Annotated in this window: 65 protein-coding genes and 1 pseudogene (1 of these 66 running past the window's edge); 39 read left to right on the top strand and 27 right to left on the bottom strand. The window is 36.1% G+C overall.

Annotated elements, in window-relative coordinates; genetic code table 11:
* The 4 genes from TH67_RS08020 to TH67_RS08005 all read right to left on the bottom strand — a co-directional run.
* Positions 1-65, bottom strand: the 5' portion of a protein-coding gene (locus TH67_RS08020) for an aminotransferase class V-fold PLP-dependent enzyme (RefSeq protein WP_072595126.1). It extends 1213 nt beyond the left edge of the window; 65 of the gene's 1278 nt are visible here — the first part of the coding sequence; its start codon is at positions 63-65; its stop codon lies beyond the left edge, outside the window.
* 70 nt (positions 66-135) lie between these two features.
* Complete coding sequence (gene thiE, locus TH67_RS08015; RefSeq protein ID WP_072595125.1) at positions 136-741, bottom strand: thiamine phosphate synthase; 606 nt, start codon at positions 739-741, stop codon at positions 136-138.
* Entirely contained in the window at positions 734-1480 is a 747-nt protein-coding gene (locus TH67_RS08010; protein ID WP_072595124.1) for a hydroxymethylpyrimidine/phosphomethylpyrimidine kinase, read from the bottom strand. Before TH67_RS08010 ends, thiE begins: the two co-directional genes overlap by 8 nt.
* Positions 1477-2808, bottom strand: coding sequence for an aminotransferase class V-fold PLP-dependent enzyme (locus tag TH67_RS08005; protein WP_072595123.1), 1332 nt, complete (start codon positions 2806-2808; stop codon positions 1477-1479). Before TH67_RS08005 ends, TH67_RS08010 begins: the two co-directional genes overlap by 4 nt.
* 110 nt (positions 2809-2918) lie before the next feature.
* Here TH67_RS08005 and TH67_RS08000 point away from each other — a divergent pair, with 110 nt between their 5' ends.
* The 3 genes from TH67_RS08000 to TH67_RS07990 are packed head-to-tail and all read left to right on the top strand — an operon-like array spanning position 2919 to position 5400.
* A complete protein-coding gene (locus tag TH67_RS08000; RefSeq protein WP_072595122.1) occupies positions 2919-3755 on the top strand; it encodes a DUF234 domain-containing protein in 837 nt (278 codons plus the stop codon).
* Positions 3752-4735, top strand: coding sequence for a sensor histidine kinase (locus tag TH67_RS07995; protein WP_072595121.1), 984 nt, complete (start codon positions 3752-3754; stop codon positions 4733-4735). Before TH67_RS08000 ends, TH67_RS07995 begins: the two co-directional genes overlap by 4 nt.
* Positions 4736-4737: 2 nt before the next feature.
* The gene (locus tag TH67_RS07990) at positions 4738-5400 is read left to right on the top strand and encodes a cysteine hydrolase family protein (protein WP_072595120.1); all 663 of its coding nucleotides are present in this window, start codon (positions 4738-4740) and stop codon (positions 5398-5400) included.
* Here the strand turns inward: TH67_RS07990 and TH67_RS07985 are convergent.
* The 18 genes from TH67_RS07985 to TH67_RS10375 all read right to left on the bottom strand — a co-directional run bounded on the left by TH67_RS07985 (position 5397) and on the right by TH67_RS10375 (position 28495).
* Positions 5397-6086 carry a DUF6882 domain-containing protein gene (locus TH67_RS07985; RefSeq protein WP_072595119.1) on the bottom strand — a complete coding sequence of 230 codons (690 nt, stop codon included), beginning with the start codon at positions 6084-6086 and terminating at the stop codon, positions 5397-5399. The genes TH67_RS07990 and TH67_RS07985 overlap by 4 nt on opposite strands.
* Positions 6086-9703: a DNA polymerase III subunit alpha gene (gene dnaE / locus TH67_RS07980; protein WP_072595118.1), complete on the bottom strand. Its 3618-nt coding sequence runs from the start codon at positions 9701-9703 to the stop codon at positions 6086-6088. Before dnaE ends, TH67_RS07985 begins: the two co-directional genes overlap by 1 nt.
* 302 nt (positions 9704-10005) lie before the next feature.
* Positions 10006-10857 carry a universal stress protein gene (locus TH67_RS07970; protein ID WP_021091781.1) on the bottom strand — a complete coding sequence of 284 codons (852 nt, stop codon included), beginning with the start codon at positions 10855-10857 and terminating at the stop codon, positions 10006-10008.
* Between the two features lie 17 nt (positions 10858-10874).
* The gene (locus TH67_RS07965; RefSeq protein ID WP_072595117.1) at positions 10875-13073 is read right to left on the bottom strand and encodes a polyribonucleotide nucleotidyltransferase; all 2199 of its coding nucleotides are present in this window, start codon (positions 13071-13073) and stop codon (positions 10875-10877) included.
* Complete coding sequence (locus tag TH67_RS07960; protein ID WP_072595116.1) at positions 13063-13761, bottom strand: phosphoribosyltransferase family protein; 699 nt, start codon at positions 13759-13761, stop codon at positions 13063-13065. The genes TH67_RS07965 and TH67_RS07960 overlap by 11 nt, the downstream gene beginning before the upstream one ends.
* Complete coding sequence (locus tag TH67_RS07955; protein WP_072595115.1) at positions 13762-15921, bottom strand: LPS-assembly protein LptD; 2160 nt, start codon at positions 15919-15921, stop codon at positions 13762-13764.
* Positions 15914-16363, bottom strand: a complete 450-nt coding sequence (locus TH67_RS07950; RefSeq protein ID WP_072595114.1) for an RDD family protein — start codon at positions 16361-16363, stop codon at positions 15914-15916. Before TH67_RS07950 ends, TH67_RS07955 begins: the two co-directional genes overlap by 8 nt.
* Positions 16360-17604 (bottom strand): phosphoribosylamine--glycine ligase, encoded by a 1245-nt coding sequence (gene purD / locus TH67_RS07945; RefSeq protein ID WP_072595113.1) that lies wholly within the window; start codon positions 17602-17604, stop codon positions 16360-16362. The genes TH67_RS07950 and purD overlap by 4 nt, the downstream gene beginning before the upstream one ends.
* A 232-nt stretch (positions 17605-17836) precedes the next feature.
* Positions 17837-18475 carry a uroporphyrinogen-III synthase gene (locus TH67_RS07940; protein WP_072595112.1) on the bottom strand — a complete coding sequence of 213 codons (639 nt, stop codon included), beginning with the start codon at positions 18473-18475 and terminating at the stop codon, positions 17837-17839.
* Positions 18468-19628 carry a multidrug effflux MFS transporter gene (locus TH67_RS07935; RefSeq protein ID WP_072595111.1) on the bottom strand — a complete coding sequence of 387 codons (1161 nt, stop codon included), beginning with the start codon at positions 19626-19628 and terminating at the stop codon, positions 18468-18470. The genes TH67_RS07940 and TH67_RS07935 overlap by 8 nt, the downstream gene beginning before the upstream one ends.
* Before the next feature lie 111 nt (positions 19629-19739).
* Positions 19740-20384, bottom strand: a complete 645-nt coding sequence (locus tag TH67_RS07930) for a cupin domain-containing protein (RefSeq protein ID WP_072595110.1) — start codon at positions 20382-20384, stop codon at positions 19740-19742.
* A gap of 202 nt (positions 20385-20586) precedes the next feature.
* Entirely contained in the window at positions 20587-20895 is a 309-nt protein-coding gene (locus TH67_RS07925) for a hypothetical protein (protein WP_072595109.1), read from the bottom strand.
* Positions 20883-23018 carry a hypothetical protein gene (locus tag TH67_RS07920; protein ID WP_072595108.1) on the bottom strand — a complete coding sequence of 712 codons (2136 nt, stop codon included), beginning with the start codon at positions 23016-23018 and terminating at the stop codon, positions 20883-20885. The genes TH67_RS07925 and TH67_RS07920 overlap by 13 nt, the downstream gene beginning before the upstream one ends.
* Before the next feature lie 1123 nt (positions 23019-24141).
* The gene (locus TH67_RS07910; RefSeq protein WP_072595107.1) at positions 24142-24510 is read right to left on the bottom strand and encodes a TIGR02328 family protein; all 369 of its coding nucleotides are present in this window, start codon (positions 24508-24510) and stop codon (positions 24142-24144) included.
* On the bottom strand, positions 24507-24899 hold the full coding sequence (locus TH67_RS07905; protein ID WP_072595106.1) for a YbgA family protein: 393 nt from the start codon (positions 24897-24899) through the stop codon (positions 24507-24509). The genes TH67_RS07910 and TH67_RS07905 overlap by 4 nt, the downstream gene beginning before the upstream one ends.
* 382 nt (positions 24900-25281) lie before the next feature.
* Positions 25282-26814: a glutamine-hydrolyzing GMP synthase gene (gene guaA, locus TH67_RS07900; RefSeq protein WP_072595105.1), complete on the bottom strand. Its 1533-nt coding sequence runs from the start codon at positions 26812-26814 to the stop codon at positions 25282-25284.
* Between the two features lie 10 nt (positions 26815-26824).
* On the bottom strand, positions 26825-28213 hold the full coding sequence (gene nhaD, locus TH67_RS07895) for a sodium:proton antiporter NhaD (RefSeq protein ID WP_021091705.1): 1389 nt from the start codon (positions 28211-28213) through the stop codon (positions 26825-26827).
* A gap of 114 nt (positions 28214-28327) precedes the next feature.
* Positions 28328-28495, bottom strand: coding sequence for a hypothetical protein (locus TH67_RS10375; RefSeq protein ID WP_180371745.1), 168 nt, complete (start codon positions 28493-28495; stop codon positions 28328-28330).
* Positions 28496-28525: 30 nt separating this feature from the next.
* Here TH67_RS10375 and TH67_RS07890 point away from each other — a divergent pair, with 30 nt between their 5' ends.
* Genes TH67_RS07890 through TH67_RS07875 form a run of 4 tightly spaced genes read left to right on the top strand, consistent with a single transcriptional unit; the run spans position 28526 to position 34398 of the window.
* Positions 28526-28975, top strand: a complete 450-nt coding sequence (locus TH67_RS07890; RefSeq protein ID WP_081370935.1) for a hypothetical protein — start codon at positions 28526-28528, stop codon at positions 28973-28975.
* A complete protein-coding gene (gene uvrC / locus TH67_RS07885) occupies positions 28969-30786 on the top strand; it encodes an excinuclease ABC subunit UvrC (protein ID WP_072595103.1) in 1818 nt (605 codons plus the stop codon). The genes TH67_RS07890 and uvrC overlap by 7 nt, the downstream gene beginning before the upstream one ends.
* The gene (locus tag TH67_RS07880; protein WP_072595102.1) at positions 30783-31538 is read left to right on the top strand and encodes a hypothetical protein; all 756 of its coding nucleotides are present in this window, start codon (positions 30783-30785) and stop codon (positions 31536-31538) included. Before uvrC ends, TH67_RS07880 begins: the two co-directional genes overlap by 4 nt.
* Complete coding sequence (locus TH67_RS07875) at positions 31528-34398, top strand: response regulator (RefSeq protein WP_072595101.1); 2871 nt, start codon at positions 31528-31530, stop codon at positions 34396-34398. Before TH67_RS07880 ends, TH67_RS07875 begins: the two co-directional genes overlap by 11 nt.
* Here TH67_RS07875 and TH67_RS07870 read toward each other — a convergent pair.
* The 3 genes from TH67_RS07870 to TH67_RS07860 form a co-directional block, all read right to left on the bottom strand.
* Entirely contained in the window at positions 34395-35666 is a 1272-nt protein-coding gene (locus tag TH67_RS07870; protein ID WP_072595100.1) for an anthranilate synthase component I family protein, read from the bottom strand. The genes TH67_RS07875 and TH67_RS07870 overlap by 4 nt on opposite strands.
* Before the next feature lie 220 nt (positions 35667-35886).
* Positions 35887-36630: an XRE family transcriptional regulator gene (locus TH67_RS07865; protein ID WP_072595099.1), complete on the bottom strand. Its 744-nt coding sequence runs from the start codon at positions 36628-36630 to the stop codon at positions 35887-35889.
* 242 nt (positions 36631-36872) lie between these two features.
* The gene (locus TH67_RS07860; protein ID WP_072595098.1) at positions 36873-37649 is read right to left on the bottom strand and encodes a hypothetical protein; all 777 of its coding nucleotides are present in this window, start codon (positions 37647-37649) and stop codon (positions 36873-36875) included.
* Positions 37650-37714: 65 nt separating this feature from the next.
* Between TH67_RS07860 and TH67_RS10370 the strand changes: the two genes are divergently transcribed.
* The 16 genes from TH67_RS10370 to TH67_RS07785 all read left to right on the top strand — a co-directional run bounded on the left by TH67_RS10370 (position 37715) and on the right by TH67_RS07785 (position 47063).
* A complete protein-coding gene (locus TH67_RS10370; RefSeq protein ID WP_180371744.1) occupies positions 37715-37885 on the top strand; it encodes a hypothetical protein in 171 nt (56 codons plus the stop codon).
* Complete coding sequence (locus TH67_RS07855; protein ID WP_072595097.1) at positions 37886-40366, top strand: DDE-type integrase/transposase/recombinase; 2481 nt, start codon at positions 37886-37888, stop codon at positions 40364-40366.
* A gap of 11 nt (positions 40367-40377) precedes the next feature.
* Positions 40378-41247 carry an AAA family ATPase gene (locus TH67_RS07850; RefSeq protein ID WP_072595096.1) on the top strand — a complete coding sequence of 290 codons (870 nt, stop codon included), beginning with the start codon at positions 40378-40380 and terminating at the stop codon, positions 41245-41247.
* A gap of 4 nt (positions 41248-41251) precedes the next feature.
* Positions 41252-41449: a sigma factor-like helix-turn-helix DNA-binding protein gene (locus TH67_RS07845; protein ID WP_072595095.1), complete on the top strand. Its 198-nt coding sequence runs from the start codon at positions 41252-41254 to the stop codon at positions 41447-41449.
* A 175-nt stretch (positions 41450-41624) separates the two neighbouring features.
* On the top strand, positions 41625-41957 hold the full coding sequence (locus TH67_RS07840) for a DUF1937 family protein (protein ID WP_021086762.1): 333 nt from the start codon (positions 41625-41627) through the stop codon (positions 41955-41957).
* 11 nt (positions 41958-41968) lie between these two features.
* A complete protein-coding gene (locus TH67_RS07835; protein ID WP_072595094.1) occupies positions 41969-42457 on the top strand; it encodes a host-nuclease inhibitor Gam family protein in 489 nt (162 codons plus the stop codon).
* Positions 42454-42819, top strand: a complete 366-nt coding sequence (locus TH67_RS07830) for a hypothetical protein (RefSeq protein WP_072595093.1) — start codon at positions 42454-42456, stop codon at positions 42817-42819. The genes TH67_RS07835 and TH67_RS07830 overlap by 4 nt, the downstream gene beginning before the upstream one ends.
* An 84-nt stretch (positions 42820-42903) precedes the next feature.
* Positions 42904-43131 carry a hypothetical protein gene (locus TH67_RS07825; RefSeq protein WP_072595092.1) on the top strand — a complete coding sequence of 76 codons (228 nt, stop codon included), beginning with the start codon at positions 42904-42906 and terminating at the stop codon, positions 43129-43131.
* A 17-nt stretch (positions 43132-43148) separates the two neighbouring features.
* Positions 43149-43481: a hypothetical protein gene (locus tag TH67_RS07820; RefSeq protein WP_072595091.1), complete on the top strand. Its 333-nt coding sequence runs from the start codon at positions 43149-43151 to the stop codon at positions 43479-43481.
* Positions 43471-43677 (top strand): hypothetical protein, encoded by a 207-nt coding sequence (locus TH67_RS07815; protein ID WP_072595090.1) that lies wholly within the window; start codon positions 43471-43473, stop codon positions 43675-43677. The genes TH67_RS07820 and TH67_RS07815 overlap by 11 nt, the downstream gene beginning before the upstream one ends.
* Positions 43674-44117: a phage protein GemA/Gp16 family protein gene (locus TH67_RS07810; protein ID WP_072595089.1), complete on the top strand. Its 444-nt coding sequence runs from the start codon at positions 43674-43676 to the stop codon at positions 44115-44117. Before TH67_RS07815 ends, TH67_RS07810 begins: the two co-directional genes overlap by 4 nt.
* A 32-nt stretch (positions 44118-44149) precedes the next feature.
* Positions 44150-44350, top strand: a complete 201-nt coding sequence (locus tag TH67_RS07805) for an NrdR family transcriptional regulator (RefSeq protein WP_054196762.1) — start codon at positions 44150-44152, stop codon at positions 44348-44350.
* On the top strand, positions 44343-45560 hold the full coding sequence (locus TH67_RS07800; RefSeq protein ID WP_072595088.1) for a hypothetical protein: 1218 nt from the start codon (positions 44343-44345) through the stop codon (positions 45558-45560). The genes TH67_RS07805 and TH67_RS07800 overlap by 8 nt, the downstream gene beginning before the upstream one ends.
* Positions 45557-45790: a hypothetical protein gene (locus tag TH67_RS07795; RefSeq protein WP_072595087.1), complete on the top strand. Its 234-nt coding sequence runs from the start codon at positions 45557-45559 to the stop codon at positions 45788-45790. The genes TH67_RS07800 and TH67_RS07795 overlap by 4 nt, the downstream gene beginning before the upstream one ends.
* A gap of 9 nt (positions 45791-45799) precedes the next feature.
* Positions 45800-46234 (top strand): HK97 gp10 family phage protein, encoded by a 435-nt coding sequence (locus tag TH67_RS07790; RefSeq protein ID WP_072595086.1) that lies wholly within the window; start codon positions 45800-45802, stop codon positions 46232-46234.
* Between the two features lie 25 nt (positions 46235-46259).
* Positions 46260-47063 carry a hypothetical protein gene (locus tag TH67_RS07785; RefSeq protein ID WP_054196758.1) on the top strand — a complete coding sequence of 268 codons (804 nt, stop codon included), beginning with the start codon at positions 46260-46262 and terminating at the stop codon, positions 47061-47063.
* 121 nt (positions 47064-47184) lie between these two features.
* On the opposite strand, the gene TH67_RS07780 is transcribed toward TH67_RS07785, so the two are convergent.
* Both TH67_RS07780 and TH67_RS07775 read right to left on the bottom strand, forming a co-directional pair.
* The gene (locus tag TH67_RS07780; protein WP_072595085.1) at positions 47185-48753 is read right to left on the bottom strand and encodes a terminase large subunit domain-containing protein; all 1569 of its coding nucleotides are present in this window, start codon (positions 48751-48753) and stop codon (positions 47185-47187) included.
* A 98-nt stretch (positions 48754-48851) separates the two neighbouring features.
* Positions 48852-49913, bottom strand: coding sequence for a phage portal protein (locus tag TH67_RS07775; RefSeq protein ID WP_054196756.1), 1062 nt, complete (start codon positions 49911-49913; stop codon positions 48852-48854).
* Positions 49914-50112: 199 nt separating this feature from the next.
* Here TH67_RS07775 and TH67_RS07770 point away from each other — a divergent pair, with 199 nt between their 5' ends.
* The 16 genes and pseudogenes from TH67_RS07770 to TH67_RS07705 form a co-directional block, all read left to right on the top strand.
* The gene (locus tag TH67_RS07770; RefSeq protein WP_054197410.1) at positions 50113-50877 is read left to right on the top strand and encodes an XkdF-like putative serine protease domain-containing protein; all 765 of its coding nucleotides are present in this window, start codon (positions 50113-50115) and stop codon (positions 50875-50877) included.
* The gene (locus tag TH67_RS07765; RefSeq protein ID WP_054196755.1) at positions 50877-51776 is read left to right on the top strand and encodes a P2 family phage major capsid protein; all 900 of its coding nucleotides are present in this window, start codon (positions 50877-50879) and stop codon (positions 51774-51776) included. The genes TH67_RS07770 and TH67_RS07765 overlap by 1 nt, the downstream gene beginning before the upstream one ends.
* 11 nt (positions 51777-51787) lie before the next feature.
* Positions 51788-52054 carry a hypothetical protein gene (locus tag TH67_RS07760; protein WP_072595084.1) on the top strand — a complete coding sequence of 89 codons (267 nt, stop codon included), beginning with the start codon at positions 51788-51790 and terminating at the stop codon, positions 52052-52054.
* Entirely contained in the window at positions 52051-52359 is a 309-nt protein-coding gene (locus TH67_RS07755; RefSeq protein ID WP_054196753.1) for a hypothetical protein, read from the top strand. Before TH67_RS07760 ends, TH67_RS07755 begins: the two co-directional genes overlap by 4 nt.
* Positions 52356-52718 (top strand): hypothetical protein, encoded by a 363-nt coding sequence (locus tag TH67_RS07750; protein ID WP_054196752.1) that lies wholly within the window; start codon positions 52356-52358, stop codon positions 52716-52718. The genes TH67_RS07755 and TH67_RS07750 overlap by 4 nt, the downstream gene beginning before the upstream one ends.
* Positions 52715-53155 carry a glycoside hydrolase family protein gene (locus TH67_RS07745; RefSeq protein WP_072595083.1) on the top strand — a complete coding sequence of 147 codons (441 nt, stop codon included), beginning with the start codon at positions 52715-52717 and terminating at the stop codon, positions 53153-53155. The genes TH67_RS07750 and TH67_RS07745 overlap by 4 nt, the downstream gene beginning before the upstream one ends.
* A complete protein-coding gene (locus TH67_RS07740; RefSeq protein WP_072595082.1) occupies positions 53136-53495 on the top strand; it encodes a hypothetical protein in 360 nt (119 codons plus the stop codon). The genes TH67_RS07745 and TH67_RS07740 overlap by 20 nt, the downstream gene beginning before the upstream one ends.
* Complete coding sequence (locus TH67_RS07735; protein ID WP_072595081.1) at positions 53492-53737, top strand: hypothetical protein; 246 nt, start codon at positions 53492-53494, stop codon at positions 53735-53737. Before TH67_RS07740 ends, TH67_RS07735 begins: the two co-directional genes overlap by 4 nt.
* Positions 53727-54110, top strand: coding sequence for a hypothetical protein (locus TH67_RS07730; RefSeq protein ID WP_072595080.1), 384 nt, complete (start codon positions 53727-53729; stop codon positions 54108-54110). Before TH67_RS07735 ends, TH67_RS07730 begins: the two co-directional genes overlap by 11 nt.
* Positions 54103-54714 carry a phage baseplate assembly protein V gene (locus tag TH67_RS07725; protein WP_072595079.1) on the top strand — a complete coding sequence of 204 codons (612 nt, stop codon included), beginning with the start codon at positions 54103-54105 and terminating at the stop codon, positions 54712-54714. The genes TH67_RS07730 and TH67_RS07725 overlap by 8 nt, the downstream gene beginning before the upstream one ends.
* Before the next feature lie 2 nt (positions 54715-54716).
* Entirely contained in the window at positions 54717-55001 is a 285-nt protein-coding gene (locus tag TH67_RS07720; protein ID WP_021090248.1) for a GPW/gp25 family protein, read from the top strand.
* Positions 54998-56080: a baseplate assembly protein gene (locus tag TH67_RS07715; protein WP_072595078.1), complete on the top strand. Its 1083-nt coding sequence runs from the start codon at positions 54998-55000 to the stop codon at positions 56078-56080. The genes TH67_RS07720 and TH67_RS07715 overlap by 4 nt, the downstream gene beginning before the upstream one ends.
* Positions 56077-56232 (top strand): hypothetical protein, encoded by a 156-nt coding sequence (locus TH67_RS10700; protein ID WP_257638065.1) that lies wholly within the window; start codon positions 56077-56079, stop codon positions 56230-56232. Before TH67_RS07715 ends, TH67_RS10700 begins: the two co-directional genes overlap by 4 nt.
* A pseudogene (locus TH67_RS10695) lies at positions 56202-56429 on the top strand (phage tail protein); the annotation flags it as partial. The gene TH67_RS10700 and the pseudogene TH67_RS10695, both read left to right, overlap by 31 nt.
* A gap of 54 nt (positions 56430-56483) precedes the next feature.
* Positions 56484-56696, top strand: coding sequence for a hypothetical protein (locus tag TH67_RS10690; protein ID WP_072595077.1), 213 nt, complete (start codon positions 56484-56486; stop codon positions 56694-56696).
* Between the two features lie 11 nt (positions 56697-56707).
* Positions 56708-57479, top strand: a 772-nt coding sequence (locus TH67_RS07705) for a phage tail-collar fiber domain-containing protein (protein ID WP_072595076.1), incomplete at its 3' end; no start/stop codon positions are given.

Below are 57479 nucleotides of genomic sequence, written 5' to 3'. Positions count from 1 at the left end.
TAGTCAAAATAGTAAAGGCCTTCTTCTAAAATGATATTTTTTCTTACTTCATCAATATTTAGCAATGTTTTCCTTTTATTTAAAGCAGGGATTATAATTAAATTTTCATAAAAAATCTTGCAAAACAAGCATCTTTTACAGCAATAAATTTCTTTGTAAATTTTCTATATTTTTCTTTATCGTGCCATCTTTATAGATAGCGGATATTAAGGCGATCATGTCTGGCTTTACTCTAGCGACACTTGCAATGTTACTAGAGTTTATGCCACCTATGACACACACATTCATTCCCATTTCTTTTGCTTGTGATATGGTTTGGGCCTTGCAAAGTGGCGCATTTGGTTTTGTTGGGCTTTTAAACATCGCTCCAAAAGCCACATAGCTAGCACCATTTTGTTTTGCCCTAATGGCAAGCTCCAAGCTATCATAGCAGCTAATTCCCACGTAAGCATCATCTCCTAAAATTTCAAACGCCTCTTTTATGCTCGCATCATCTTTTCCCAAATGCACGGACTTTGCTCCTATATGAGCAGCAAATAAAATATCATCATTTACGATAAATCTGGCTCCAAATTTTTCGCATAGGTTGAAAATTTCACCAGCTAGCCTCTCATCTTTGGGTATTTTTTTAGAGCGAAATTGAAAAAATTTCACCCCACACTCTAAAATTTCTTTAGTATATTGCAAGGCTAAATTTTCAGGCATCAACACATCGTCGCTAATCGCATAAATTTCAATCACTTATGCCAACTTTATGATTTAGTAGACGTTTGCCAAATTTTGTCGTAATTGCATTTTTAATAGCATTTAAAATATATTTTTTGGCTAGTTTTATGGCCTCTTCTTTGGTGTGTCCATTAGCCAGCAAGCATGCTAGCGCACTTGCAAAGCTACATCCAGCCCCGTGCATGATCTCTGGTTTTATTAGTGGCTCTTTAAATTTAAGCACGTCACCATTTTTTTTAAAAAGAGTATCTTCGCAAATTTCTGCAACCATGCTTCGCTTTAAGATCATATCGCAAGGTAAATTTTTACTATCAAGCTCCAAAACTTTGGCTTCATCGATATTTGGCGTGATAATGTCTGCAAATTTAAAAAGCTCTTTTAAGCTTGCTATCGCATCATCCTCAAGAAGCTTTGAGCCTGATTTTGCTACGCAAACTGGGTCTATTACTATTTTAATGCCTTGCTTATGAAATTTTTCAAGCCAAGAACCAACGCAAGATATAAGCTCTTTATTAAAAAGCATACCAACCTTTATGGCATCTATGTTTAGCTCTTCGTCTACCATTTTGATCTGTTCATTTAGATTTGTAGCATTTGTAGCAAAGATATTGTTAACACCATTTGTATTTTGTGCCGTAAGAGCCGTGATAGCTGTCGCTGCGTAGCAAGAAAATGCCTCACATGTCTTAATATCAGCTTGTGCACCAGCTCCACCAACACTATCACTTCCTGCAATGATTAATATATTTTTCATCTATCTCCCATACAACCTGAAATTTTATCAACACTAAAAGGATCATCGACCTTCCAACTACTTGAATACTTCTTAATGCTATTTTTTAATGCATCTACTAAATAATCCGCGTCTTGTAGCGTATGCGTATAGTGGAGTCCAGCCCTTACCCAGCCTGGCTTATGGGTAAATAGTGCATCTTCTTTTAAATGAAGCAAATCATGTCCATATGGCCCAGCACAAGAACATCCTGCACGCGTTTGAATGCCATATTCTTTGCTTAAAACTTTGGCTAGTTCATAAGGCGAAACGCCAGTCACGTTAAAAGCAAATATCGGCAAACGCTTTATGTTATTTGGATGATAGCACGTAAGCTCAGGAATTTCTGCTAGCTTTTTTTCCAAATACTCTCCAAGCTCGCTCTCGTTTTCATATATTGCCTCAAATCCTATCTCATTTCTTAGCCTATAAGCCAAATTTGCCCTTATAAGTCCTAAAATAGGCGGGGTGCCAGCCTCTTCTAGCTGTTCACTATCTTTTACAAATATAGCGTAGTTTTTGCTGACATAACTTACCGTTCCACCGCCAGCAAATGTCGGCTCATCTGAGTTTGCAAGTATCTTTTTTATAGCAAGAAGCCCACAACTTCCAACTCCACCAAGCAATTTATGTGGCGATAAAAAAAGAGCATCAAAATAGTCACAATCAATATTTCCATAAGCGCTAAAACTTGCAGCATCAAATGCTACAATGCCGCCATAAGATTTTATAAGAGTGTAAATTTTGCGGTAGTCGCTCAAAACCCCAGTCACATTTGAAGCCACACTAAAAGTTGCAATGATCTCACGACCGACATTTATCCTTAAAATTTGCTCCAAATGATTAAAGTCAATCCCTCCATTTTTATCAAGCCTGATACGCTCAACCTCACAAAGTGCTTGCCTAAAGCTTATCTCATTTGAATGATGCTCATAAGGGCCAAGTACTACGAGCGGAGAATTTTCATCTGCTTTTAATGAATATCTTTTTTTTAATACTGGCGGTGCATAAATTCCTAAAATTTCTTGAAATTTCTTTATCGCACCGGTAGCTCCATTGCCACAAGTAAAAAGATAAAAACTATCATCAAGTCCTAGTAAGCTTTTTAATTCACGTCTTGAATCTTCATAAGTTTGAGCGGTTTTATAGGCGTTTGATGAGCTGATAGAGTGCGTATTTGCGTATGTTTGGAGTATTTTTGCTATCTCATCTTCAATAGGTTTATAAGCTAGCCCTGAAGCTGTAAAGTCAAAATAATAAATGCCATTTTTTAAAATTATATTTTCTCTAATATGCTCTAAATTTACCAAATCACAACCCTTGTTTTTTGCGTAGTATTATAGATTACTTTAGCTAAAATATACTACAATGCCCAAATAAAGGAGCCGATATAAAAGCTTTAAAATCAACATTTGAGCGAATGAAACACCTTGACATAAATGAACTTATTAAATTTCATCTCGTCTTTGATGAGTTTGATTTAAAGCACTCATATTATGATGTTTTTGAAGCAATCGAGGCTGAAATTTTAAACAACTTCTTAGCCTTGATGCCAAAATTTTACTTCGAGTCCGATACAAATAATGCTATAAAATCTGCCCTCATAAAACTCGCACGAAGCGATAGAAAAAAATTTAGCGTACATAAAATTTTACCTCAAAGCCTAGCTAGCAAAGTCTATGCAAAGCTTTTTGAAAAGAATTTTTTACTGCTTGAAAAAAGTAGGGAAGTACTTCCAAAAAGATCAAAAAACCAAATGCTAAAAAAAGAAGAAAGGGGCTATAAAGTTGAGGATAAAATACATTTTAATAGCCATTTTTCAAGGTTTTGGTTTAGATTTATAGAGCCAAATTTAAGCTTACTAAAAGCTGGTAAAAATGATGAAATTTTAGCCATTATAAAAAAGGAATTTGACGAATATGCAAGCCTTGGATTTGAAATTTTATGCGGTGAACTCATGGCAAAAAAATTTCTGATTAATGGTATATTTTTAAGTAGCTTTTGGAGCAGGAATATAGAGCTTGATATGCTATTAAATATAGGCGGCAAGATCATAGTCGGAGAGGCAAAATACAAAGAGAGAAAGGTTTGCAAAAACGTGCTAAATTTACTATTAAAAAAATGTGAAAAACTAAACATTAGGCCAGATATTATTGCTCTTTTTTCAAAGAGTGGATTTAGTAGCGAGCTAAGAAATCTAAAGGATGAAAGGCTAAGGCTTTATGAAATTAGCGATTTTGAGGAACTTTTAAAATGAACGAACACGATATCCAAGCTGGCTTAAAAAGCCTAATAGAGCAGACTTATCTGATAGAAAACGAATATAAAAATTTAACATCATCTTACGCAAACTTGCAAAATTTCATTAAAGATATTGTGGAAATTCTACCAAATGCTATCTGGGTGTTAGATGAAAATGATGAGATTTTTTTACAAAACTCAGAAGCAGTAAGACTTGGTAAAATTTTTAAAGAGATACCAAAAAAAGAGGGCGAGATAAATGTAGATGGGCAAATTTATCTTTTTAAAACAAGCTCTAAAGACAATAAACTAATAATCTCTGCAACAAACATAACAGTAGAAAAACGCACCGAGCGTCTTGCCTCTATGGGCCAAGTAGCAGCTCACCTAGCCCACGAGATCAGAAATCCGGTAGGCTCTATCTCGCTTTTAGCTTCAACTCTACTTAAAAGAGCTGATGAGCGCACAAAGCCTATCGTAAATCAAATACAAAAAGCTACATGGCGAGTCGAACGTATAATCAAAGCCACACTACTTTTTACAAAAGGTCTTAATATAAATGCACAAATTTTTGACTTTTCGCAGCTTAAAAAAGAGTGTGAAGAGGCTATAAATTTTTACGACTATTCAAAGGATATTAAATTTAGCCTAGAATTTCCAGATGGCAAATATACGGGCGATCTTGATCTACTAGCCATCGTCTTTCAAAATATTTTATTTAACGCCATTGATGCCATCGAAGAGAGCGATGATGATGAAGGAGAGATCATTTTAAGCTATGAAAAAACACCACAAGAACATAAATTTATTGTCTATGATAGTGGTGAGCCCATCAAAGATCAGGCTATAGTTTTTGAGCCATTTAAAAGTAGCAAGCTAAAAGGCAATGGCCTTGGTTTGCACCTTTGTTTACAGATAGTGCAGGCTCACAAAGGCAGCATCGAGATCACACTAAATCCAAAAACATTTTGCATAAATTTACCAATAAAGGAGTAAGAATGAACATACAAAACGAACTTGAGACATTTAAAAATTCTCTTCAAACGCTCGATTTGAGAGAAATTTCAAACGATGGAGCAAAAAACGTTGCATTTATCTGTATCGATATGATAGAGGCTTTTGCTGGTAGTGGTGCGCTCGCTAGTCAAAGAGTAGCTGCCTTATCAAAAGGGATCGCAACACTTTTTGATAGAGCGTGGAAAGATTTTGGCTTTAGAAATTTTATCCTTATAGAAGATAGACACACCAGTGATTCGAAAGAATTTGAGACATTTTTACCTCACGCTATGCTTGATACAAATGAGATAAAAACCATAAAAGAGATAGAAAATCTAAGCTTTTTTAAAGAGATCAGAGCATTTTATAAAAACTCTTTAAGTATTGCTTTTAATAAAGAATTTGAAAAATTTTTAGAAGAGCGTCCGGAGCTAGACACCTTTATAGTCACTGGAGATTGCACTGATATGTGCGTTTATCAGTGCGTTAGTTATCTTAAACTACGAGCTAATGAATACAATAAAAAATCAAGAGTTATCGTGCCGTTTGATCTTACGCAAACGTACGATATACCAGGACATAATGGCGATTTTTACCACGAGATGTTTTCTCTTCATATGAAGCTAGCACTTGGCGCTGATGTGGTAAAGAGTATTAAATTTTAAAGCTTGCTTGAAATATTTATGAGCCTATTTAGCTCGTCAAATTTAAAGCTAAGCTCATTTTTATCCGATACGATTTCATTAGGGCTTTCGCTAAATTTCATATCACAGCTTAGCAAAAGTCCTTTTATAAAGATTTTGTGATCTAGCTCGTAGCTGCTTATACACTCATTTACTACGCCTAAAATCTCATTTGCTAGCACTGGCTCTTCAAAGACCACATCTGATCTAAAAGCCACATACGCCGCTCCTCCCTCGTACTCTATCCTATAATAATTTTGTTCATCAAAAGCGGTGCAAAGAACCATACTAATCGTGTGACCATTAAAATTTTCATCTAGCTCAAATTGTGGCATACCAAATGCGCTAAGTCCAAATTTCTCACCAAACTCGCGTGCTTTATTTGCAAGCTCGAGCAACCGCTCATCAAAGCCATTTATATTTTCATAACCCCAAAGCCACGTATTTGACGAGAAGCTTTCAGAGCCGATAAACTGCATATCAAACTCATGCTCATCAAAGTAAATTTTACCGCTATCAAAATCGACCTGCCAGTTGCTACCTTCAACAAGTAGCTTAAATGCACGTTTTTGAAGTAATGTCGCTTTGCCAATACATGCGCTAAAAAGCTCGCTCCAGTTACTTTTATCTATGCCAAGCTTATCTAAAAACATCGCTTCTTTAGGCATTAGCAAGCTATTGCTTGAAGTGCTTTTTCTTTAAAGCTGTCATTTACAACAAATTTTGTCTTATAGACAAAAATTTGAGCCGTATTTTCATTTTTTATCTTAATAACAAGACGTTTATCGTTGTTTGTGCCACTTTTTATATGTTCGTTATAGCCAAGATTATAAAGGCTAGTTATCTTATCTTTGCTAAGCTCACTAAGGCATAAAAGCACCTCTAGCTCGGCATACTCTCTTACTTTTTGAGGGGCGCTCGTCTCTTCATTTTTAGAAAATTTAGAGTTTTGTTTTAGTTTTCTTGTTTTAAAGTCTAAATTTTGCGCATCTTCTAGGCTATAAAACTCGTTTAAATTTGTCCTTACAAATTGATCATCTTTTGTGATATTTATCCTAAAAGCATAAGGCAAGTCGCGTTTTGCTTCATCTTTTACTATATCTTCGATATTTCCAAGCTCTCTTTCAAAAACTGCGATCTCGATATTTCCGTGAAAATCAAGCACGTTTATAGTGCCCATTTTCTTGCCACTTTTGGTTATCCTTGTGCTAAAGTCTTCGATCTTGCCAACAACTAAAATTTCTGCACTTTGTGGCAAGCTCTCAAATTCTGAGCTTAGAGTATATTTTATCTTGTTGATCTCGTCTTTATAATCATCAAGCGGGTGGCCTGAGAGGTAGATACCAACACTCTCTTGCTCAAATTTTAAAATTTGCTTGATGTCAAATTCGTCATTTATAGCGACAAAATTTATCTTCACATCGTTCATGCTATCATCTTCGCCAAACAAGCTCTCAGCAGCATTTTTACGGATCTGAGCAGCACTCTTGCAAGCTTCTATGATATTTTCTACATTTTGCATAAGCATCTTACGACTAAAGCCAAACTCATCAAAGCAACCAGCTTTTATGAGGCTTTCAAAGACCTTTTTATTGACCTTAAATGGATCGATCCTTGAGACAAAGTCGTCCATACTCTTAAACTCACCATTTGCTTCACGCTCAGTGATAATGTTTTCAATAGCCGCTCCACCAACACCTTTAATCGCACCAAGCCCAAAGATAATACCGTCATGATCGCCATTTTTAACAACGCTAAATTCTTTAGTTGATTTATTTATAGATGGTGGCAAAGTGTCTATATTTATACGTTTTATCTCATCGATATAGCGAACGATCTTATCGACGTTGCTCTCCTCGCTTGTTAAAAGTGCCGCCATAAATTCAGCCGGATAGTAAGCCTTAAGATAAGCAGTTTGAAAGGTAACATAAGCGTAAGCTGCGGAGTGAGATTTATTAAAGCCATATCCTGCAAATTTTACAATTAGCTCGAAAAGATCGTCTGCTTTTTGTCCATTTAGCCCTTTTGCCTCAGCGCCTTTTACAAACTCACCCTTTAGTCTGTCCATCTCTTCTTTAATCTTTTTACCCATCGCACGGCGTACAAGATCCGCCCCGCCAAGGCTAAAGCCACCTATGGCTTGAACGATTTGCATAACCTGCTCTTGATAAACGATTACGCCGTATGTTGGCGCAAGGATTGGCTCAAGCTCTTTAAATGAGTAGGTTATCTCCGCCTCACCATGTTTTCTTTTGACAAAATCATCAAGCATACCACTTTCCATCGGTCCTGGGCGGTAGAGCGCTAGCATCGCGACGATATCCTCAAAGCAGTCTGGACGTAAGCTAGTTCCTAGCTTTCTCATACCTTCACCCTCGATTTGGAAAATTCCTATCGCTTGGCCACTTTGTATCATTTTATAAACATTAGAATCGTTTTTATCGATCTGCTCCCAAATGATATCCTTACCGGTTCGTTGTTTAACGAGTTTTATGGCATTATCGATAACCGTTAGTGTTTTTAGTCCAAGAAAGTCGAATTTAATTAAATCAACATCCTCAAGATACTTAAGGCTATACTGCGTAACATAGCGATCTTCTGGGCTGTTTGGCTGACGAAATAGCGGAGTTTTATTCCACAGCTCCTCGTTTGAGATAACGACACCTGCTGCGTGCTGACCGGCGTTTCTATTTAGCCCCTCAAGATCAAGTGCAAATTTCCAAATTTTAGCTGCCTTTGGATTTTGGCTGATAAGCTCAGCTATCTTTGGCTCTTTTTCATAAGCATCTTTTAGTGTAATGCCTAGTTCATCAGGTATTAGCTTTGCCATCGCATCGGCTTCAGCATAAGGCATATCACAAACTCTAGCAACGTCTCTAATGACACCTTTTGCGAGCAATTTACCAAATGTAATAACGCCAGCAACGTTAAATTTTCCATATTTTTGCGTAACATAGTCAATTATCTCGCCACGCCTACTTTGACAAAAGTCCACGTCGATATCTGGCATACTAACACGCTCTGGGTTTAGAAATCTCTCAAAAAGTAGGTTGTATGGGATCGGATCAAGGTCAGTGATCTTTAGCGAGTAAGCGACCAAGCTACCAGCCGCAGAACCACGTCCTGGACCAACTGGTACACCTCTACTTTTGGCCTCATTTATGAAGTCCCAAACGATCATCATATAGCCTGGGAAATTCATTTTATTAATTATACCAATCTCTATCTCAAGGCGCTTTTTGTATTCATCATGTAAATTTTCAGGGACAAATTTTAGCCTCTCTTCAAGACCTTTTCTACATTCATACTCAAAAAAAACAGCATCATTTTTAAAACTATATCTATTTTCAGGCTCTGGAAGTGTTAAATTTCTCTCTTTAGCATATTCAAGAGTAAATTTAAAATTTGGAGGAGTTGGGTTGCCAAGCTTGATCTCAAGATTGCACTTATTCACGATCTCTTGGGTATTTTCTATCACTTCAGGGATATCTAAAAATAGCTCACTCATCTGCTCTTTGCTTTTTACAAAAAACTCATGAACGCTGTGGCGAAGTCGGTTTGGATCATCTAAAGTTTTGTTCATCGCGATACACATAAAAACCTCATGCGCGTCAGCTCGCTCTTTAAAAGTGTAGTGAGTATCGTTTGTAGCGATAACCTTTATGCCAGTCTCTTTTGCGATACGTAAAATATCATCATCAATGCGTTTTTGATCGCCGATGCCGTGACGCATGATCTCAAGGTAAAAGTCATCTCCAAAAATTTCTTTATACTCAAGCGCGACCTCTTTTGCTCTCTCGTAGCCCTTTGCGCCAAATTTGACGTTACGATCACTTAAATTTAGATGCCAGCTCACCTCACCCTGCAAGCAAGCAGAGCTACAAACCAAGCCCTCGCTGTGCTCTTTTAAAATTTTCTTATTTATACGAGGATAGTAGTAAAAGCCCTCGATGTAGCTCATGGAACTAAGATACATTAAATTTTTATAGCCAGTCTCGTTTTTGGCGATTAGTATAAGGTGAAAGCGCTGTTTAGTACTCTTGTCATCAAGCTGCTCGCCATTATGCACATAAGCTTCGATGCCAATTAGTGGTTTTATCCCCTCTTTTTTCATCGCCTTGTAAAAATCTATCGCTCCAAACATATTGCCGTGATCAGTAATCGCCGCTGCTATGTCGCCTCTATCATGAAGCACGTGAGCTAGCTCTTTTATCTTGTTCGCTCCGTCAAGCAGGGAGTATTCAGTGTGTAAATGCAGGTGTGTAAAGCTAGAATTTTCACTCATTTTTTATCCTTTTTTAATGAGTGGATTTTACAAAATTTTGGCTAATAAGGTGCTTGATGAAAACTTAATGGGAGCTTTAAAATTTATAGAATTTGTAGTTTGTGGCTAAGAACGAAGCGCGCTGCCATCTGACGCACTATATGCTATTAAGGTCTTGTAAATTTTAAACGAGTAATTTCAGATCTAAAATTTGAGCTAAGCGGTCAGTGAAGCCAAAATTTAGTAGTCAATTCTTGTGAGTGAATGGAATTTTAAAATCTATAAAGTGAAAAGAATTAGATCGCGGACTAAGCCGCAATCCATTATAGATAAACTGGGATATTTGTGTGTTCTAAGAAAAATCTTGAAGTGCCACCAAGCACCATTTCCATAAGACCATTTTCACCATATCTGCTAGCAACGATTAGATCAGCATTTCTATCAATAGCTGCTTTTAAAAGCGCTTCACCAGGTATCATCGTGGTAGCGATCACTTCAAAAGTGGCTGATATGCCATGAATTTTGAAGTACTCTTCAAGCTTTTTAAGATTTAGTTCAGCATTATCGCCAAGACTTGCTTTTGAGGTAATGCACTGAACCTTTTTTGCCTTTTTTAAAAGATCAATCGAGCCTGTTAATGCCCTTGAGCTTTGCGTCGTACCAGTCCAGCTAACAAGGATATTATCAGCTTTAAACTCACGCATTTTTCTAGGGATTACAATCGCATTTTTACCACTTTTTAAAACAGCTGACTCAAATGTGCCAGTGATTTTTCCATCAAGCGGCACAGCAGCCACCACTAGATCGCAAAATTTACTCTCTTGCTCCACTATCGCACTTCTTTTGCCACTGTGAATAGTAAAATTTGCGGTGCAAACATCTTCAATGATTTCACTAGTTACTTTTATGCCAAGCTCAGCACAAATTTTATTGAAAATTTTCTCATTCTCTTCATGCTCGACAGCTAGTTCAGATTTAGCTGATTTTAGAAATTCTTCAAAAAGCACTCCTCCACGAAGCGTCATTTTCATATTATAAACTACGCTTGGGTCAAGCTGACAAGTCATAATTTCCATATGTGTGTTAAACCACTGAGCAACCTTTAGGGCACCATAAATTCTTGGCTCGATATCGTCTCCAGCTCCTATTGGAAAAAGCAACTTTTTGTATTTCATCATCTGTCCTTTAAAATTTATTCGACTAAAGAGAGCGAAATTTTATTTCCTTTTTGCTCGCTCACACATACTTTGACCTGATCACCTACGTTTAATGGAGTTTTTATCTTTGAGATGTGAAGCAAGCCATCAATGCCATCTTTTAGCTCGATAAATACACCAAAATCAACAACACTCTTTACAGTTCCCAAAAACTCATCACCGATATTAAAATTTGGTTTTGAACGCTCTTTATCGTGCTTAAATGGCTTTTTGCCAAATGAACGTCCATTGTCTTTTGAAGTGATAGAGATGATGTAATCTTTTGCAGCATCAACATTTTTCTTTGCACCACCTGCGATTTTAACTTCACCTTTTTCTCTATCAAGATCGATTGAGACTTCAAATTTCTCAATGATCTCTTTTATAGTCTTGCCAGCTTGCCCGATGATATCTACGATCTTGCTTGGATCAACACTAAATAGCTCAAGCTTTGGAAGCACATCTTCATTTATTTTTATATTTTTATCCGCCTCTGTCATCAAAGATAAGATATGCTCTCTACCACGTTTTGCTTGATAAAGTGCCTCTTTTAGCACTTCTAAACTAATGCCACCAAGCTTAATATCCATCTGAAGCGCTGTGATGCCATCACTTGTACCTGCTACTTTAAAGTCCATGTCGCCGTCATGATCTTCAAGTCCCATGATATCTGTTAGCACTGCGTGTTTATCACCTTCAAATATTAATCCCATAGCGACACCTGCGACAAGTTTTAAAGTATTTACGCCAGCTGCTCTAAGTGCTAGCGAGCCACCGCAAACACTAGCCATTGAGCTTGAACCGTTGCTCTCTAAAATTTCTGAAACGACTCTTATCGTATATGGAGAAGCTAGATCGATACTTGGTGCAAGGGCACGTTTGGCTAAATTTCCATGTCCAAGCTCACGTCTACCAGGAGCTTTTAGTGGGCTTGCCTCACCTACGCTAAAGCCTGGGAAGTTGTAGTTAAACATAAATTTCTCTACAAAAGGTACTTTTTCAGTGAGGATGTCATACATTTGAGCATCACTATCAGTGCCAAGAGTAGTGACAACTAGGGCTTGCGTCTGTCCTCTTGTAAAGAGGCATGAGCCATGAGCATTTGGAAGCACATTTGTTTCGATACTAATAGGTCTAACCTCTTCAAGACCACGCCCATCAGCTCTAACGCCCTCGTTTATGATCTGCTCTCTAACGATTTTCTTTTTATATTTGCCAAGGACATTTGTGATGACAGCCTCATCCCAGCCCTCTTTTTGAGCGACCTCATCGCTTGAAATTTGTTTTGCGATCTTGCTAAGTTCGCTCGCTCGCTCGCTTTTTGCCATTTGATTGATCGCATTTTTGACTTCAGCTTTATAAAATTTATCGATATAAATAGCGATATTTTCATTTTCTATCTCAGGTTTTAACTCAAGCGTAGCGTCCTCTTTTTTATGCTCTTTAAAAGCTTCTTCGTAAGCACTGCTAGCCCTTAATATCGCCTTACCAGCAAAATCAATCGCCTCAATCATCATATCTTCGCTAAATTCATTCATCAGCTGTTTTTGAGCCATACTATCACTTAAGCTCGGATCTATCATCGGCTCAATCGCAACCATCGGGATGAGCTGCGTAGTTTGCTGAGGCAAGCTTCTCATCTCGATCATCAAAAGCTCATCTTTTGTGCCAGCTACATATAGATCAATCGCACTTTGTTTTAGCTCAGAGTTGCTTGGGTTGATCACAAATTTTTCATCTATGTAGCCAACTCTCACGCCACAAACTGGGCGATTTACAGGGATGTCGCTAAGATACAACGCAACTGAAGCCGCATTTAGACTTACAACTTGCAGATCAACTTCAGGATCAGCTGAAAGTACCATTACAACTATTTGAGTTGGATAAGCATAACCTTTTGGAAAGAGTGGCCTAAGAGATCTATCGATGATGCGAGCTGTTAGCGTTTCAAAGTCGCCTGGCTTTGTCTCACGCTTAACGTAACCGCCAGGAATTTTTCCAGCGGCGTAAGCTTTTTCAATGTATTGCACCGTTAGAGGTAAAAAATCCTCCTCAACTTGCGTGTCCTCTCTGGCAACAGTTGCTAAAACTACGGTATTTTTCACTCTTAAAAGTACCGCTCCGCTAGCTTGTTTTGCTACTTTATTCAGGTCAAAAATTTCAACCTGATTATTGACTTCTATACTATATTGCATTATTTTTATCTCCTTGTTGTTTTTGTAACGGCAAATAATAAGGGCTCTCTTCTAATATTGACATGATACGCTCACTCGTAGCTTCGATCTTTTTCTCGTAATACGAATCCACATCGATAAAATCGACTATCTTATTTATCGTGTAAATTTCATCGACCATATCATTTAAATTTGTAAAGACATCAGTAGCAATCACTGGCGTTGCGTATGAGATGGATTTTACCTTCACATCAAGCAACGTCTTTATGCAAATGAGTGCCGTCATACCAGTCTCGCACCCCTCATCGATTAGTAAAATATTTTTATCTTTTAGCTCTCCTATCAAATTTCCTTTTCGGTATTTATAAACGTTTTTTAAAATTTTCTCTTCATATTTTCTATGTGCTTCGCCGTAAATATAGTCATAGCTTATATTAAAAGCCTTTATAAGTTTATCATTTAATACTATATCTTCTGTCTCGCTAACTATTGCAACGTCGCATTCGCTATTATTTGGCGCAGGTAGTGGCTCGCTAAAGAGCATCTCGTAGCTTAAATTTAAACTTCTACAAACTGCATCTGCGAGTATAACTGACTCAAGCGACATACAAACAACTATCGTCTTTTTATCTACGAGCTCTTTTTTTGGCAAAATTTCAATTAGCTTGCTAGCTGCTTCTAATTGATCCTTAAATTTAGCCGTTATCATTTAGTTGGTACTCGATTTTGTACTGCTTTGTGAAAAGTCATAGTGCAAACCGCCCATTGGATAGAAATTTATCGTGAAATAAATACCATTTTTTCTAGTTGATGCTGAGCCGTTTATTGTTGTTGTTGGCTCAACATCTTGTTGATAAATTATTCCGTAATTCCAGCATTTTCTTTGATGAAGTACACCAACTCTCCAGCTTTTTGTGTAACTTCGCTCAATATCATATTGCCAGCCACCAATAAGACTATACTGATGAGGTAATTTTACTCCAAGACCACTTGTAAAATAGCTATCTTTTGTTGCACTATTTTTTATTTTGCTATCATTTTTCTTCATGGTGTGAAGCATATTTAGCCAAAATAGATCATTTGTGTATGAAAATCCGCTTTGTACCTTTTTAAGCTCTTTGCTCTTGTGTGAATATTCAAGCTTATTATAAAGGCTTAAATTTTCAAATGGATATAGATAGATAGCATTTTTTAAATTCGAATATTCATCTTCTTTTGTGTAATATCCTTGAGAAATACTATGTTTTATAATCTTTCTACCATTAGAGTTAAAGAAATACTGAGTCAGATAACCAGAAATTTCTTCCTTACTCTGCTCTTGAGTCAAGAAATTTTCATATTCATTTAGATTTTTATCATAGATAAACTCATCATCCAAATTTCCTTTTCTATAGCCTGGCAGTAGGTATTCGGCCCCAAAATTTAAAGTGTGATAAAAGCTTTCATACGCTTTTGCAAGGTCAGTGTGAAGGGTAAATTTATGGTAATTATTTACAAAATTTGTATGTTTATCTTCTCTTTTATCATCAAATGAATTTATCTTATTCTCGTAATTTATTCTTGAAGCGTATAGATACTCGTAAAATGAAAACGTTAAGCTATCATCAAGCAGTGGCACATGCACTGAAGCTGGAAGTGTAAATTCATACTGAGTCGCTCTAACTCCTATTTTTCTATCATATCTATGTGACTGAAGATCGAGTGAATATAAGATATTTGGCAAAGCAATATCATCTGTAAATTTATGATACTGAAGCGATGGAAGCTCTTGAAGCGTGTCTTTGTTCTCATTTTTTGAGCCAATTTTTTCAGTATCTATGTAGTATTTTGCATAAGCACCAAAATAATGATCGTCATTTGCGATGAAATAGTTAAATTTAGAAGTTACAAGCGAATCATAATCATCATCCCTGCCCTTTAAATTTAAATAATCTATATCATTTAGCTTCGTTGCATCTATCCAAATTCCCTCTTGTAAATCTGCTTCACTAAGGTATCTTATAAGTTTATCTCTTTCGTATTTTAGTCCGATACCTTTATGTGTTTTATTTTTTAGTTCAGCCTTATTTGAAGTCTCTCTTTTTTGCTTGGCTTGGTAGCTGTTTTTATCAGTAAATGAACCAAAGCTGATTTCGCCCCTTGAATCAGGCGACTCAGTAAATCTAAACGCACCATAAATTCCAGCACCTCTGTTTGTTCTTATCTGCGGATCAATCTCGAAGTCCCACTCATTATAAGGTGCAAAATAAATCGGCTGCTTGTAATAAAAACCTTCAGATTTTCCGTATCCAAGTTCAGGCGGTAAAAGACCTGTTCTTCTTGTGGTATCAGTTGAGAAGCCAAAATATGGCAAATAAAAAACTGGCACATTAGCTATACGAAAGACTGGGTTAAAAAGATGTAAAAATTTGCTTTGTTTATTTAGCATAGCTGAGCTTGAGGTGATGCTCCAGTCAGGATCTTGGACATTACAGCTTGAAACCATCGCTTTTTTTACTCTATAGTACTCACTGTCAGAGCTGCTCTCATCGCTTCTCATCCATACTTCCATGTCTTTATTCATCATAAAAAGCGATTCAAAAGCAGTATCATTATTTTTTAAATTTAGCTTTGCATAATTTGAGCGAGAGACTTCGCTCTTGCCCTTCATCATGTTGACGTTACCAAATAGCTCGATAACCGAATTATTTTGATCATACACAGCACAATCAGCCGTTACAAGATAATCTTGTGAATATACAACGACGTTTTTGTTTGCCGTTACGATGCCTTTATCTTGCTTTACATCATCGGCCAAAAGCTGCACATCTTGCACAGCTGCACTTAGATTTAAAATACAAACCGGAACTAAAAATAAAATTTTACGCATTTATCACCACTGTTTTTGCTATTTTGTCTTGCCAAGTTTGCCTAGCTGGATTTGCAAATGCCCATGCAAAACCAAGATAAAAACAAGCTTCACTAACCAACCTAAAAATCGCTCTTACCAAGCTTGAAATAAAATTTGGTCTATCTAAAATTTCTACATTAATGCACATCGTCTTTGTTAGCATTTGTCCAAGACTCGCACCATAATACCAAACAAAAAATGCATGATAAATAATCTTTAGTGCGACTATTTGCCAAAAGAAATTTAAGGTCAAATTTCTGGCTTCATCATAGCTCATAACCGACAAAAAAGCATCCCAGTAAATGATCAAAAACAAAAAAGAAACAATACATTCATCAATTGAGTAAGCTAGCACTCTTTTTGAAAATGGCGCTAGCGAAATTTCTTCTTTTTCAAGTTTTTCAACTATCTGCATACTCATTTTAATGCCTGCCAGGCAATATCTTTTCTATAATGTGCTCCATCAAATTTTACATTTTCGCAAAGCTCATAAGCTCTATCACGTGCCTCTTTTATGCTCTTCGCAGTGGCCACACAGACTAATACTCTACCACCATCTGCATAAATTTCTCCGCCTTGCTCGCTAACACCAGCATAAGCGATGTGAGCATCTTTTACATCATTTAAAACTGAAATTTTAGCTTTTGGGCTGCTTTTATACGGATAGTCCTTACTAGCCATCACAACGCCAACTGCAAATTCATCTTTTAAGCTAATAGGCTTTAGCTCGCCCTTTGCAGCATTTAGTAAAATTTCGCTTAAATTTCCGTCAATTAATGGCATCAAAACCTCGCACTCAGGATCGCCGAATCTCACGTTAAACTCAAGTACATAAGGCTCATTTTTCACGATCATTAGCCCCACAAAAAGTACTCCACAAAACGGACTGCCCTCGTTTTTCATCCCTTTTAAAGTTGGCTTTACAACCTCTTCTTCGACCCTTTTTATCAGCTCTTTTGAAGCAAGCGGACTTGGAGCATAAGCGCCCATACCGCCAGTATTTGGACCTTCGTCATTATCAAGCAGACGTTTATGATCTTGAGCTACTGGCAAGCTTACAAAATTTTCGCCGTCGCAAATAGCAAAAAAGCTCAGCTCAAAGCCGTCTAAAAACTCTTCAACGACAACAAATTTACCAGCATCACCAAAGCTGGCTCCGCTTAGCATGTCGCTAACTGCCTCTTTGGCATCCTCTTTAGAATTTGCGATTATTACGCCCTTGCCAGCGCAAAGTCCATCGGCCTTTACGACCATCGGCGCGCTTAAGGTATCAATAAATTTAAATGCCTTTTCTTTATCTTCTGTGTTTAAATATCTTGCGGTTTTTATATTATTTCTAGCCAAAAAGTCCTTCATATAGGCTTTGCTAGCTTCAAGTCTAGCAGCTGCTTTGCTTGGTCCAAAGATGAGCAAACCCTCTTTTTTAAAGATATCCACTACGCCTTCACTAAGCGGCGCTTCAGGTCCTACTATAGTTAGCTCGATACTATTTTTTTTAGCAAAATTTGCAAGTTCATAAAAGTCTTTTATGTTTAAATTCTCACCAAGACGTGAGGTCGCACCATTTCCTGGCGCAAAGTATAAATTTATATTTTTTTCGTTTTTTAGTTTTAGAGCAATGGCGTATTCGCGGCCGCCACTTCCTATTATGAGAATATTCATTTCATCTCCGTAAATTTAAAAACCCGAGTGGGCGTCGCATAGAAGAGTGGCCCATAAACAAAGCCAATCTTGCAAATAGATGGATACCAAACGGTTGCAACTTCTCGCCTTTTCAGACTCAAACGAAGCCACATCACAAGGCACCCATACCTTTTCGCTAACAAAAAAGTGTTGGACCCCGTAAAATGCTGACTCGCTTCACTCAGGCAATAAAATTATATAAATTCTTTGCTTAAAGTAATGTTTTGGCAAGCGCGATACAGGCGTTTATATCTTGACTTTGGCTTACTATTGGCTCGGTAAATTTTAGCTCTTTTGCAGTTACCTTTCCAATGCTTATCGCTTGATAGCTCTCATCCCAGCCAAAATTATTAAGAAAATTTTTGACATTTAGTGGAGAAGCAAAGATCAAGATACTATTTTTTGGTGGTTTTAGCTCCATTTTGCAAGGATTTAAGACATTTTCATAAGCGACAATTGCCTTTATATTTACTCCGCCATTTTGCAAAATTTCTAAGAAATTTGAAGCACTATCTTTACCTTTTAGATAAAGAACCTTTTTACCTTTTAAAAGTGGCAAAATTTCTCTTGCGAAGTCATCTCCGTGAGCGTTCTTTCCGGTGTAAATTTCACTAAATCCAAACTCTCTTGCGGCTGCCGTACAACTATTTGCGATGGCAAAGACTGGCAAATTTATAGCTTTTATATTGTTAAATTTTAATGCATTAAAAGCATTTTTAGAAGTGGCTACCAGCTCATCATAGTCGCTTAAATTTAGTTCAAATTTTAAAAACTCGATCTTGCTTACGCTTAAATTTATAACGCTCTCATCAGTCGTTTTTGTATTTGAAATAAGATAAATTTTACGCAACTCTTTTTAACCTTAAAAAAGATATCAAAGCAAGTAATGTGCAGACTAAAATAACAATAGAAGTCGAGTAAAATATATCACCAAGCCCAACTAACGGAGAGACGACGCCGCCTAAGAAAAATGGGCAAAATCCAAGTATTGCTGAGGCTGAGCCTGCGTATTCTCTGCCTTCATTCATGGCTAGCGATGAAGCAGTTGGCAAGACAAATCCTGTAAAAAGAAGCAATAAGAAAAATGCGATGATAACGCCGATCACTTCAAATTTGAAACAAAGCATGAAAGCAATAAAAACACTAGCAAACAAGGTACCAAAAAGCCCAGTTTTGAGTGCTTTTCTCTCATTTAAAAGACTAGCAAGCCTTGCTCCTATAATAAGCCCCAAACCATTTGAAGCAAAGCAAAAGCTATAACTTACTGGACTTAGAGAATAAAATTCTTGAAAAATAAACGAAGATGACGCTATATAAGCAAACATCGCACCCATCGCAAATGTCTGAATGCTTACGAAAAGTATAAATTTTTTCTTTCTTAAAATTTTGACAAAAACACTATAAGTCACTAGCAAAGGCATTTTTAAGCGATTTGACTGACTCAAGCTCTCTTTGAAATAAAAATTTGCAATAAAAAGTAAGATACCAATGATAGTAAGTGCCATAAAGATGCCACGCCAGTCGGTAAATTTAAGTAGTAAGCTACCGCCAATTGGCGAGAGTATCGGAGCAAGACCATTTACGACCATCATAAGACTAAAAAATTTAGTCATTTCATGACCCTTATAAAGATCACTCACAACAGCCCTTGAGATGACTAAGCTGCCGGCACTTGCTAGCCCTTGGATGATGCGCATAAAGATAAAAAACTGGATATTTTGCGCAAAAAATATAAAAATAGTGCTTATCGTATAGACGATGAGCGAGATGGTAAGTGGCGTTTTTCGTCCAAATTTATCGCTTATTGGGCCAACTATTAGCTGACCTATGGCTAAGCCTGCCATCGATGTCGTGATCGTTAATTGTGTAGCTGTAACGCTTGTTTTAAACCACTCAGTAATAGCCGGAAGTGCTGGCAAATAAAGATCTGTCACAAATGGTCCAAAGGCAGAGAGAGCACCTAAAAATAGCAACAAAAATAGTTTGGAATTTTCTTTTTTCATAGTTTTTCTTTAAATTTTAAAAGAGATTATATTATGACTTTGCTTTTTAGGTTATTAAGGGTAAATTTAACGTGATTTATAAAAGAGAAAAGCCCTAAAATAGGGCTTTTTTTACATTTTGTCTTTTGTGACGATTAGAAGCATTTTGAATTTGTCTTTCACTTTTAGGCCGTGTGGGATCTTACCTGGAAGCACGATGCTATCGCCCTTTACTAGATGAAAGCTCTCATCAGCTATCTTTAAATCAAGCTCGCCATCAAGCGCGATAAGTAGCGCATCGCCAGGGGCAGCGTGGGTTGAAAGCTCTTGGTCTTTGTCAAAACTTAGCAGCGACATCGAGCCATTTTCGTTTTTAACAAGCGTCTTGCTAACTATCTTGCCACTCTCGTAGCTAACGGCATCTGCGAGGCTAAAGATACTCGCTTTGTCTAAATGATCTATCATAACATTCTCCTTAAAATCTATTAGTAAATATTTTGTTTTCTTTGTAAATTTGAGTTTTCGCCAGGTTTTTGCCTCAATAAGGCAAGCTTCGTCGCGCCCAAGCCTCATCTGCTTTTTACCATACTCTAGCTGCGCTTCACCATCTATCACCCAGGCAAGGCTATCTATAAAAAGCATCTCATGGTCTAGCTCCTCACCCTCGTCAAATGCGTATATATCGACGCTTGCATTTTTGTTTTGAAAGAGCCTTTTACTAACGACGCTTTTTTCAACTATTTTTGTATCTTTGTCTAAATTATAAATTTGACTCATTTTATACCCTTTTTTTATAAAATTATAAAAGGTTAAGAGCTAAATTTCATTGACCAATGTTAATAAAAAGATAAAATATATCCTAATTAAAACCAACCTATATCTAGAAGCTCTTTTTAAAAATACCCTCTATGAAATAGGCTTAGTATTTACCCCCCCCCCACTCAATATATTTTTGTAAGCATTTTGCAAACATGAATTGTCAAGCATTATCTAATTCTATTATTTTTTCAAAATCAGATTCTGCAACTTTGATTTCACTGTTTATTTGCTTCACTATATCATCTGCCACTTCATTAAATAAATCTTTGTTTGAATCATCCAACTCAAATTCTATAAGTTTTTTACTCCTAATTACTTCCTGAAATATTAAGTTAAATAAATTTTCAATATCTTGTGTATCGTTGTCAGTTATATTAATCGAGATATTTTCTAAATCTGGTATTAAAAATTTTACTATTTCACTGTTTTCACTTCTATCTACTTTAAATTTCATTATTATTGATTCCATATATTCCTCCTTATACTAAACATACGTTCACTGCCCTCTAAGTGTTTAATAGCTTCATTCTCCCAAGATATTATATTGCCAGTATTTTTAATTGATACCAGTTCATTTGCATACATATTACCAGCAAAATATATTTCTGCATCCGAATCTCCTACATAGTTGCAATATATTGTTTGAGTTGGCAATGTATTAATTGCAATATTGGCATTATGTGTAGATAAAACTACCGTTTTTCCTATATCTCTTAAATACTTTAGTTTAGGAATTATATATTCTGATATATATTTATTCCCAAGTCCTCGTTCTATTTCATCAAACAAGTAGCAATCAAAAGCCAGATTTTCAATCAATCCACTAATTGATAGAATTGATTTTTCACCTTCAGAGGGTTCATACATGGTATCGTCTTCTCTAATAACCATGCAAGACTTCTTTACACAATCACCAAAATATTCCGCACTGCACTTTTGTAACTCATCAATCGAAAATAATTTATTCATTTTCAATAAATCTTTAACAGAAAAATTTGCTATTTTTTCTATTAAACCTCGATTAACAGAAATCTTATTTCTATCAAATGGAGAACCTTTAACATATTTTTCATTTTTATCCATTACTTTCACTTCCACTTTGGAATAAATTCGCCCCTTATCTGGTAATTCTCCAATTTTAATTTTTTTTGATGATTTAATATTCTCTAAACACTCATTAATATTTTTGATTTTTTCAAAAATAGCTCGTCTCTCAGAAACCATTTTTGAAAGTCCAATATTATTTGGTTTAGATTTTTTCCCTGTTTTTTTATCTATTATTTCTTTAATATTTTCAATGATTATACCTGTTTTAGAAACGGAAAATATTGCTTTAGATTTCTCTATTGTATCTTCATAAATTTCTTGTTTAAGTCTATATAACTCATTGGATAAATTTTCTTTATGCTCGTTTTCATCATTTCTATACTCTGTATTTAAATTATTGACTTTATTAATATAATTAATATATTCCTTATATTTTATTGCAACATCTTGAATGGTTTGAGATATATTTTTGTTATACAAGCATTCTGTTTTTCTTATTTTCTTTGCATTTTTTGATACATTTTGATTTTCATAGTACTTCAAATATTTACCAATAAAATCGGCGTAAGTACTCTCTTTATAATTTAATACCGAGTCTAAATCATTAATTATACGATCTTTTAAAACGCTATCTATTTCAACTTCATCTTCATTATTTTTCAATATTTCATCATAGACTTTTTGATAATCTTTTCCTTCGTGAATAAAAATCTTTTTCCCACTTTCACTTAATTTGGGAAAAATATAATTTTTCATCAATACCGTCTTTCCTGAACCCTTGCCACCAAAAATCACATTAACATCCTGATATATATCTAACTTATCGTTATAATCCAAATCTATTTCCATCTTTTCGCAACTATTCAATACAGATTTTATAAACACATTAGGTGACGATGCTAACTCATAAAATTTACCGAAACTATCAATTGTAAATTTCATTTCTGGCAACCTTTTTGCATCTTCCGAATATTTTGCCCAATCTTTTACATCACTTCCTATTAAAGATATTTCATTATGAGCATTAATTATACCCATGGTCTTTAGTTTGGGCTCTAGAATAACTGTGTATCCAGTTAAATCTTCTTTCAAAAGATTTTTTTCTTCAATACTTATTGATCTATCTTTATCTTTATCTAAAAAGTGAGGAATAATTAATATTTTATCTGTATTAAATTTTTTAATATTGAGTATTAAGTCATTATATTCCAGTTTATAATCATCATAATTTCTATTGTCATCTTTAGAAAAAATATCTTTAAAATCAATTGCACACTCTGGACTGCACACTAAAATAATATGCCTTATTTTGTTTTCATCAAATCTAACATCTAACTCTATACCAGGAAAAATAATAAAATTTATTGGCTTACTTGAAATCGCATTATATTCATTGATATCAAATTTATTATGATTCGTAATCGCACACAATCCAACGTTATTTTCTTGAATTTTTTCTATGAATTTTTCTGCATCTATTACTCTTGACGCTCCATCACCTTTTTTACATTTTTGTGTATGTAAATGCAAATCTATTTTTTTCATTTTCGCTCTTCTCACCACCTGTGTAATTCAAATGTTAATTTTTTAAGGTTCGTATTTTTAAACCTTGCTCCCTCTTTTATTACTTCATCTTGATAACCTATAATTTCTATTAACATTCCTTAATACTAGTATTTTACTTTATTTTCAATTATTTTTAAAAACTAATAGTCTCTTTGCATATATAGTACTAGATTGTATTTCAATACATAAAAATTTAAATCATATTTACCAAAGTATTTGCTTACAAACATACTATGATCTATTGAATGCATTGATTTTCATTTCTCTTTGGTTATTTCACTTTCCCTATCTATGAGAGTTGTTTCAAGTGATATTGAAGATTTCCTATAAGAAGTACATACTTCAATTTATATAATACCTAAATACACCATTCAAATGCATATGGCTTATACACAATATGTTAGCTTATAACGATAATTTATTATATCCAAGGCCTTACCATCTTTTGCTAATTTTGTATCGTATAATTTCCAAAGTATATTCGTCGTATGTAAATCTAATCTTTCTAAATAGTTCTTGTATAATTTAAAGTATCGAAAACCACAGCTTGTATGCTATGGTTTTTGTATTCGCTCATAAAACTGCTATGAGTTATCGTTTAATTTGTTCTTTTTAAAACCTTATCCATTTTATAACCGCTTCTCATTTCAAAAGGCTACAAATTTTATTTTAAGCCATCTTCTAATAAAAAACTATATTTATTCCCACTCAATAATTACCATATCATATTTGTTTCTTTTATTCTATAACAGTATCTTTTTAGTTTCTATTTTTAATATGCGCAACCCGGCTTCCTTGCCGTAGTTTTGTAAGCTTCGTTAAGCACTAATCCAATACCCATTTGATGGAATCTTTTATGCCAATTACAAAAATATCTGTACAATCCTTGCCGGTTGCATTTATACAACAAAACCAACCGACTCATCATTCATATAACAAGCGAGAAAAGGCTTTTCCTGCGAATCACGAATATACTCTTCTGTGCTTTATGGTATTCCAAACCATTCTGAAAGGTCATATAATATTTCTTTTGATGCACATTCTTTTTCCAGTTTATCTTCAACTTCTTTTATTTTTATATCAATTTACTCTTCCACAACTTCTATACTTTTAAATGTATACCTTTGTTTCTTAAATTTTCTATGCAATCAGCTAGATATTCGATATTGTGCTCTTTGTAAATTGGACTGCCTATAATTTCCTCTTTAAGATTATTGTACTTTTCTGCCGTCCTTCCTCTATAATTTTTATCTTTCCATTCCACAGAAACATTATATCCCCTTTTTTCCATCTCCTCCATAACCAATACATGGTAAATAAAAAGATGATATGGGGAATATGTAAACACATAGTCTACAGTTTTATGTTTCTTTTTCCATCCATTGCCCCTCAGAGCACAACATTCCCTATGTTGCCCAAGAAGCTGACTTTTGGGCAATAAGTGGATAAGTTTTTCATGCCATAGTCTCATAATTGTTCTACTGTTAACAAAGTTGATTTTTCTAAATATTCACTAGGGTATTTCTTTAGTAAGGTGTTAATGCATTCAATTACAACATCTTGATTATTTTTCCCTTCCATATATCCATTTAATATATCAAATAATGCCTGTTTTTCAATTGTACTAGCGTCTTTTTTGAAATATCCCCATATGTGAAGAACGGCATTACTAAAATCTTTTTTACTCTCCTTCATATCTCTTGCTTCCTGTATTTTTTTATTTATCCATAAAACATCCGGTTCTTTTTCCCTCAAATACGCCCTTATCTCCAAATATGCTTTATGCGATTTGCTTAGTACAAAATATTTATTTTTTGCCCATAACTCTTCACATTCTATTCTTGTATCTTTGTGTCTCATATTGACACCTCTTTAAAAATATTCAAACTAAAATAAATCCCATATAATGTACCACCATTTAAGCATTTATTAATAGCATTTAAATTTTTATTTAGGTCAGGTATAAATGAATATCCCGCATTGCTATATGTTAAAGTGGGCTCCGATACAAAGAATTTTTATTACTACAACCTATTCAAATTTATCAACCGCTGTTTTCACAAAAGCCTCCCAGCAAAATAATGGGAGGCTCTCTAAACAATTTATCTAAATTTAAAACTCTCTTTTAAACCTACTTTTTCTCATTTTTAGTATCAAAACAGTATCACTAAGGAGCTTTTTGCTTCAATAAACCGTTGCAATATTGTATTTTCAACGGTTTTACAGCAAAAATATTTTTACTCTATTCCCACTCTATCGTTGCGGGCGGTTTGCTCGAGATGTCGTAAACTACGCGGTTTATGCCATTTACCTCGTTTATGATGCGGCGAGAGACGTTTTCTAACAGATCGTACGGTAGGCGTGAGAAGCTAGCCGTCATGCCATCGCTCGCATCGACCACACGCACGCAAATAGCGTTTTCATAGGTGCGGTTATCACCCATTACGCCGACAGAATTTACATTTAAAAGTACGCAGAATGCCTGCCAAGTTTTGTTGTACCAGCCAGTGCTCTTTAGCTCGTCGCGCAAGATCACGTCAGCTTTTCGAAGTAGTTCTAGACTTGGTTTATTTACTTCACCCATAATGCGAATAGCAAGGCCCGGTCCTGGGAAAGGATGGCGGAATACTAAATCACGGCTTAGCCCAAGCTCAAGACCTAGCTTTCTAACCTCATCTTTAAAAATTTCTCTTAGTGGCTCTATTAGCTCAAATGTCATCCAATCAGGCAAACCACCAACGTTGTGGTGGCTCTTTATCGTCTTACTTGAGCCAACTACTGAGCTTTCGATGATATCAGTATAAAGGGTGCCTTGAGCTAGAAATTTCACATCACCATGCTTTTTAGCCTCTTGCTCAAAAATTTCTATAAATGTCTCACCTATGATCTTGCGTTTTTTCTCAGGATCAACGACGCCAGCTAAGCGGCCAAGGAAGGTCTCGCTCGCATCTATGCTAACTAGCTCAACACCAAGCTTTGTTCTAAATGTAGCTTCAACTTGCTCTTTTTCGTTTGTTCTAAGAAGTCCGTTATCAACAAAGACAAGAATCAAATTTTTAGGCACAGCAGCTGCTAAAAGCGCCGCGGTTACAGAGCTATCCACGCCACCGCTAACTGCGCAAAGTACCTTGTGGGTGCCCACTGTTTTTCTTATCTCGTCTATCTTGTTTTTAGCGAAGCTTCCCATATTCCATGTGCTCTCGCAACCGCAGATATATTTAGCAAAATTCTTTAAAATTTGCGTGCCATACTCGCTATGTTGCACCTCTGCGTGAAACTGGATCGCATAAAATTTTCGTTTATCATCGCCAAAAGCACAATAAGGCGAATTTTCACTAACAGCGATCACTTCAAAGCCCTCTGGCAAGTCTTTTACATAGTCACTATGACTCATCCATACGATTTGTTTTGAAGGTGTATCTTTAAATAGCTCATGCTCTTTAATAACGTTAAGCTCGGCCTTGCCGTACTCTTTTTGATCAGCCGCTAAAACCTCCGCTCCATGCGTGTGAGCAAGTAGCTGCATGCCGTAGCAAACGCCAAGTATAGGGATGTTTAACTCAAAGACGCCATTATCGCAAAAATAAGCATCTTTAGCATAAACACTAGCTGGGCCACCACTTAAAATGATACCTTTTGGCTCTTTCGCTTTTATCTCACTAAGCTTTGCATTAAATGGCAAAATTTCAGTGTAGACGCCCTCTTCTCTTAGCCTTCTAGCTATTAGCTGAGTGTATTGCGAACCAAAATCCAAAACTATAATCGTATTGTTCATTTATAACCTTTTAAAAATAGATATGAAAAATTTCAAACTGCACATACCAAACAATGATTGATACGATATATCCTAGAACCACCATCCAAGCGTATTTCATATGTGCGCCAAAGGTATAAATTCCTTTTAATTTACCCATTACCCCGACACCAGCTGCTGAACCAAAGCTGATCATCGAACCGCCAATACCAGCAGTTAGTGTCACTAATAGCCACTGACTCATTGCCTCACCTGCATCAGCTCCCATTGCCGGATTTGCTTTTAAAACAGCTGACATAACAGGGACGTTATCAACGATCGCTGAAAGGAATCCAACACCAATATTTACAGCAGTTGAGCCAAATTTATCATAAAGTGATACAGCGTAATTTAAAAATCCAGCAAAATGAAGAGCGCCAACTGCAGCTAAAATTCCAAAGAAGAAAAATAGTGTGTTGTTTTCGATCTTTGACATATAGTGAAATACATGCATTGGCTCTTCATTTTTGTGAGCTTTTTTGAAATAATATGTATAAAGGCTAAGTAGCGAGAAGCCAAACATCATGCCCCACATCGCTGGTAAGTGAAACAACTGGTGCATCATAACTGCGCAAAAGATAGTAAATGCACCTATAAAGATAACCGCTTTGCCACCTTTTTTCATAACCACTTTTGGCTCGTTTGCTACATCAAAATGCGGTGCAGTACTTGGCACCACGCGAGAAAGTAAAAATGCCGTTACAAACCAGCCAGTGATAGATGCTGGGAAAAGTGCGAAAAAGTCGACAAATGGTGCTTTTCCAGCAGCCCAAGCCATAAGCGTAGTGATATCGCCAAATGGGCTCCATGCTCCACCTGCATTTGCTGCAACGACGATATTTATCGCGCCAGCTACTAGGAAATTTGTATTATTTCTATCTATCGTTAGAAGAACGGTTGAAAGAATAAGTGCTGTTGTTAGGTTATCAGCTACTGGGCTTATGAAAAATGCCAAAATACCAGTTAGCCAAAATAGCTTTCTATAAGTATAGCCTTTTGATACGAGATTATATTTAAGCGCATTAAATACGTCTCTTTCTATAAGTGCTTCTATAAAAGTCATCGCCACCATCAAGAAAAATACGATCTGAGCGATCTCTAAAATCAGGTGATTTACCTCATGTTCAAGCGAATGCACATCCATGCCATTTATAAGCATATAAACGCCAATAAGTAGGAACATAAACGTACCGATAAAAATAGCAGGTTTTGCTTTGTCGATATGGAAATTTTCTTCTGCTGCTATGAAAAAATATCCAACAACAAAAATTATAAGCGATAAAATTCCTGCCCATGTAGTAGTTAAGTCAATAGCTGCGGTTTCTCCATCAGCACCAAAAGCCATCGCGAAAAACAAGCCTAGAAGTCCAAAAAACCTCATTATACTCTCCTTGTAGAATAAAAAATCTTGGTATATTACTTAAATGAGCCTAAAAATTAGGTTAGTTAAAATTATTAAGCTTACATTACATTTTTATTTAAATACAAAAATTTACTAGATTTTATTTATCTTGTCAGTTTTCTTTTCTTTTACGGGAGCGTCTCCGTAAAATGGATCATCCTTGTAGCCACAGCCACTAAATGCAAAAAGAGTAAAAATTAAAATAAAAGATGATAAGATAAGCCCATGAAAAACGCTAAATTTTTGATAAATACTATTCATGAAAATCCTTTGTATAAAGAAAAATTAAGCATGGCAAATGAGTGCCAACAGCTTTTAGAGCTTATGGGGAAAGCAAAACGATTTTATATAGCTTTTTGCTACGTTAGAGAAGGTGTTTTGACCTTTGTTCTTACTCATCCCACTGGGCTTTTAGAGCTTAGGCGTGATAGTAGTATAAATGATATAAAAAGGTTATTAAAAACCTTTTGCAATTTTAATAAAAATAGCGTTTTTAACAGCATTCTTACTCCAAAACCTATTAACGAAATCAACTATACAAAGAACAAAAAAGAAGAAAATATAAGATTTGTCGTGAGCAAATTTTTAAAATTTTTTAATCAAAAAGAGCAAAGTACCATCTTTTATGCGCCAGCTAGTAAAGGCGAGTTTAAAAATTTAGCAAAAGACGAGCAAATACACCAAAAATTTGAAGAGCTAAGAGAAATTTTGCTCAATAAAAATGAGCAGGCAAGATGCTAATAGACGAGATAAGAACGCTTCCAAACGAGCCTGGCGTATACCAGTATTTTGACGCGCAAAATAGACTCTTATACGTTGGCAAGGCCAAAATTTTAAAAAATAGGGTCAAAAGCTACTTTAAATTTACCCCAAGTCTAGCTCCGGCTGAAAAACTAAGCCCAAGAATTTCTAAGATGATAAGCGAAGCTGTGCATCTTGAATACATCGTCACGCCAAGCGAAGCAGACGCACTCATACTTGAAAATTCTTTCATCAAGCAACTAAAACCAAAATACAACATCTTGCTTCGTGACGACAAGACCTACCCTTACATTTTTATAAATTTAAATGATGATTTTCCAAGATTTGAGATCACTAGAAAGGTGGTAAAAGGCTCAAATATCCGCTATTTTGGGCCATATTTTAGTGGAGCTAGCGAGCTACTTGAAGCGCTTTATCTAAATTTCAACCTAGTTCAGAAAAAGTCCTGCATCAAAGGCAAAAAAGCCTGCCTTTTTTATCAGCTAAAACGCTGCTATGCCCCGTGTGAAGGCAAAATTTCAAAAGAAAACTACGCTAAAATCGTAAATGAAGCTATCGCGGCCTTACAAAATCCAAATTTGCTTATCACTCGCCTTGAAGAGCTCATGCTAAACTACGCCAAGGCTGAAGACTACGAGCAAGCAGCCGCGACTAGAGATAAGATACAAACACTTAAAAACATGCAAACAAAGGTTGAAGTTGATCTTGCTAAACTTGAGGACTTTGAGGCCTACTCGGTCGCTTGCGTGCACGATATGATCTGTGCGGTAAGATTTAGCGTGCAAAGTGGCAAGATAACTGGCGTGAAAACTGACATCACGCAGGCCAAAAACGCTCAAAAAGATGAGATAAACGAGGCTTATAAGCAGGCCATTTTAAAAAGCTTCATAGCTGGTCAGCCGATAATTAGCACCAAAATTTATGTGTATGAGAGCTTTGAAGATAGTGAGCTGGTGGAGGAAATTTTAAACGAGAGATTTGGACGTAAATTTAGCATCACATACCCAAAAATAGGCGATAAACGTAAAATTTGTGAGATCGCTACAAAAAACGCCGAAGTTAGCATCGAAAAATATCTAAAAACGCATGATAACGAGCTACTAAACGAGATAAAAGAGTACTTTGACCTAGCTCACACGCCTTACGTGGTTGAAGCCTACGATAACTCGCACCTTTTTGGTGAGGCAAGTGTGGGGGCGATGGTGCGCTATGAGCATGGCGAGTGGGCGAAGCAAAACTACCGCCATATGCACCTAAGCTCTAAAAACGACTACGATCAGATGAAAGAGAGCCTGACTGCTAGAGCGCTTAGATTTGACAAGCTTAGTCCGCCTGATCTTTGGGTTATTGACGGTGGTGAAGTGCTTTTAAACTTAGCCTGTGAAATTTTAGCAAGCAGTGGCGCAAACGTCGATGTGATAGCCATTTCAAAAGAGAAGATCGATGCCAAAGCTCACCGCGCAAAAGGCGAGGCAAAGGATAAAATTTATACAAAAAATGGTAGCTTTAGCCTAAGCACGAGCGATAAAAAGCTTCAGTTTTTCCAAAAAATGCGTGATGAAAGCCATAGATTTGTCATCAGCTTTCACAGAAAAACAAGACAGAAAAACGATATGCAAAGATCAATTCTAAAGCAAGCTGGCGTATCTGAGGGAAGTATCGCGAAATTAATCAGCTTTTACGGAAGTTTTGATAAAATCAACGAAGCGAATTTAGACGAAGTGGCAAAAATAACAAATAAAAGCGTAGCAGAAAAGCTTGCAGTACTCAAAGAAGGAAATTTGAAGTGATAATATATGATGAAAATTTAAAAATATCTGCGATAACGCAAGATTCACTTGAGCTATTGGGTTTTGATAGTTTGGATGACTTTTTGTTGCGATACAAAGATATAAGTGAGCTAGTCATAACAAGCCAAGAAAGTCCAAACTACAGCTTCTTGGAATTTTTACAAAATACGAAAGATAATAGTGCTAGAGTAAATTTAAAAAGAAAAGATGGTGGTGCTATCTTACTAGAAGCGAGATTGCAAAATGCTATTTTAAAAAATGGTGAGAAATTTTTTATCGTGCTTTTAGAGAAGCAAGACATAATAAACAACCAAAACCTAATAGCAGCAGTAAAAGTAAAACCTACATTAAGACTGCCTGTTTTTAAACTAAACGCATGGTATCTTTTTGACACGCAGACACAGTCACTTATAGATGATTCCTGGTTTGAAACATCACTTAAAATACTAAATTTAAGTAAAAAAGATTTTGCATCCTATTTAAATATATTTTTGCGTAACGCAAGAGAAATTCTTATCCAAATCCAATCAGCCATAATCGCAAAAGACGAGATAATGCTCAAAAAATACGTAGATGAGATAAGGGAAGCTGCATTAAATTTAAAGCTTAATAACCTTGTAAATGAGCTTAACGCTTTTTTAGATAACAATCAAAATGGAAAAATGAAAGAGATGTCTCTTTTTACCAAAAGACTAATTGAGATAGAAAATATCGTCAAAAAACATAGCAAAAAGAGTATCCATGAAAAATAATAAATTTTATATATTGTTAGCGCCAATAATAATTTCAGCGATCTTTTGCGCATATAGCGGAAATGAAAGCTATAAAAAATTTACAGATCTAAAAGATCTAAATGAAAAACTATATAAACAATCCTTAGTATTTCAAACTATAAAATCCGTAATACAAGAGCACGATACGCTAATAGGCAAAAGCCAAGAAAATATAAAAAAGTTGCGAGATAGCACCTTAAAAAATACACAAAAATTTATAAATTATATAAGAAAAGACGATCGCATCGAGATACGAAATGTAAATAAATTAAAAGAATTGCTAGCAAATCTAAACCAAAATGATAAATTTGATGAACTATTTTACGAATTTTTCCAAAATATAAATGGAGAAATAGATAGCGATTTTAAACAGGACTTAGACCGAGACTTTCCGCTTATAATAAAAGCTTATGTCGCAACTTTAAGTAAAATTTACAATCAACTCTCTTTAGCAAACAACACTAAATACTACGTAAAAAATATCTTTATAAATGGCCCTTTATTTTCAATAAACAATGATGTAAGAGAAAATATATATTCCGTAAGAGACAACACACCAAATCTTGATATGCTTCCAAAAAGTGAGCTAAAAGAGAATATTTACAAAGACTTTAACCAGTTTGAAGCCAACTATCAAGCTAGAAAAATAAGAGAAGCTAAAGCCAAGATCGCATTTTCTGAAAAGCTAAATATCGAAGATATCATCTTAATAAAACAGTATGAAGATGATAAATTTATACTTTTATTAGATAGTGCCATAAACATAAAAAATGAGCTGTTAGAACTTACCGAGAGCGAGAAAATAAGCTTTGGCATAAAGACCTTCTTTGAGTTTTTACTTTGTGGCTTGCTCATTTTATCTTTGCTTAGTATTTCTGCTAGGTTAAAATTTTTAAAGGTGCTTATCGATAAATCAAAATACATATCGAGTTATATCCTATCATCAAAAGAGACAAGTGCGGATAATGCGATATCAAGGCTCATAAAAACTTATGAAGATCTAAAAGAAACTTATATAAAAGATAGCAGCTTTTTTCAGATAAAAGATAGATATATTTTATCAGTGAGTAAGAAACTAGAGTCTATTAATAAAGAAATTTTTACATCGACTGCGGCTTTAAAAATAGAAACAAATAATAGCAAAAAGCAAGTATTTATAGACACGATAGAAAAAAATGCGAATATCATGACTTCGCTTTATAACAATGCTAAAAATATCTCAAATGTTAAAAAATATAGCGAATGCAATAAAACCGAGATATTTGATCCTCAAAAAAGCTTTGAAGAAATTTTGCAAGCAAATATCGTCTATTCGCAAAGCAAAAAGATAAATTTTATAAGCTACCTTGATCCAAGCCTTACAAATGAACTAGAAGGAAATCTAAATTCATTAAAAACCGCATTTAACTCTATCTTTTTGGCATCACTATCAATGTCTTTAAGACACCAAAACATTATCATTGCTATCAAAAAAGTTCAAAAAGAGTTTGATAGAAGCGGGCTTTGTTCTGTAAGCTTTAGTATAAAAAATAGTTCAGCTGCCATGAGCGAAAAGCAAATTTCAGATATATTTTTAGATGACGAGAATAGCTTAAATAATGATGAGAGCGAGTTTTATCTAAAAATCGCTCAAATTTATTTAAAAAATTTAGAAAGCAAGCTGGAGATTAACTCGTTTCCAAGTATTGGCAATGAGTTTAAATTTGTAGTCATTTTTAAAACAACATCAAACTATAAAGACTTTGATATAAAATGCGATCATAAACTAGCATTCTTACAAGACGCAAATGTAGCTTACAACGAAGCTTTTGAGCAGACTACAAAAGACCTTGGGCTCAAAGTGGATATACTAACAAGCACTAATCCATCTATTACAAAAAATTATGATGCTATATTTTTAAGAAATACCAATAAGCAAGGTCAAGATATTAAAAATCCGCTCATTTTAAAAGATCCGCTAACTCCATTAAGCATCACAAGGCTACTTTGCTTAGGCGAAGCTGATATTATGAATAAAAATTTAAACGATAAACCAAAAATTTTAATCTGCGATACTAATGAAATTTACATAGATATAACAGCAAGTGGTTTTAGTAAATTTAACTGTGAAGTTGTGGGGGTTTGTAATAAAAAAGATCTAAAACAAGCCATAAAGCAAGGCGATTTTGACCTTATATTTGTTGGCTCGAAATTTTTCGAAGCTGAAAAAAATAGCCTTCAAAAAAATATTGATCTTATAAAAGCAGCCATACAAAATGCAAAAATTCCAATTATACTAATGCTTTCAAATACTTCAAATATAGATGGAGAGAGTGTCAAAGAATACTTCAATGCCTATATAAAAACACCAATAAATAGCGACGAACTGGCTCAAATTTTTAGAAAATTTTTACCAAATTTTGGCGAGATCGCAATAGACGAAAGCTATCTAGCAAAAAGCGAAAATATTATTTTATTTAAGAAATCGCCAATGGAAAATAAAATATTTAGCTCAGCTTTAGGAGAATTTTACAACACACTTGAAACCACAAATAGCTTTGATGAGCTATTAACAAAGATAAAAACCAAAACTTATGGCATCGTTCTTATAGATGAAAACGTAAAAGGCTTCAACTACGAAGAGCTAACAAGAGTTGTTGATAAGATAAGACAAAGCAAAAAGGTTGATACAAGAGTGCTGATATTTGGCGCACAAGAAAGAAGTGAATTTCCTTTTGTAAAAGTGCTAGCTAAAAATATCACAAAAGCAGAGCTTTCAGCTACCGTAAGAGAGCAAATCGATTCTATGGGCACTAGCTATGCTAAAAGCTCTTATGAATTTATAAAGTTTAACGCCTAAAACTCTTTTGCGTTATTTTTAAATACATTTAGCACGCTTGCTCGCTTGTGACAAATTTCAGCGTATTCTCTTTCGCTCTTTGAGTCGTAAACTATACCAGCTCCAGCCCCCACAAATACATCACTAAAGCCATTTTCACCTGGCACAAATATGGCTGATCGAATAAGAATAGCAACCTGAGCATCGCCATTAAAATGTAACAATCCAATGCCGCCGCCATAGATATTTCGCTCAGAAAATTCAAGCTCATTAATTATCTGCATAGCTCTTATTTTTGGGGCTCCGCTTAGTGTGCCAGCTGGGAAAATACTAGCTAAGACGTCAAAAAGATCAAGCCCTTTGGCGCATTTGCCATAGACATCGGTTACGATATGAATTACTTTTTCATATTTTTGGATATGCATCGCATTTTTTACGGATACACTTTTTGGTTCTGAAACCCTGCCAATGTCATTTCTAGCAAGATCGATTAGCATCTTGTGTTCAGCCAGCTCCTTTTCGTCACTTAATAGCTCATTTTCAAGTGCAGCATCAGCATTTGCATCGCTTCCTCTAGGCCTTGTGCCTGCAATTGGTGCCACAAAAATTTGCTCACTTTCCATCTCAAAAACAAGCTCTGGCGAAGAGCCAACCACATCGCCATAAGGTGTAGGAAAATGAAACATATATGGGCTTGGATTTGTAAGTGAGAGCTTTTTATAAAATTCCAAACTACTCATATTCGTTGAAATTTCAAGCAATTCACCAAGCACCACCTGAAAGACATCGCCGCTTCTTATATACTCTTTTGCTAATTCAACCATATCCTCAAAGTGTTTCTTTTCTTTACCAAGATCAGTTTTTATACTAAATTTACTCTGCTCTTTGCTTTTACATTCAACTTTCGCATCAAGCAAAAAGTCATAATATTTATTCTTATCTCCATAGAATGTATAAATTTTACTCATCTTGTCAAAGTGCAGATATGCTTTAGCGTCAGCGTAGATAAATTTTGGAAATTCATACTTTTTAGCCTTCTCTTTGCCGATATACTCAAAGTATCTCACGCCGTCATATGCAAAGACGCCAAAAAGTCCAGCAAAAGGTGCGAGTGATCTGTTACGGTTAGTATCAAAGTAGCTTCTAAGTCCGTAAAAGTCCATATCTTTTTCGTCGATATATTCGCAGTCTATGCCGATTATCGTTTGCGTCTTGTCTTCAGCTAGGTAGCTATTTTTAAATTTCTCTCTGATCGCTTCATAATAAAAAAGTGGTTGTTCTAAGAGCATATTTTTCCTTTTAAATTTTTATTGATTATAAAAAATTTTCGCTTTTTGTAAAGTTATGTTAGATATCAAAGTTATAAAAAGGCATAGAAAAGTGCGATTAATTCGTAGTTAGAATGAGTTTTGGTCAAAATCAAAGTGGCGAAAATTTCTTTACATCACTTTACAAAAGCTTTACATCTTTTTACAAACTCTTTTAAAAGCCGTTTAAATGGGCTTTAAATCAAGATTTTTTCATATGTGACACTACCCTACCCATTATGTGACAACATTCTAAATCTTGTTTTTGTATGACAATGGGCTCATATTTTTTATTGTCCGAAAAAAGCGTTATAGCCTTTGTTGTTGGATTTTTCTCAATACGTTTTACATATAAGTCACCATCGTAGTTTATGATATATATACAACCACTTATAATGCCATTTTCGTTTTGCATAGGATTTATAAAAAGGAGCTCTCCACTAGTTATAGTAGGTTCCATACTATCTCCACGAGCATTTATTATATGTATGCCTTTTATGCTCCCACTTATACGTAAAAACATACGCAAAAAATCTTCATCAAAGTCCATGATCACCGGTGCCTCATCGTAGTTTATCATCCCACCACCAGCACTAGCATACGTATCCTCAAAATATGGTATAGATATAGTTTTTATATCTTTTTGTGAGTTTTTAAGTTTTGTGGGACTTATGGACAAATTTTTAGACTTACGAACTAAATTTTTATTACTTATGGACAAATTTTCATTTTCACTTATGGACAAATTTTCATTGGCTAATTCTGAAACACTAATACGAAAAGCATTGGCTAATTTTTTTAAATTTTCATTCGTAGGATTTTTGTTACCTGTCTTTCCTTCATATAATTGGATAGTAGATTTTCCAATACCTGATTTATTAGCTAAATCCTCTTGCGTCCAACCATTTTCTGAACGTAAAAATTTAATTTTTTGTGCTAGATCCATAAAAAGTCCTTGACAACACCTAATATATTAGGCTATAATTCAAAATGTATTTGGAAAAATATTACTTTAAAAAAAGTAAAAAGTTTCTAAAAGGTTCTTTTAAAATTTTATTGTTGAGATGAACATAGGAGCAAAAATGGATGAATTGATGCTTTTTATGGCTTTTATGCTATTTGGCTGGATATTTTTGTTTGATGAATAGCTCCTTGCTTTGCAGAGCAAGGAGCTGTAAGAATGAGTGGCTACTTGTTGTCCTTCTTATCAACAGTAGCATTTGTTTCGCTGCTTGGTTTTGGTTTTTTGCTTGCAGTAATAGAAATGCTGCCACTTTTTCTAATTTCAACACTCTCGTTAAAGTTTTCTTTGTTGACTTTTACTTGATTGTTGGTGCTTAGAAACATCTTAGTTGTGTCGTTGCCATCAGATTCTACTGGTGGTTTATCATCAGCCATAGTTTTTACCTCCTTTCTATAATTTGTATCAAAATAGTTATATGATATATGAGCTGTAGTAAAGGCAAAAAATAAAAAGGATAAAAATAGAAAAGCAGCTCCACGTCTAATAAGGGAGGCTCTAAAAATAACTATTTCAGAGTTAAAGTCAAAGGCTTCTTTTGTGCCTTTTATACAATTTATAAGCCCTTGAGCATAGCTCCATTTATCATTTTTGATATTGGCAATAGTTTTTGGCTCAAAGTATATAAACTGTTTTTCCTTATTGTGATATAGAGCAAAAAGCAAAATACCCATTGATATAACACAAGGTAAGAGAGTTATAAATAGTTCAAATAGAACAAAGGATGTTATCAGTTTTTCCTTGACAAAGAAAAAACATATACCAAGAATGAAAGTATCAAGCCATAGATATGTTTTTATGAGATTTTTTTGAGTTGGGATGACACTTGTAAGTATAATGTCATAATCTTTTCTAATAGAGTCGTAGCTTAATTTTAGGTTACTTTCATAGTTTTTTACTATAAAGCTATCATCTTTTCTCTTTCTTAGCGTGTCTTTATACATCTTTGCACCTTTTAACTCATCTTAATAATGAAATTATATAAAAAATTAAAATAAAGGAGTGAAAAATGAGAGCATATAGGGTCAAGCAAGTGACAAGAGAGGTAAAACAGAAGCTAAAGCACGACCTCAAGGACTATTGTGAGATGAGAGGACTTAGTCTTAGTAGCCTTTATAAAGGTTTTGTGAGCCAAAAGGCTAAAAAAATACTAGAGAAAGATGGAATAAAGGTAGCCTAAATGTGGGTAAATTCAAGGGTTGCAGCTGAAATTTTAGCTATAAAATATGATGCTTTGGTAAAAGCAGTAAAAAGAGCTGAAAAATCAGGAAAAAAATTTTGCTCTATAAAGCCTAATATATTAGGTTTTATGTATATAGACGGCATTGGTCGTGGTGGCAAAACCCTTCGAATAGATATAGACGAGAGAATTTATCCAGAGATCGTGGAGAGGATCAGTAAAACAAGAGAAGGAGAGAGCTATGATGTGCCTTACAATGCAGCAAGCGGAGAGAAGTCAGGCAAAGGGGCTAGCGCTAATGATGAGAGATGTATCAGCACAGGACGTGCCAGAGCAGATGAGCTGGGCGGAAGAGATGGAGCTAATGCAAAGGACGATAGAAGAGCAAGCAATGGAGCAAAAGAGGCAGGAGAGAGCGAAGATGCAAGAGATAAAAGCAAAGAGAGCGCTGGAAGAATTTGTGATGAAGATGCAAGAGATGGGCTTTGTGACAAGAGTAACAAAACACGGAATATATGGATACAAGAGGAGGTAAAAAGAGATGAACAATGTGGCAATGATAGTAATGGCTATGTACTTGCTATATCTTGTAGTAATGATAAGCTAGAGAATATAGATAATGGCAATGGCTGCGCTGCTACTGGCACCATGTATGGTAGCAGCGCTAATAATAGCGGCAACTCTTTTGCAAATTTGCCGCTAATAGCAACTTGTAGTGAGGGAAAAAGAGCTGATGCACTATGTAAGCGTGCAATAGTTTTGGAGTGGGATAAGGCAAAAGGGAAGATAGATGAGAGTAGTTTTATAGAGTATTTAAATACAAGCAATAAATACCCTATAAAAGTAAGCTCAAATAAGCTCTATGACTGGCAAAGAAAATTTAAAAGGGGTGGTCTAGATGCACTTGTGGATAGCAGGAGTAATAATAAGAGCTTAAAACTAGAAGAGCTTGGGCTTAGTGACAAGTGCGACGAGCTAATAAAATCAAATGTAGGCAAAGGTAGGATAAATATAACAAACATCCATAAGATGCTTAACTACTACTATGCAACTTCGCAGATCGACGATAAGCTTAGCTTTGATGAGTTTTTAGCCAAAAAAGATGAGTGTGTGAGCTATGAGGTGGTAAATAGGTATGTAAATAACTACCTAAAGAAAAACAAACTTCTTAAAAATCTCATACTTTACGGCGAAGATGGTGTTATAGGCAGACAAATGCCAGCACTTGGAGTGAGCAACTGGGCAGTAAGAACGATAAATGAAGTCGTTGAAATAGATGCTAGCCCACTTGACATGATATGTAATGCCAGTGATATATGCAAAAGCATAGGATATGAGACTGTAAATAATATCTTTTCAAGTAAAGAGGAGTTTGAGAGCTACGTAAGGCAGTGGCAAAAACGCTATACGATCATAGCACTAATCGATACCTACTCAGGGGTGGCAAGCTTTCATATAAGCGATAGCGAAAATAGCCTAGCAATAGCAAGAGCTGTGGCTAAATACATAATAAGATATGGCAAACCAAAAATGATAAAAGGCGACAATGGCAAGGCCTTTAAGAGTGAATATATGAGCTCGGTTCTTGGTTCGCTTGAGATACGCTATGAGGCTGTTAGAGCATATAGTGGCTGGTTAAAACCTTATGTAGAGAGAAATTTTAGAGCGCTTCAACATAGCTTTAGTGAAAATTTAGCTGGATATATCGGACATAACATAACTGAAAGACAAGCGATAGAGTTTTTCTACTCCAAAAAAGAGAGACGCCTTAAAAAGGGCGTAAAAACTAATATAGCAAAGCTAAAAGAGCTAAGCGAAGTACAAAACCTTATGGATCTTTACACTGAGAATTTCTTAAACGCACGCTACCTAGAGCGCCTTGGTAAAACATGTAACGAAGCATACAACGAAAAGATAAACGATGCTGTGGCTATGGACGCAATAAGTCTTAGTGCGAGACTTAGCAAAAAAGAGCTAAAGCACGTGAATAAAAAGGGTGTTAGCGTGGGTGGCATGAATTTTTATAACGTGCAGATGTTTAGATATGAGCGAGTTACCATCCGAGAAAACATAGACAACATAAATGAGTGTTTTGTTTGGGATGAGGATGATAAGAACTTCATAGGCGTAGCAAATGTTCTTGATATGGATGAGGGCGTAAGTGTTGAGGAAGCAAAAGCAGCTAGAAAGCTCTTTAGCAAACGCTTGCGTGATATAAAAGATGATGCTAGCGCGGCAAGAGATAAGAGCCAAGAAGAGTTTAAACAAATGGTCATGGGTCTTGAAGCCAAAAAAGCGCTAAAGCCTGAGTTAAAGGGCGTAAATAATGAGAGCAAAGAGATCGAAGCAGCTCAAAAAAGCAGCCGATCACTGACTAAAAATAGAGCTTTTGATGATGAGTTTTTGGCTGTGGCTGGTAGTGATGTAAAAAAAGAGAAAAAGATAAAAAGTTGGCAAGAAATAGTCAATGAAACTAACTAAAAGGAGTAGTAATGAGTGAAAATATCAAAAAGCTAGAAGAATTTTTATCTAGTAACAACATAACTGGATCAGCACTTGCACGTGCAATAGGAGTGAGTCCATCGCTAATAAGCCAACTTCGTGCCGGAAGTTATAAGGGCGATAACGATGCAATAAACGCAAAAATCAATGCTTACATCAATAATTTTAACAAAAAAGCTAAGAATTTTCACGCAAACGCAAAAGAGAATGAGTTTTACGTAACTAGCGATGTAAAGATGGCAAATTTCATCATAAGTGAGGCGATAGCTGAAAAAGAGATAGGGCTAATATATGGCTTTGCTGGAAGTGGCAAGACAACAGCCCTAAAAGAGTTTGCTAGGACTAATCCAAATGTGGTTTTGATAGAGGCAACTTGTCACACGAGCGCTAAGGTTTTGCTTGAAGATCTATGCGAGGCTTTAAAAATAGATGCTACTGGTGGGCTAAATACAAAGCTAAAGGCGGTAGCTAGGTTTTTAAAGAGTAGCGATAAGGTGATAATGGTAGATGAGGCGGAGCATCTACCGCTAAAGGCGCTTGAAGATCTAAGAAGAATTTATGACTTCTCACGCACCCCGCTGATACTTTGTGGCACAGAGATACTGCTAAAAAATCTAATGGGTAAAAACAAGGAACTAAGGCAGCTTTTTAGCAGAATTTGTGGCAAATGGTGCATGCAAGGACTTAGCAAAGATGAGAGTGAAAAGATCTATACAAAAGAGATATTTCCCTACTGCAAAGGTAACTTTAGAAGCAGTGCAAAGCTATATAAAAAGGCTTTGAGGCTAGCTGAGCTAAATGGATGCCTTGTTGATGAGAGTGTCGTTGCTAGGGCGCTTGATATGGTTATCTTGGGATAGAAAAATGACACTAAAAGAGATAGCTTTGGTGCTAAATCTAAGCGTAGAGCAAGTGCGTAGGATAGAAAAAGGCGCACTTTTAAAGCTATCTCACCCAAGAAATTTCAAAAAATGGCAAGAGATAAGAGAGCTTATGGCTTTGCTTGAAGAACATAGGGCAAAAAGCGATAGCGATGAGATATATCAAGGCATAAAAGCATAAGGAGAGAGCCATGATAAAGGGAATGTTTGCATCTTACTCAAAGAAATTTTACGAAGTAAGAGGCTTATATATCTATGTAAAAGATAGTGATTTTGTAGTTGATACTTTAAGTATTTGATTTTACAAAGCCCTTAACAGAGGGCTTTTTTAAGTCAAAATTTTACAAAGGAGATAGATGAAAGAGACAATGAGACTTGTATATGTTGCTAGCCCTTATGCTGCCTTTAAAAGCGGTAAGGTAAATGCTGACTTTATGGCTTGCATGGTAGCTAAAGAAGAGTGCAGAAAGGTAAAAGAAGCTGGATATATACCGCTTAGCCCTGTGCTTGCATTTAGCGGTGTGTTTAGCGAGGAGCAAAGAGACGAGGTGCTAAAGGCTGGACTTGAAATGCTTAGCCATTGCTCTTATGTATATTTTTCAAAGCATCCAGCTAGTGAGTTTTCAAAAGGTATGGATATAGAAAGAGAATATGCAAGAGAGCTTGGCATAAGTGAGTTAGAAATTTAAAGGAGAAGAGTATGCAAATAAGTAGTTTTAGCGACGTAGACGTCGCTTTAAAAAGACTATGCGAAGTAAGCGTAGGTATAGAAAAAATTAACGGTGAAGTAACGCTTGAGTGCAACCGTATAAAAGAAGCTAGAAAGAGCGAAGTTGAAAGACTTGAGAGCGAAAAGAGCTACATCGAGCAGCAAATCACACTATTTTGTGAGGACAACAAGGCTGAATTTGCCGAAAAACGCTCTAAGGAATTTACCTTTGGCGAGATTGGCTACCGCATAAGTAAGAGTGTAAGCTTGCCACGAGTAAAAGCAAAGCTTGAAGCGTTAGTTAGCTCAATAAAAGCGTTTGGGTTAGCCAAAGAGTGCATAAGCTATACGGAGACACCAAACAAAGAGGCTTTAGCAGAGTTAAAAGATGAGGATCTAGTAAAACTTGGTCTTAAGAGAGTAGTAAAAGATAATTTTAGGATAGTGCCTAAGATAGAGAGCCTGGAGATAGGAAAATGATAGAGCCAAAATACAGAATAAAAGACAAAGCCGATTTTGAGAGAATTTTTAAAAAAATCGCCGAGCTTGATAATGAGGAGCTTAACGACAGCTTCATCGCGGAAGGCAACCACGACATAACCTACGGCAGCATAAAAGCTACTTGCGAGCTAATCGGATATGATTTGTTTCTTTTGCCGCAAGAGATAGTGGACGATCTTGATAGGGGCAAATATTCGCATATCGATACTTTTTACATCGATATCGTCAATTTAACCATGCTGGACCAAAATTTTAAGGGCAATCACTCTTTGTTCGGCGGGGCCATCCCCGATGAACTGGACATAGATGACGACGGCACGCTTAGATTGTGGTTCGATTAAAATTTAAAGGGCTTTAAGCCCTTTAAAGAGCGTTTTTAAACCACTTTAACGCTCTTTAAAAGGTTTAAAAACAAAGGAACTATTTTGACTTTTGAAGAAGCGGTAGCTAATTTTCACGCAGCTAACAAAGAGGCACAGATAAAAGAATTTAAGTGCTTGCGTCCTAGAGATGAAGTGATAGCAGAGTTTAACGAAAAGCTCGATGCGTATTGGCTTAGCATGCTTGAGCCAGAGCTAAAAGAGAAATTTGCAGGCAAAGAGCTACTAGCTTTGCAAATTTTAAAAGGCTTTGGACTAAATGAAAGAGCATAAAATTTAAAGGGGCGTTAATGGAGCTTTTAAAAGAGATGAGTGAATATGCATTAAAAGATAGCTGCCTAAAATACTCACTAAAAGGGGCAAGCATAGAGTATCAAACATTGATCTTTTACTTTGCTTCACCAAATGATCAGGCGTATTTTAACAACAATTTAGAGCCTATAAAGGCAAATTTACGTGAGTTTTGGAAGATCCACGCCAAAGAGATAAAGCAAAATGGAATTTACTTCACCGACGTAATCGCAAAGCTGGCACAAAAAGAGCCTAAAAAGCAGATGGATAAAGATCTAGCCAACCTCTTTGATCAATTAAGAGAAGCAATAAGGGCAAGAGATGAGCTTTAAGCAAAGAGAACACCTAAGAATTTTAGCCATTAAAAGACATGAAAATGCACTTTTTAGGCTGAAAAATGCACTTGGTTACGATGAGGATTTTTATAAATTTAAAAATGGCAGACTAAATGTAGCTAAGCTTGCAAGATGTGCTGGAGTGAGCGAAAAATTTGCAAGACGTGAGCTTGATATAAGGGGGCTAATATGAACCAAAGTGAGTATAGAAAGAGACTTTTAACACTCATCCACATAAACCCACTTTACAAGCAGATCGTAGAAAATGGAGCTTGGCAAGAATGGCTAATGCTTCGCTTTGGTGTAGAGAGCAGCAAGGAGCTTAGCATAAGCGAGCTAAATTTGGCCCTTGATATATTGCAAGAGAGAGTAGATGATAGGCTAGGCTTTGAGCCAGACATTAAAGGTAGGCGCATTTTCAAAAAAGACGCTATCACGCAGAAGCAGCTTAAAAAGATAGAGGTTTTGCTAGATGTTCTTGGCTGGGATGAAAATAGTGCTAGGAGATTTTACTACCGCCAGATCGGAGCACTTGTGACAAACATAGCCTTACTAAACTCAAAACAAGCTACAAAGATCATTACTGGACTAAGTGCCGTTATAAAATGTGAAAAAAATCCCAAAAAAAGCTAATATTTTTTTAAAAATATATAAAAAGGATTTTTATGTTTTGTCCTTACTGCGGTTTTGAAAAGACTAAGGTTTTAAATACTATGAAAGGCTTGCAAAACAAGCGTTATAGGGTTTGTGATAAGTGTAAAAGAAGCTTTGTGAGTATCGAAGCACTTTTTTGTGATCCGTACTGGCAAGAGTATGCTAAGGCTACTAAAGAGCTTGGCGATCTTAAGGGTATAAAAAATGAATAACGAGCTACTTCTAAGCACACTTTTAAAGGCTAAATTTGACAAAAACAAAGGCGTTAGCGAGCTAGTAGATGAGTTTATAAAACAAAATGCGAAGCTAGCTAAAAAGGAGTTAGAGGCACAGCTTGCAAATTTGCTTATATTTATAAATGAGAATTATAACATTGATAAAAAGGTGTTAAAGGAGCTTGTAAATTCTAAAATTTCATCAATGGGACTAAGCATAAGTCCAAATAATCTTGAAGAAATTTACGCCGTGCTTGCAGGTAAAAATATAGCCGTAAATATAGTCTTTGATGAGATAGACATAAGGGCTATAAACGCTATGAGAAATAACTTCTATTGGGTTGGCAAAGAGTTTAACAAAGGCTTTACTGGTAGGCTAAAAGATATCATTGAGAATGCTTTTCGTGGCGAGGTAGCAAGAAGCGAACTAGCAGGGAGACTAAAAGACGAATTTGCAAGTGAGCTAAAGCAAAGCGTGAGATACTTTGAGGGAGTGAGTGATCATATCATCAGCCAAAATCAAAACATATCAACAGTAAATCAGGCTAGGAAATACGGCGTAAAATACTATAAAGTAGTAGCTGTGATGGATAGTAGAACGAGCGCTATATGTAGATCGATGAGTGGTAGGCTCATACCAGCAGAGCACATAGAAAGACAGTGTGATAATATCATGAATGCAAAGGATATGGCCAGCAAAAAGGCAGCAGCTACATGGGCAAAAGAACCATACAATGGTAGAAGCGATAAGATGGATAGTAACTTTGGCATGCCGCCATATCATTTTAGATGCAGGACTGAGATCGTGCCTGCATGGGTTGATGAATATGAAAATGACGGCGTGACAATGAGAGCCAGCGAAGCACCGAGCAAAGACGAGATCATAAGACACATAGATAAAATGGGCGTGGAGAGGGTGCTGACTTTTACAAACGCAAATGATAAAAAGCATAGTGCAAATTTGCTGCAACGCACATCGGCAGCAAAGATAGTTTCAGCGCTTAACTCTATCACACATATAGCTCCACATACAAATGTTGAGCAAAAATCAATAGCAAAAACGCAAAATGGCTATATTATAATTTTTGATGGTGATAAAATAGACACTATATTTCCTACAAAAGACAATCAAGCATTAAAAAAATACTTTGAAAATTATGCCAAAAAGGATAAAATCGAAGTCATAAAGAGATGGTGGCAGATATGAAATATTTTGTTTTTGATAGCGGCATAGAACTTATTATAACAAGTGATAAAAGCCTAAAGGATAAAAGTGCTGATGTATGTTCATGCGTAGGCGATCTTGCTAGCTTTATAGAGTATGTAAAGACTGCAATAGATGATGGAAGCGAGCATGATTTTTTCTTTGATAGTGGTGAAAAATTTAGCGGAGATTTGTGCTCGTGTTTAGAGTATGTAGCCAAAAAGAGAGCTTAGTAGGTTTTAATGAATTTTAATAGTGCTTTTAAAAGGTTTTTGTTTCGCATAGGCTCAGGGGTAAGATATAGAGCAAAGCAAGTAGCGCCATATAAAACTGGTAATCTTAAAAAAGATATACAAGTTTTTGATGAGAAGATAGATAGTTTTAGCATAAGTGTGGGAAATACAAAGCTTGCACCTTATGCTAAATTTGTATATTTTGGTACAAGGCCACATGTTATAAAACCAAAAAAGATGAAGGCTCTTGCAAACAAAAAGAGCGGTCAAATTTTTGGCAAAAGTGTAAATCACCCTGGCACAAAGGCAAACCCATATATCGAGAAAGCTTTTAGCGAGTATATAAGTAGCGCTAGCTTTGTAAAGGCAAAAGAGCAATTAGCTAAGGATATAGGAGATGAGACAGTAAAATTTATAACAAGTTCCATTAATAACATTAAGTGATATAATTTCATAAAAAAGGCTAAAAATGCATTGGTTTATTGCTATTTTTATACTTGCTTTGGTTGTTTTTATGATATTAAATCATCGGGATTTAAAAAAATGGAGTAAAATCTTAGGCTATAAGCCTACATCAGATGAACTTAAGATTATAATTGAGCTTGAACTTGAAAAATATCCACAATCAGAAATAATCCAAATTTTACAAGCTTTTAAATCAAAAATGCTTGATAAAAAAGCGATAAAAGAGCTTATAAAAGATAAAAGAGAAAAACTAAAACATCAAGAAGCCAATAAATTGGCTAAAAAATATATAGAGATAGAACTACAATGTAAAACAAAGCAACAAGATTTAAAGGATAAACCAAAAGAAATAGAACATAAGAAACAAGAATTGACAAAAGTAAACAATAAAATACAAACGATTAAACAAGACGAAGTATTAGAAGCTGAAATTATACAAGAATATCCGGATAACACACCTATTGAAATTATAGATTATTATGAAAGGCGAGAGTTTGATGCTATGCGTTTTGCCTTACAAAGAGTAGCTTACGAGATGGTCGGAGATAGACACACACAACAAGAAAAAGACCAATTTAAAAAAATTATGATTTATTTTGCATACAAAGATCCACTCTATAACGATTGCATTAAAAAAATCATTGGTATAGTAGCCAAAAATGAAGGTATGTTTCAAACTCAAATCTATCAGTATTTTAAAGAGTATGACATCGAGATAATGAGATATGTGCTTTATTTTGCAAATGAACTAGGTGACATTCACAGGGTTAAAAGTGGACGCACTTACAAATTATATACAAATACTTAAAAATAGTGCGTTTTTATACCGTTGCAAATTGAAATGTTGGGAGACATTTTAAATAATTGAGCCTTGCTAAGAGTAGAGCCTTTTGGCTCTACTTGGATTTTATCACCCCCCCCCCTTTTTTTTATAATATCACCGCTCCGCCGCCTTTTCGTTTTACAACAGCCTCTATCTTACGACAAGCTAGAGCTAACGCCCAAAACCTATCTGCGTGACCATACTCGTTTCTTTTAGCATCATACTTAAAGCTTTTTGTTCCTGCTGTGCGTTTTATGGCGTGAAGATCACTGATTAAAAGTGGATCGTTTGGTATGCTTATCTTTTTGTCTTCAAAGAGTTTCTTTAAATTTAGAGCCATTTGCTCCTTTGTGCCGGCTGTAAAATATACTCCATTTACCCTGCTTTTAAATTTAGCATGCATAGTTTCTGTTAAATTTAGACCGATGCCGGTTTTATCCATATCAAGGGTTGCTAGTGGGTAGGAGCGCAGGTGAGAGCTTAAGACATCTTCTTGCTCTTTAAAGCTAGCTTTTGCAAGCACATTAAGCATAGCAAGAGTATATGTATCATCGCTATTGATCACACTTACAAGTGTTGAACGGTCGCTAACTCTTCCTATATCATACCCACAAAGCAGCGGAGTGTTTGAGCTTGGGCTAAAATAGCTAAGCTTTTCATCTATGCAGCTTTTGATAAGCGTAATAGACAGTAGGCTGCTCTCATCATCTATAAAGACGCATTCATAAGCACTAGCCCATGTATCAGCATCAAAGAGTGCTTTCATGGTTTCAAGGTCAAACTCTAGCCCATCTCCCATAGCTCTATAAATATCAACATGGAACCGCTTAAACATCTTATACTTTTGCTCGTCAAAGTACAGCTCATGAAAAAGGCTCTTTTCTTCAAATGGTGTTGAAAGTATTGTTAAGCGACCTTTAACAGCACCGATGCTTGGCACAAAAGCGTGCCAAATTTTCTTAGGGTTTGGGTACCATGCAAACTCATCCATCCAAATATCACCAGTAAAACCTTGAACTGTACGAAAGTTGTGAGCGAGAGCTTTTATAATAGCGCCATTTTCTAGCTTTATCTCAGTCTCACTATCTTTTGCTAAAGCCACTCCAAACCTATCAGACCATAGTTTTAAATATCTCATTAGGATTAGCGCTTGTTCTTCTGAAGCGGACAAAAATAGCTGGTTTCTACCGCCAACTGCTCCTATAAGTGCGTCAGCTGCTGCCACGTAGCTAAAGCCTATCTGGCGCGATTTTAGTACGATACGAAACTGAGCATCGCTTTGCAAAAATTCTTTTTGATAAGCAAACAGTTCGCCATCTTTTACTATCTCATCTCTTAAAATTTTGGCACTTTTGTCTAAGCTTACTGGTGGCAAAACATAGGCTTTTTGCTCTTTGGCTGCTTTGCTTTTGCTCTCGATCTTATTTAACGCCACTATAAGATCAGCAAGCTGGGCCGTCTCATCAGGGACTAACTTTTTCTTTTTGCTTAAACACTCAACCTGCTTTTTTAGTGCCTTTACACCATCATCAAGACTAAATTCATCATTTGCCTGCTCTAACCACTTTTGTAATGTTGGGCGAGATACGTTCATTTGCTTTGAAACTAGCACTGAGCTCACGCCACTTTTTAATAAATTTATACACTCTTTTTTAAACTCTTCATTATAAGCCATTTAAAGCCCTTTTATATTATTAAAATACATTTGTATTGCCTTTTAGTATTTAAACGTTTTTAAAGGGGGTTTAAACGTTTTTAAACACTATTTTTATCCTACTCAATATTCTTTTGCCAGCCAAGTATACTTCTAGCTTCAGAAATTGAGATGATCCCTCTTTCAACAAGCTGCGTAACTATCTCGCCATCGTCTTTAAAATTTGTTACATCAACAGCACTTAATACCACTTTTATACCGATGCTTCTAAAAAAGCCTTCTATTAGCTCTATTTTTGGTTTTATCTCAAGCTCGTTAAATTGGTGAAGTTGGCCTATAAGCTCTCCACTTCCGCCAAGCTGGGCACTTTGAATGATACCAAGCAGACGTGGCGGAATACCATGAGCTGCTGCTATCTCATCACGGCTTACTTCCTTTAGTGCTTTAAAGCTTAGATCTTGTACTTCTGATAGCTTTTCAAAACGAATTTTTGCATCCTTTTCGCCAATCGAGTTTGTATAGCATAGGAGTGTTTTATGCGCATTAGCACTTCCTTTATAGTTTTCACTAAAAAATTTTTTGTAAGCTGCTATTTGTTCTTCGCTAGGCTCTGAGTTTTCATGAATGATAGCAAGATCAGGCCTTGCTCCATTTTGGAAAAATGAGTAGTTATACATGTCTGCTTGCCTATTTGTCAAAATCTGACACATAGCTGCAAGATAGTCTGGCTCGCCGTAGTATCTTGAGCTTGGAGAATAAAATTTAAGATAGTATCCATCAAGTTTTATCTTTTTACCAGATTTGCCTACCTGAAACATTTGCTTATCTTTATTGGTTCGCCACTCATGAGCTGGTATATTGTAGAGTTTATAGTTTGTCTTAGCTCCAGCTTTTTCAATAGGAGCATTGCCAAAAAGCTCTAGGTTATAGCAAAACTCAAATAAAAACTCTTTCTCACTTACATTTTGAGGTAAAAACTTTGCCAGATCGCTCTCATCTATTTCTATCTGAGAGAGCATATTGGCTTTTATTTTTATGGCACGGCGGTGATATACGTTTGCATAGTGAAGCTCTAAAAGATCACTAAAACTTATAAAAGGCTCTATATAATCACCGTTTTGCACATCAGACGAGAGTTGCAAACTCGGAGTATCTGACTTAAAAATAAATTTGTTCTCCACACTCACTCCTTATTATTACCTAAATTTGAGCAAAGACTAAGACCATAAATCTTTAATCTACGCTAGGGGTAAATTTATCTGAAAAATTTTTTAAAACATTAGCAAATGACCATTATTTAGCATTTCTAAAAATAGCCTTTCTTATAAAATGCCCACTAGCAAAGAGCCTTTTTGGCTTAAAAATGAAAGAGGTAAAAAGATGGCAAACAAACTAACTAACCTAAGTATCACGCACATATCTCTTGTAAAAGCTGGTGCAAACAAAAAGAGCATCATTTATAAAAGTGACGCAAGTGAGCCAAGCTTTGAAAAAGATGTGAGCATCGCCAAATTTGACGAAGAAAAAGGCGTTGTATATGGGATTGTGTATTCACCAGATGAAGTAGATACTCAGGGGGATTTTACGGACGCGGCCGAGATTGAAAAGGCTGCCTATGCTTTTATGAAGGATCTTAAAGGTCAAAACATAGACAAGGAGCATGACTTTAAGCCAGACGGCAAAGCATACGTGGCTGAGAGCTGGATAGTAAGAGAAAACGATGCTCTCTTTAAGAGCGAGAAGGTGGGAAGCTGGGCAGTTGGTATCAAGATAGAAAGCGACGAGCTAAAAGAACTTATAAAAAGTGGCGAGATCGCAGGACTTTCAATGGCAGGATTTGCGAAGCGTGAAGAGGTACAAAAAAACGATACTTCAATAGCTGCTGCCATAGCAAATGGTTTTAACGAGCTACTAAAGAAATTTGAAAAAACTAAAAAAGGAGAGGACAAAGTGGAAAAAGAAACAAAAGAAATTTCACAAGCAGAGGAGATAAAAAAGACGCTTGTTGAAGGTATGGATGAGCTTAACAAGAAGCTCCTTGGCTTTGAGAAGCGTATAAGCGAGCTTGAGGATGTCGCAAAAGATAGCAAACAAAGCAAAAATATAGAAAAAACAGATGACAAAATAGTAGGAGGAATACTTTAATGTTAGAGGGACTTGGTTTAAAAGATATTGCAAAAGGCAGCATGAATGCTACTAGTGCGACACTAAGTGGTAGTTTAACTCCAGAGCAAGCAACTAGTCTTATAAATGTGATTAAAGACAATAGTGAATTTTTGCAAAAAATTCATGTTGACAAAATGAGTCGCTTAACTAAAGAGCTTGATGGCTGGGATGCTATGAGGGGCGTTTTGGTACGTGTAGCAAGTGGCGAAAAACCAAGCGATGCACAAAGAACGCAGCTTAAAAAAGCAGGCGTAAAGCTAGAAGCAAAAAGTGTGCAACTTTTTGCAAGGGTACTTCAAGATACACTAGCAGACAACCAAAATAATCCAAATTTTGAGAGTGAAACATTTAACTCTTTTGGAACAATTTTCGGTAATGATCTTGCACTTCTTGGCTTTAGTGGTACAAGTGATACTTATGCAAATAGCTTTGAGACGCTACATAAAGGCTGGATCCAAACAGCAAAAGATAGTAATGACGTCACAAAAGTTACTTATGTCGCAAATGATAGTGTAAGCAAACGCTTAACAGCACTTGCCCAATCAATCAACCCAGACGCCTTAGTTGATAGTGTAATCTTAATAAGCACAGCTGACATGCAGGAGTACAACAAAGAAATTTCAGCGTTAAATGCACCAACCTACCTAATAAATGGCAATGCTGATCGTGTGCTTGGTGTAAAGCTTGAAGTTAGTCCTTTAATGCCAAAAGGCGTTTACATGGCTACTCCGCTTAAAAATTTAGTTCTTGGCGTATGCCTTGATATAAATCGCAACCGTTGGTATGACCCAGAAGAGAGAGCACTAAAATACATCTTTGATGCAAGTGTGGACTATGAGATCATAATCAAAAAATGGGTCAGCATAGCAACTCTTTAAAAGGAGAATTAATGGAATTTATAGTTTTAAAAGATAGTGCGATAGATGGCAGCTTTGTAAGGACTGGCGAGGTCGTAACTTTAGAGCAAGAAAAAGCAGAGGCTTATGAAAAAGCTCTAATGATAGAGCCACTAAACAAGCCTGAGACATCTGTGGAGCCTGAGCTATCGTCTACAAAGTCAGACATGCCTTTAGCACAGGATCCAACTGATGGAGATGATCTCGAAGATGAGCCTGGTTCATCTACAAAGTCAGACAAGAAAAACAAGCAGAAATGATTGCACGAGCTGAATTTAAAGAGGCTTTTTCAAAAAGAGCTAAATCGGTACTTTTCAACCCAGAAGAGATCACAGATGAGGCTCTTGATGTAGCTACTCACGAAACCTACGAAGAGTGCAATGGACGAGTAGTAAAGAGCTGGGCGATGATGGACTTTGCTCTCATTCGCTTAAAGCTATATCTAAAAATCGCTCTAAGCGAAGAGGATAGTTTACTTTTAAGTAAAGCTATAAGCGAGATAAAAGCAAGCCCACTTGAAAGCAAGCCAACATTTAACAGTTTCATTAGGCTGGAGTGCGTATGAATGATCTAGTCCAAATTTACAAGTCTTTAAAACAGATAGCACCTGAGGCTATTTGCATATCAAAGGCAAGCCCTCAGGGCGGAGTTTATCTACTTTTTGATGGCATAAAAAGTGTGGCGTGGAAAAAGGATCGTGCAAGTTTTAGGATCATTTTTGCATCGCATTCACTAGTTGATGATAATTTTAGCGCTCTATCTAGGCTTGATGAGTTAAGGCAAAGATTTATCGCAAAGTCTGCGATCTTTGGTGAAGATGCCATAAGCGAGATGAAATTTGATGGCTTTGAAGATAGCCTTTTTAAATATAGCTTTGTAGTAGAAGTTGATATTTATAGGGATGAGGAGAACGAAGATTTATGAGCTTAAAAGAAAATATAAAAGAAAACGAAGGCTTTAAAAGCCACATATATCAGGATACTCGTGGGTATCCTACTATCGGATATGGCTTTAAGGTTTCATCTCTTAGTAAAGACGAACTCTTTCTAAATGGCGGCAAGGTTGAGCCTATGAGTAAAGCGGTAGCAGATCAGATTTTAGAGATGAAGCTTATTAAGCTCATACCTAGCGTTTGTGAAGCTTTTCCTTGGCTGGAAGATAAGCCAAAAAATGTCCAAGACGTGGTAATAGAAATGTGTTATCAAATGGGAGTGCCAGGAGTTAAAAAATTTGTTACCACTCTTAATTTTATAAAGTCTGGCGAATATGAGGCAGCCTATAAGAATGGACTAGATAGCCTTTGGGCAAAACAAACGCCTAACCGGGCAAAGAAGGTGCTAAGTGGGTTACTTGATAGCTAAACTTCCTATCGTAGGCTTTGCATTGGCCGCGCTTTTAGGTTTTGCTTGCGTAAATTTGTTTTTGGAAAATTCAAAACTCCAAAGTATAAATTCCGTCTTGCTTAAAGACCTTAAAAGCGAAAAAGAGAAAAACGAGCGATTAACCAAGGACTACACTACAGTCAAAAACAATCTAAGTGCCTGCGATACAGCTCTTGCTTCACAAAACGAAGCTATAAAGGCTGCTGCGGTAAAGATCGACGATACCCCGTCAAAAGAGGCCGAGAGAATAAAGAAAATCTACGTCAAAGATAAAAGTTGCGAAAGCGAGTTGGCTGCATATAAGGAGCTGTTTAAATGAGAATATTAGTGTTCTTTGTGGCGCTCGTTCTGCTTTTTTCAGGCTGCGCGAATAAACAAGTGCCTGAGCCTAGTGTTATATATAAAGAAAAATATATGCCCATAAAATGCAATGCCGAAATGCCACTAAAACCCAAAAATGATGGCACGTTTGAGACGGACAAGAAGATTGCTGTTTATTACCGCGACTGTGAAAGAAAACTAAAAAAATGTCTTGGAATAAAGGAAGAAGATGGAAAATAGCGGCTTAAATTTTAGTGACGAGATAAGAGAGACAGCTGGATTAATAAATTTAGCTGGATCATGGGGTTTAAATGAATTTATCGTCTTTATGGCGATTTTTGGCTTTATCGGTTTTGTGGTGGTCTTTTTGCTGCTTAGTAGATATACGAGCAAAAACACTGATTTGATGATCGATGTGGTGAATAAAAATAGTGAAGCTATAAATAAACAAAGCAGCGCCACTGAAAAGCTAAGCGATATTTTAGCAGCAAATTTCGCAACAAATAAAGAGAAGCTTAATGAAATACATGAAGATGTAAAAGAGATCAAGCATAGCGTAAAGTATACGAGAATGCCAAGAAATAAAAAATTTAGCGAGCATATAAATGATTGAAGTCGGAATTATAAGTGAAGTAAGAAATGACCGTGCAAAAGTTGCCATTGGTTCGATGGTAACTGATTTTTTGCCGGTATTTCAAGCACATGCCAACTCTTATGCAGTGAGCTTTTCACCAATACGAGTAGGAGAGCAAGTGCTAGTGCTGCCTGTGCATGATGAATTAAACTCAGGTGTGGTGCTTCGTGGGCTTTATCAAAGTTCATATAAAACTGATGCGACTGATAAGAAAGTACATATAAATTTTGAAGATGGCATAAAGATGAGTTATGACAGCTCTAGCTCTTGTCTTGAAATTTCATCTCCAAAGCTTATAAACATAACTTGCGATAACGCAAATGTAAAGGCTAAGAATGTGATGGTGGAGGCCAGTGACACAACTATAAAAAGCGGGGATATCAAGCTGCTCGGCAATACACTCATTGAAGGGTCAATAAATACAGCAGGAAGCGGTGGTGGTAGTGGTAGCTTTGAGATAAATGGAGATGTAAGGATCACTGGCTCAATCACAGCAGGTGGTAATGCAAACTTTGGCGGTAGCGTACGTGATGGACGTGGCAACCTAAGCGATCATACAAATAACGGACTTGCGAGGGATTAGCGATGAAATATCTCATTGATATAGAAAACTCTATCAAAGACATACTCCTAACTCCGCTTGGCTCAAGGGTGATGCTGCCTGAGTATGGCAGCAGAATTTATGAGCTAATAGATCGCAAGGTAGATGATGAATTTCGTGCTGATCTGGCGTGCTTTGTGATAGAGGCGGTTGAAAAATGGGAAAAGAGAGTCAAGATCGATGAAGTTCGTCTTATAGGTTTAAAAGATCATAAGCTTAGCTTTAAAGTAGTGCTTATGAGTGGTGATGAGATAGAGGTAAGAGCATGAATTTAAAACAACTTCCATATCCAAACGTTATTAAGGTGCTTAAATATGATGAAATTTTAAATAATGTTAAAAACATTTTTAAAGAGCATTTAACTGATGATGAAATTTCACTACTTGAAAGTGACAATTATTCGGCACTTCTTGAAACGCTAGCTTATAGAGAACTGCTCTTACGAGCCAGGATAAATGATAGTGTTAAGGCTATGTTGCTGCCATTTTCTACTGGAGATGACCTTGATAACATAGTAGCGATTTATGGCATAGAGAGGTTAAAAGGCGAGAGACCAACGGCGCAGTGTGAGTTTAGTCTTTCAATGCCAAGAAGCAGCGATACATATTTGCCAAAAGGGCTAATTTTACGCAGCGAAAATGGTGAAATAGCTAGTTTAAAAAGTGAAGTTGTAATAACAGCAAACGAGCTAAAAACTGTTGGAGTGATCATCTTGGATGAGTTTACAAAAACCAGCAAAGCAAAGTGCGAATATATCCAAACACCACTACCTTTTGTATTAAAAGCAAAACAGCTAAGTGAGTTTGAAGGCGGAGCCGAGCGTGAAAGCGATGATAGGCTAAGAGAGCGTGCAGTTTTAAGCCTAGAGCGTTTCTCAACTGCAGGCAGTGCTAAAGCATATACTTATCAAACACTAAGCGCAAATGCAAAGGTGCTGGAGTGTAGTGTGCTAAATGGCGGTGCTGGGGTGGTGCAAATTTATCTAAAAACTACCGACATGAGCGAAGAGACACGCAAAGATGTGGAGAGCTTTTTAAGTGCCGAAAAGGTCAGGCCACTAACCGACAATCTAAGCGTGTTAAATGCCACGAAAATAGACATAAAGGTAGTAGCTACCCTTGAGCTAACAGATATGCTCTTTCAAGACGAAATTGCTAAAAATATATCAGCTCTGCCAACTACTCTTAGTCTTGGAGAGGATCTAAATTTAAGCTACATCTATAAAAATCTACACACCAATGGCGTTTATAGAGTAAGTCTTAAAGAACCGCTGAATGATAAAAAGATAAGCGTAAAAGAATTTGTAAATTTAAGCTATGAGATAAGCTACAAAAAGGCTGAGTTATGAGCTTGCTGCCTAATCACAAAAGTAAATTTGATAAGAAATTTGATGAGCTTTTTGGCGTAAGGTTTGAGGATTTAGACATTGGCGTCATAAATACTCTTGCAAGCAAAGCTCCAAAAATTTACTGCCAGTACTTGCAGCTAGCTTTGATGTAGATATTGATGGACTAAACGAAAATGAAGCTAGAGAGCTCATAAAAAATGCTTTTGAGATACATTACTACTCAGGCACTTTTTATAGCCTAAATAAGGCATTAAGCGCACTTTATGCAGATGCCAAGGTTAAAGAGTGGTTTGATTATGCAGGACTACCTTATCACTTCAAACTAGAGCTTGATGCAAGTAAAAATGGAGTAAGCCCACAGACGCTAAAGAGATCTGATGAGATCATAAACACCTATAAAAACGTGCGTAGCGTATATGACGGCGCTAGCATAAAAGCGACTGCTAGCATAAATTTAAAAGCCTACTCTTACACATTTAGCGGTGAAAGCATAAGCGTAGATCCTTACGTAATATCAAATATAAGCCAAAGAGCAAGCTTTAAAGTAGGAGCTACTACGCAGATAAACGAGATCATAAGCATACCAATCGATGCAATAAGAGTTTTAACAAGATAAAGGACGGATAAATGAAGCAATACACACTTTTAACAGCTAGTGGCATAAATAAGCTACTAAAAACCGCTAGCGACGGATCAAAGATCGCATTAAAAGAAGTTGTAGTAAGCGATTACGATGGAGAGCTAAGCGAGCAGACAACATCAATACCAAATGAGAAGTATAGGGGTGCAATAAACGCCGTAACAATAGACGAAAACGATAATAACATCCTAGACGTCGATGCCATCATACCACCTGAAGTTGGCGGATTTTACATAAAAACGGCTGGCATATACTGTGATGATGGCTCACTCTTTGCAGTGGCACGCCTTGCAGATACTTATAAGCCGCTTTTAAACGAAGGGTCGAGTAAAGACATCACATTAAATTTTAAACTTCAAATCGCAAATGCGAGTGAGAGCATCATTTTAAAAGTCGATAATAACGTAGTACTTGCCACAAGAAAGTGGAGCGAAAATCAATTTTTAAAAAAGACCGACAAGATCGATGCGTATACCAAACGCGAAAGCGATGATAAGTTCGCCCTAAAAACTGAGCTAACGGACGGCTTGCCAATAGGTGCATATCTAAGCTATCCAAGTCAAAAGGCAATCCCCGCTGGCTTTTTGCTAGCGGACGGCAGAAGCCTTAAGAAGTCAGAATATCCAGAGCTATTTAATGTATTGGGTTACATATATGGTGGCTCGGGAGAAAACTTTAACTTACCTAATTTCAGTGACGGTAAGTTTATGAGATCTATAGGTGGCAACGCTGTAGGATTAGGTGTAGTTCAACAAGACG

Origin of the sequence: Campylobacter concisus, from assembly GCF_001891085.1 — a bacterium.
GTDB lineage: Bacteria > Campylobacterota > Campylobacteria > Campylobacterales > Campylobacteraceae > Campylobacter_A > Campylobacter_A concisus_O.
This window is presented reverse-complemented; position numbering and strand designations above follow the sequence as displayed.

Coding starts and splice junctions, on each gene's coding strand:
- TH67_RS07850 (WP_072595096.1), top strand. CDS start 40,378: ATGAGTGAAAATATCAAAAAGCTAGAAGAATTTTTATCTAGTAACAAC.
- TH67_RS07955 (WP_072595115.1), bottom strand. CDS start 15,921: ATGCGTAAAATTTTATTTTTAGTTCCGGTTTGTATTTTAAATCTAAGT.
- TH67_RS07855 (WP_072595097.1), top strand. CDS start 37,886: ATGTGGGTAAATTCAAGGGTTGCAGCTGAAATTTTAGCTATAAAATAT.
- TH67_RS07780 (WP_072595085.1), bottom strand. CDS start 48,753: ATGGCTTATAATGAAGAGTTTAAAAAAGAGTGTATAAATTTATTAAAA.
- TH67_RS07985 (WP_072595119.1), bottom strand. CDS start 6,086: ATGCCTAAAGAAGCGATGTTTTTAGATAAGCTTGGCATAGATAAAAGT.
- dnaE (WP_072595118.1), bottom strand. CDS start 9,703: ATGAGTGAAAATTCTAGCTTTACACACCTGCATTTACACACTGAATAC.
- TH67_RS07830 (WP_072595093.1), top strand. CDS start 42,454: ATGATAGAGCCAAAATACAGAATAAAAGACAAAGCCGATTTTGAGAGA.
- TH67_RS07910 (WP_072595107.1), bottom strand. CDS start 24,510: ATGAGACTATGGCATGAAAAACTTATCCACTTATTGCCCAAAAGTCAG.
- TH67_RS07875 (WP_072595101.1), top strand. CDS start 31,528: ATGAAAAATAATAAATTTTATATATTGTTAGCGCCAATAATAATTTCA.
- TH67_RS07765 (WP_054196755.1), top strand. CDS start 50,877: ATGTTAGAGGGACTTGGTTTAAAAGATATTGCAAAAGGCAGCATGAAT.
- TH67_RS07715 (WP_072595078.1), top strand. CDS start 54,998: ATGAATTTAAAACAACTTCCATATCCAAACGTTATTAAGGTGCTTAAA.
- TH67_RS10700 (WP_257638065.1), top strand. CDS start 56,077: ATGAGCTTGCTGCCTAATCACAAAAGTAAATTTGATAAGAAATTTGAT.
- TH67_RS07965 (WP_072595117.1), bottom strand. CDS start 13,073: ATGCAATATAGTATAGAAGTCAATAATCAGGTTGAAATTTTTGACCTG.
- purD (WP_072595113.1), bottom strand. CDS start 17,604: ATGAATATTCTCATAATAGGAAGTGGCGGCCGCGAATACGCCATTGCT.
- TH67_RS07770 (WP_054197410.1), top strand. CDS start 50,113: ATGGCAAACAAACTAACTAACCTAAGTATCACGCACATATCTCTTGTA.
- TH67_RS07935 (WP_072595111.1), bottom strand. CDS start 19,628: ATGAAAAAAGAAAATTCCAAACTATTTTTGTTGCTATTTTTAGGTGCT.
- TH67_RS07905 (WP_072595106.1), bottom strand. CDS start 24,899: ATGAGACACAAAGATACAAGAATAGAATGTGAAGAGTTATGGGCAAAA.
- TH67_RS07990 (WP_072595120.1), top strand. CDS start 4,738: ATGAACATACAAAACGAACTTGAGACATTTAAAAATTCTCTTCAAACG.
- TH67_RS07805 (WP_054196762.1), top strand. CDS start 44,150: ATGTTTTGTCCTTACTGCGGTTTTGAAAAGACTAAGGTTTTAAATACT.
- TH67_RS07760 (WP_072595084.1), top strand. CDS start 51,788: ATGGAATTTATAGTTTTAAAAGATAGTGCGATAGATGGCAGCTTTGTA.
- TH67_RS07785 (WP_054196758.1), top strand. CDS start 46,260: ATGCATTGGTTTATTGCTATTTTTATACTTGCTTTGGTTGTTTTTATG.
- TH67_RS07820 (WP_072595091.1), top strand. CDS start 43,149: ATGGAGCTTTTAAAAGAGATGAGTGAATATGCATTAAAAGATAGCTGC.
- TH67_RS07745 (WP_072595083.1), top strand. CDS start 52,715: ATGAGCTTAAAAGAAAATATAAAAGAAAACGAAGGCTTTAAAAGCCAC.
- TH67_RS07845 (WP_072595095.1), top strand. CDS start 41,252: ATGACACTAAAAGAGATAGCTTTGGTGCTAAATCTAAGCGTAGAGCAA.
- TH67_RS08010 (WP_072595124.1), bottom strand. CDS start 1,480: ATGAAAAATATATTAATCATTGCAGGAAGTGATAGTGTTGGTGGAGCT.
- TH67_RS07800 (WP_072595088.1), top strand. CDS start 44,343: ATGAATAACGAGCTACTTCTAAGCACACTTTTAAAGGCTAAATTTGAC.
- TH67_RS07730 (WP_072595080.1), top strand. CDS start 53,727: ATGGAAAATAGCGGCTTAAATTTTAGTGACGAGATAAGAGAGACAGCT.
- TH67_RS07865 (WP_072595099.1), bottom strand. CDS start 36,630: ATGGATCTAGCACAAAAAATTAAATTTTTACGTTCAGAAAATGGTTGG.
- TH67_RS07725 (WP_072595079.1), top strand. CDS start 54,103: ATGATTGAAGTCGGAATTATAAGTGAAGTAAGAAATGACCGTGCAAAA.
- TH67_RS07960 (WP_072595116.1), bottom strand. CDS start 13,761: ATGATAACGGCTAAATTTAAGGATCAATTAGAAGCAGCTAGCAAGCTA.
- TH67_RS07890 (WP_081370935.1), top strand. CDS start 28,526: ATGGCAAATGAGTGCCAACAGCTTTTAGAGCTTATGGGGAAAGCAAAA.
- uvrC (WP_072595103.1), top strand. CDS start 28,969: ATGCTAATAGACGAGATAAGAACGCTTCCAAACGAGCCTGGCGTATAC.
- TH67_RS07755 (WP_054196753.1), top strand. CDS start 52,051: ATGATTGCACGAGCTGAATTTAAAGAGGCTTTTTCAAAAAGAGCTAAA.
- nhaD (WP_021091705.1), bottom strand. CDS start 28,213: ATGAGGTTTTTTGGACTTCTAGGCTTGTTTTTCGCGATGGCTTTTGGT.
- TH67_RS07835 (WP_072595094.1), top strand. CDS start 41,969: ATGCAAATAAGTAGTTTTAGCGACGTAGACGTCGCTTTAAAAAGACTA.
- TH67_RS07790 (WP_072595086.1), top strand. CDS start 45,800: ATGAATTTTAATAGTGCTTTTAAAAGGTTTTTGTTTCGCATAGGCTCA.
- TH67_RS07930 (WP_072595110.1), bottom strand. CDS start 20,384: ATGAGTCAAATTTATAATTTAGACAAAGATACAAAAATAGTTGAAAAA.
- TH67_RS07735 (WP_072595081.1), top strand. CDS start 53,492: ATGAGAATATTAGTGTTCTTTGTGGCGCTCGTTCTGCTTTTTTCAGGC.
- TH67_RS07970 (WP_021091781.1), bottom strand. CDS start 10,857: ATGAAATACAAAAAGTTGCTTTTTCCAATAGGAGCTGGAGACGATATC.
- TH67_RS07995 (WP_072595121.1), top strand. CDS start 3,752: ATGAACGAACACGATATCCAAGCTGGCTTAAAAAGCCTAATAGAGCAG.
- TH67_RS07810 (WP_072595089.1), top strand. CDS start 43,674: ATGAACCAAAGTGAGTATAGAAAGAGACTTTTAACACTCATCCACATA.
- TH67_RS07860 (WP_072595098.1), bottom strand. CDS start 37,649: ATGTATAAAGACACGCTAAGAAAGAGAAAAGATGATAGCTTTATAGTA.
- TH67_RS10370 (WP_180371744.1), top strand. CDS start 37,715: ATGAGAGCATATAGGGTCAAGCAAGTGACAAGAGAGGTAAAACAGAAG.
- TH67_RS07950 (WP_072595114.1), bottom strand. CDS start 16,363: ATGAGTATGCAGATAGTTGAAAAACTTGAAAAAGAAGAAATTTCGCTA.
- TH67_RS07925 (WP_072595109.1), bottom strand. CDS start 20,895: ATGGAATCAATAATAATGAAATTTAAAGTAGATAGAAGTGAAAACAGT.
- guaA (WP_072595105.1), bottom strand. CDS start 26,814: ATGAACAATACGATTATAGTTTTGGATTTTGGTTCGCAATACACTCAG.
- TH67_RS07795 (WP_072595087.1), top strand. CDS start 45,557: ATGAAATATTTTGTTTTTGATAGCGGCATAGAACTTATTATAACAAGT.
- TH67_RS07815 (WP_072595090.1), top strand. CDS start 43,471: ATGAGCTTTAAGCAAAGAGAACACCTAAGAATTTTAGCCATTAAAAGA.
- TH67_RS07750 (WP_054196752.1), top strand. CDS start 52,356: ATGAATGATCTAGTCCAAATTTACAAGTCTTTAAAACAGATAGCACCT.
- TH67_RS10375 (WP_180371745.1), bottom strand. CDS start 28,495: ATGAATAGTATTTATCAAAAATTTAGCGTTTTTCATGGGCTTATCTTA.
- TH67_RS07870 (WP_072595100.1), bottom strand. CDS start 35,666: ATGCTCTTAGAACAACCACTTTTTTATTATGAAGCGATCAGAGAGAAA.
- TH67_RS07840 (WP_021086762.1), top strand. CDS start 41,625: ATGAAAGAGACAATGAGACTTGTATATGTTGCTAGCCCTTATGCTGCC.
- TH67_RS08000 (WP_072595122.1), top strand. CDS start 2,919: ATGAAACACCTTGACATAAATGAACTTATTAAATTTCATCTCGTCTTT.
- TH67_RS07720 (WP_021090248.1), top strand. CDS start 54,717: ATGAAATATCTCATTGATATAGAAAACTCTATCAAAGACATACTCCTA.
- TH67_RS07920 (WP_072595108.1), bottom strand. CDS start 23,018: ATGAAAAAAATAGATTTGCATTTACATACACAAAAATGTAAAAAAGGT.